This is a genomic window from Sphingomonas gellani, assembly GCF_900110035.1.
Lineage (GTDB): Bacteria > Pseudomonadota > Alphaproteobacteria > Sphingomonadales > Sphingomonadaceae > Sphingomonas > Sphingomonas gellani.
The window spans coordinates 1-57,671 of sequence record NZ_FOCF01000010.1 but is presented as its reverse complement, the minus strand read 5'-3'; the positions used below and the strand labels follow the sequence as shown (position 1 = coordinate 57,671).

At 65.5% G+C, this 57,671-nt stretch carries 44 protein-coding genes (1 of these 44 running past the window's edge); 24 read left to right on the top strand and 20 right to left on the bottom strand.

What is annotated here, in order from left to right; all coding sequences use genetic code 11:
* The 3 genes from BMX37_RS16230 to BMX37_RS16220 all read right to left on the bottom strand — a co-directional run.
* Positions 1 to 362, bottom strand: partial view of a TonB-dependent siderophore receptor gene (locus BMX37_RS16230; RefSeq protein WP_093666829.1) — the 5' end (the start) only. It extends 1,912 nt beyond the left edge of the window; 362 of the gene's 2,274 nt are visible here — the first part of the coding sequence; the start codon lies at positions 360 to 362; the stop codon falls past the left edge of the window.
* Positions 363 to 686: 324 nt separating this feature from the next.
* Positions 687 to 1,697 carry a GlxA family transcriptional regulator gene (locus BMX37_RS16225; RefSeq protein ID WP_093666828.1) on the bottom strand — a complete coding sequence of 337 codons (1,011 nt, stop codon included), beginning with the start codon at positions 1,695 to 1,697 and terminating at the stop codon, positions 687 to 689.
* Positions 1,694 to 2,374, bottom strand: coding sequence for an isochorismatase family protein (locus BMX37_RS16220; protein ID WP_212611473.1), 681 nt, complete (start codon positions 2,372 to 2,374; stop codon positions 1,694 to 1,696). Before BMX37_RS16220 ends, BMX37_RS16225 begins: the two co-directional genes overlap by 4 nt.
* A gap of 314 nt (positions 2,375 to 2,688) precedes the next feature.
* Here BMX37_RS16220 and BMX37_RS16215 point away from each other — a divergent pair, with 314 nt between their 5' ends.
* Positions 2,689 to 5,487 carry a TonB-dependent receptor gene (locus BMX37_RS16215; protein WP_093666826.1) on the top strand — a complete coding sequence of 933 codons (2,799 nt, stop codon included), beginning with the start codon at positions 2,689 to 2,691 and terminating at the stop codon, positions 5,485 to 5,487.
* Positions 5,488 to 5,533: 46 nt separating this feature from the next.
* Here the strand turns inward: BMX37_RS16215 and BMX37_RS16210 are convergent, their stop codons facing one another.
* From BMX37_RS16210 to BMX37_RS16200, 3 genes are read right to left on the bottom strand one after another with little or no spacing between them, the layout of a single operon-like run.
* A complete protein-coding gene (locus tag BMX37_RS16210) occupies positions 5,534 to 7,357 on the bottom strand; it encodes an Svx/AvrXca family virulence/avirulence protein (RefSeq protein WP_212611472.1) in 1,824 nt (607 codons plus the stop codon).
* On the bottom strand, positions 7,354 to 10,098 hold the full coding sequence (locus BMX37_RS16205; RefSeq protein WP_244501644.1) for a DUF5695 domain-containing protein: 2,745 nt from the start codon (positions 10,096 to 10,098) through the stop codon (positions 7,354 to 7,356). The genes BMX37_RS16210 and BMX37_RS16205 overlap by 4 nt, the downstream gene beginning before the upstream one ends.
* A gap of 14 nt (positions 10,099 to 10,112) precedes the next feature.
* Positions 10,113 to 12,383, bottom strand: coding sequence for a S9 family peptidase (locus tag BMX37_RS16200; protein WP_170842036.1), 2,271 nt, complete (start codon positions 12,381 to 12,383; stop codon positions 10,113 to 10,115).
* 211 nt (positions 12,384 to 12,594) lie between these two features.
* Between BMX37_RS16200 and BMX37_RS16195 the strand changes: the two genes are divergently transcribed.
* From BMX37_RS16195 to BMX37_RS16180, 4 genes are read left to right on the top strand one after another with little or no spacing between them, the layout of a single operon-like run.
* A complete protein-coding gene (locus BMX37_RS16195; RefSeq protein ID WP_093666823.1) occupies positions 12,595 to 14,967 on the top strand; it encodes a glycoside hydrolase family 127 protein in 2,373 nt (790 codons plus the stop codon).
* Between the two features lie 20 nt (positions 14,968 to 14,987).
* Entirely contained in the window at positions 14,988 to 15,989 is a 1,002-nt protein-coding gene (locus BMX37_RS16190; protein WP_093666822.1) for an Ldh family oxidoreductase, read from the top strand.
* Positions 15,990 to 16,021: 32 nt separating this feature from the next.
* The gene (locus tag BMX37_RS16185; protein ID WP_093666873.1) at positions 16,022 to 17,740 is read left to right on the top strand and encodes a DUF885 domain-containing protein; all 1,719 of its coding nucleotides are present in this window, start codon (positions 16,022 to 16,024) and stop codon (positions 17,738 to 17,740) included.
* Positions 17,741 to 17,742: 2 nt separating this feature from the next.
* Positions 17,743 to 19,305 (top strand): family 43 glycosylhydrolase, encoded by a 1,563-nt coding sequence (locus tag BMX37_RS16180; protein ID WP_244501643.1) that lies wholly within the window; start codon positions 17,743 to 17,745, stop codon positions 19,303 to 19,305.
* 12 nt (positions 19,306 to 19,317) lie between these two features.
* Here BMX37_RS16180 and BMX37_RS16175 read toward each other — a convergent pair whose 3' ends face one another.
* Positions 19,318 to 20,565 (bottom strand): NAD(P)/FAD-dependent oxidoreductase, encoded by a 1,248-nt coding sequence (locus tag BMX37_RS16175; RefSeq protein WP_093666820.1) that lies wholly within the window; start codon positions 20,563 to 20,565, stop codon positions 19,318 to 19,320.
* A gap of 105 nt (positions 20,566 to 20,670) precedes the next feature.
* Here BMX37_RS16175 and BMX37_RS16170 point away from each other — a divergent pair, with 105 nt between their 5' ends.
* From BMX37_RS16170 to BMX37_RS16140, 7 genes are all read left to right on the top strand, one after another.
* Positions 20,671 to 23,622, top strand: coding sequence for a TonB-dependent receptor (locus BMX37_RS16170; protein WP_244501642.1), 2,952 nt, complete (start codon positions 20,671 to 20,673; stop codon positions 23,620 to 23,622).
* Between the two features lie 72 nt (positions 23,623 to 23,694).
* Positions 23,695 to 24,609: a dihydrodipicolinate synthase family protein gene (locus tag BMX37_RS16165; RefSeq protein WP_093666818.1), complete on the top strand. Its 915-nt coding sequence runs from the start codon at positions 23,695 to 23,697 to the stop codon at positions 24,607 to 24,609.
* Between the two features lie 13 nt (positions 24,610 to 24,622).
* A complete protein-coding gene (locus tag BMX37_RS16160; protein WP_093666817.1) occupies positions 24,623 to 25,621 on the top strand; it encodes a 4-hydroxyproline epimerase in 999 nt (332 codons plus the stop codon).
* 59 nt (positions 25,622 to 25,680) lie between these two features.
* Positions 25,681 to 26,328 (top strand): GntR family transcriptional regulator, encoded by a 648-nt coding sequence (locus tag BMX37_RS16155; protein WP_093666816.1) that lies wholly within the window; start codon positions 25,681 to 25,683, stop codon positions 26,326 to 26,328.
* 27 nt (positions 26,329 to 26,355) lie between these two features.
* A complete protein-coding gene (locus BMX37_RS16150; RefSeq protein WP_093666815.1) occupies positions 26,356 to 27,771 on the top strand; it encodes an amino acid permease in 1,416 nt (471 codons plus the stop codon).
* A gap of 23 nt (positions 27,772 to 27,794) precedes the next feature.
* On the top strand, positions 27,795 to 29,306 hold the full coding sequence (locus BMX37_RS16145) for a glycoside hydrolase family 27 protein (protein ID WP_093666814.1): 1,512 nt from the start codon (positions 27,795 to 27,797) through the stop codon (positions 29,304 to 29,306).
* Positions 29,307 to 29,676: 370 nt separating this feature from the next.
* Complete coding sequence (locus BMX37_RS16140) at positions 29,677 to 30,699, top strand: IS110 family RNA-guided transposase (RefSeq protein WP_093666813.1); 1,023 nt, start codon at positions 29,677 to 29,679, stop codon at positions 30,697 to 30,699.
* Between the two features lie 350 nt (positions 30,700 to 31,049).
* On the opposite strand, the gene BMX37_RS16135 is transcribed toward BMX37_RS16140, so the two are convergent.
* The 5 genes from BMX37_RS16135 to BMX37_RS16115 are packed head-to-tail and all read right to left on the bottom strand — an operon-like array spanning position 31,050 to position 34,462.
* Complete coding sequence (locus tag BMX37_RS16135; RefSeq protein ID WP_093666812.1) at positions 31,050 to 32,033, bottom strand: S41 family peptidase; 984 nt, start codon at positions 32,031 to 32,033, stop codon at positions 31,050 to 31,052.
* Positions 32,027 to 32,773 (bottom strand): 3-keto-5-aminohexanoate cleavage protein, encoded by a 747-nt coding sequence (locus tag BMX37_RS16130; protein WP_093666811.1) that lies wholly within the window; start codon positions 32,771 to 32,773, stop codon positions 32,027 to 32,029. Before BMX37_RS16130 ends, BMX37_RS16135 begins: the two co-directional genes overlap by 7 nt.
* The gene (locus tag BMX37_RS16125; protein WP_093666810.1) at positions 32,770 to 33,720 is read right to left on the bottom strand and encodes an NAD-dependent epimerase/dehydratase family protein; all 951 of its coding nucleotides are present in this window, start codon (positions 33,718 to 33,720) and stop codon (positions 32,770 to 32,772) included. The genes BMX37_RS16130 and BMX37_RS16125 overlap by 4 nt, the downstream gene beginning before the upstream one ends.
* Positions 33,721 to 33,764: 44 nt before the next feature.
* On the bottom strand, positions 33,765 to 34,136 hold the full coding sequence (locus BMX37_RS16120; protein WP_093666809.1) for an antibiotic biosynthesis monooxygenase family protein: 372 nt from the start codon (positions 34,134 to 34,136) through the stop codon (positions 33,765 to 33,767).
* Positions 34,133 to 34,462, bottom strand: coding sequence for an NIPSNAP family protein (locus BMX37_RS16115; RefSeq protein WP_093666808.1), 330 nt, complete (start codon positions 34,460 to 34,462; stop codon positions 34,133 to 34,135). The genes BMX37_RS16120 and BMX37_RS16115 overlap by 4 nt, the downstream gene beginning before the upstream one ends.
* A 120-nt stretch (positions 34,463 to 34,582) precedes the next feature.
* On the opposite strand from BMX37_RS16115, the gene BMX37_RS16110 reads away from it, so the two are divergent.
* Positions 34,583 to 35,296 (top strand): ArsR/SmtB family transcription factor, encoded by a 714-nt coding sequence (locus BMX37_RS16110; protein WP_093666807.1) that lies wholly within the window; start codon positions 34,583 to 34,585, stop codon positions 35,294 to 35,296.
* A 33-nt stretch (positions 35,297 to 35,329) separates the two neighbouring features.
* A complete protein-coding gene (locus BMX37_RS16105) occupies positions 35,330 to 35,986 on the top strand; it encodes a glutathione S-transferase family protein (protein WP_093666806.1) in 657 nt (218 codons plus the stop codon).
* Between the two features lie 21 nt (positions 35,987 to 36,007).
* Here the strand turns inward: BMX37_RS16105 and BMX37_RS16100 are convergent, their stop codons facing one another.
* From BMX37_RS16100 to BMX37_RS16090, 3 genes are all read right to left on the bottom strand, one after another.
* Entirely contained in the window at positions 36,008 to 37,237 is a 1,230-nt protein-coding gene (locus BMX37_RS16100) for an RNA polymerase sigma factor (RefSeq protein WP_093666805.1), read from the bottom strand.
* Positions 37,238 to 37,293: 56 nt separating this feature from the next.
* Positions 37,294 to 37,722 carry a YciI family protein gene (locus BMX37_RS16095; protein WP_093666804.1) on the bottom strand — a complete coding sequence of 143 codons (429 nt, stop codon included), beginning with the start codon at positions 37,720 to 37,722 and terminating at the stop codon, positions 37,294 to 37,296.
* A gap of 81 nt (positions 37,723 to 37,803) precedes the next feature.
* Positions 37,804 to 38,916: an acyltransferase family protein gene (locus tag BMX37_RS16090; protein ID WP_342027879.1), complete on the bottom strand. Its 1,113-nt coding sequence runs from the start codon at positions 38,914 to 38,916 to the stop codon at positions 37,804 to 37,806.
* A gap of 49 nt (positions 38,917 to 38,965) precedes the next feature.
* Between BMX37_RS16090 and BMX37_RS16085 the strand changes: the two genes are divergently transcribed.
* Positions 38,966 to 39,895, top strand: a complete 930-nt coding sequence (locus tag BMX37_RS16085) for a LytR/AlgR family response regulator transcription factor (protein ID WP_139198126.1) — start codon at positions 38,966 to 38,968, stop codon at positions 39,893 to 39,895.
* A gap of 187 nt (positions 39,896 to 40,082) precedes the next feature.
* Here the strand turns inward: BMX37_RS16085 and BMX37_RS16080 are convergent, their stop codons facing one another.
* The 5 genes from BMX37_RS16080 to BMX37_RS16060 form a co-directional block, all read right to left on the bottom strand.
* The gene (locus tag BMX37_RS16080) at positions 40,083 to 41,270 is read right to left on the bottom strand and encodes an erythromycin esterase family protein (RefSeq protein ID WP_212611471.1); all 1,188 of its coding nucleotides are present in this window, start codon (positions 41,268 to 41,270) and stop codon (positions 40,083 to 40,085) included.
* A 537-nt stretch (positions 41,271 to 41,807) separates the two neighbouring features.
* On the bottom strand, positions 41,808 to 43,001 hold the full coding sequence (locus BMX37_RS16075; RefSeq protein WP_093666800.1) for an IS91 family transposase: 1,194 nt from the start codon (positions 42,999 to 43,001) through the stop codon (positions 41,808 to 41,810).
* Between the two features lie 6 nt (positions 43,002 to 43,007).
* Positions 43,008 to 43,913, bottom strand: a complete 906-nt coding sequence (locus BMX37_RS16070) for a tyrosine-type recombinase/integrase (protein WP_093666799.1) — start codon at positions 43,911 to 43,913, stop codon at positions 43,008 to 43,010.
* 538 nt (positions 43,914 to 44,451) lie between these two features.
* Positions 44,452 to 45,573, bottom strand: coding sequence for a LacI family DNA-binding transcriptional regulator (locus BMX37_RS16065; RefSeq protein WP_280139268.1), 1,122 nt, complete (start codon positions 45,571 to 45,573; stop codon positions 44,452 to 44,454).
* Positions 45,574 to 45,816: 243 nt separating this feature from the next.
* Positions 45,817 to 47,955, bottom strand: coding sequence for a beta-glucosidase family protein (locus tag BMX37_RS16060; protein WP_093666798.1), 2,139 nt, complete (start codon positions 47,953 to 47,955; stop codon positions 45,817 to 45,819).
* A 196-nt stretch (positions 47,956 to 48,151) separates the two neighbouring features.
* Between BMX37_RS16060 and BMX37_RS16055 the strand changes: the two genes are divergently transcribed.
* The 9 genes from BMX37_RS16055 to BMX37_RS16015 all read left to right on the top strand — a co-directional run.
* Entirely contained in the window at positions 48,152 to 49,147 is a 996-nt protein-coding gene (locus BMX37_RS16055) for a LacI family DNA-binding transcriptional regulator (protein ID WP_170842034.1), read from the top strand.
* A 205-nt stretch (positions 49,148 to 49,352) separates the two neighbouring features.
* Complete coding sequence (locus tag BMX37_RS16050; RefSeq protein ID WP_093666796.1) at positions 49,353 to 51,872, top strand: TonB-dependent receptor; 2,520 nt, start codon at positions 49,353 to 49,355, stop codon at positions 51,870 to 51,872.
* Positions 51,873 to 51,955: 83 nt separating this feature from the next.
* Positions 51,956 to 52,336, top strand: coding sequence for a nucleoside hydrolase-like domain-containing protein (locus tag BMX37_RS16045; RefSeq protein ID WP_212611470.1), 381 nt, complete (start codon positions 51,956 to 51,958; stop codon positions 52,334 to 52,336).
* A 5-nt stretch (positions 52,337 to 52,341) separates the two neighbouring features.
* Positions 52,342 to 53,709, top strand: a complete 1,368-nt coding sequence (locus BMX37_RS16040; RefSeq protein ID WP_244501641.1) for a spinster family MFS transporter — start codon at positions 52,342 to 52,344, stop codon at positions 53,707 to 53,709.
* 30 nt (positions 53,710 to 53,739) lie between these two features.
* The gene (locus tag BMX37_RS16035) at positions 53,740 to 54,537 is read left to right on the top strand and encodes an IclR family transcriptional regulator (RefSeq protein ID WP_093666794.1); all 798 of its coding nucleotides are present in this window, start codon (positions 53,740 to 53,742) and stop codon (positions 54,535 to 54,537) included.
* Positions 54,538 to 54,619: 82 nt separating this feature from the next.
* Positions 54,620 to 55,663 carry a gentisate 1,2-dioxygenase gene (gtdA, locus tag BMX37_RS16030; RefSeq protein ID WP_093666793.1) on the top strand — a complete coding sequence of 348 codons (1,044 nt, stop codon included), beginning with the start codon at positions 54,620 to 54,622 and terminating at the stop codon, positions 55,661 to 55,663.
* Complete coding sequence (locus BMX37_RS16025) at positions 55,660 to 56,361, top strand: fumarylacetoacetate hydrolase family protein (RefSeq protein ID WP_244501640.1); 702 nt, start codon at positions 55,660 to 55,662, stop codon at positions 56,359 to 56,361. Before gtdA ends, BMX37_RS16025 begins: the two co-directional genes overlap by 4 nt.
* On the top strand, positions 56,354 to 56,989 hold the full coding sequence (gene maiA, locus BMX37_RS16020) for a maleylacetoacetate isomerase (protein ID WP_093666869.1): 636 nt from the start codon (positions 56,354 to 56,356) through the stop codon (positions 56,987 to 56,989). The genes BMX37_RS16025 and maiA overlap by 8 nt, the downstream gene beginning before the upstream one ends.
* 261 nt (positions 56,990 to 57,250) lie before the next feature.
* A partial coding sequence (locus tag BMX37_RS16015; RefSeq protein ID WP_139198125.1) for an IS6 family transposase occupies positions 57,251 to 57,671 on the top strand: 421 nt, incomplete at its 3' end.

Here is a 57,671-nt window from a genome sequence, read left to right as displayed (position 1 = left end):
CCTGCGCCGAAGCCGCGTACCGATACCTCATCGACCCTGCTGTCGAGGCCGAACGCCTCCGCCTGTACACCCGCGGTATAGCTCAGTGCGTCCGCGATGGTGGGCGAGGCACGCAAGTCGATCTCGTCACGGCTGATAACCGAGATGGTCTGCGGCGATTCGATGATGGGCGTATCGGTTTTGGTCGATGAACTCGCGGTCGAGCGGCCAGTGGCGGTAACCACAATATCGCCATGTGCCACGCTCGGTTCGGCCGCTTCTTCGGTTTCACGCTGTGCGGCAGCATGCGCCGGAACCTGAGCCATCGTAGCCATCGGCCACGCCGCCGCCGTCACCAGCAGCATGTTCACCATTGTTCTCATCGTACGCCCCTTTGTTGAGGCGCTATAATGATACAGACTCGCAATAGCAACGCTGGCGGTAGCGCTGCACTTTGCAAAATCTGCTGCCCGCGCTCGCCGCTGGCTGGCGCGCAGCACCGAAGTGAGCGGCAGGAACGTGACGAACCGCACTCGACGCTGCGCGCCCTGTGATGCCGCACGCCTGCACCATTCCGATCTCACACGTTTGGCAGAGCCAATCCCCCAGATAAACAGGCGTCTACTTCACGGAAGCAGCCGAACGACGCTGAACGGCTGTTATTGGGTCCGGCCGGCCGATAAGTAGCATAGATCGCGATTCGCACTTCAGCGGGGTGTCTGCTCCCGCCGTAACCGACTTGGAGCAGTCGCGTGCACGCGGTTCCAGGCGCGGCGGAACTGGCGGGCGGACGCAAAGCCGGCTTGCTCCGCAACCCGCTCCATATCGAGCCGCGACGCCGTCACCAGCTCGTGCGCCAGTGCGATCCGTATCTGGTTCACATAGTGGGTGACGCTCATGCCCGTCTGGTCGTTGAACAGGCGGGATAGATTGCGGGGACTTGCCGCCGCGACCGCGGCGAGGGCGGCGACGGACCAATGGTGCGCCGGATCGGCTACGATGGCGTCCTGTGCGCGGTGGATGGCGGGATGGATGTGGTTGCGCCCCTCCAGCCACGGGGAAAGTTGCGGATCTGAGCCGCCCCGTCTGAGGTAGACGACGAGATGGCGGGCCACCGCCAGTGCGGTCGCATGGCTCGTTTCACGCGCGACGATGTGCAGCATGAGATCGACGCCCGCGGTGATGCCCGCGCTCGTCAATCTCTCGCCGCTGTCGACGAAGATGCGGTTCTCGACCACCCGCGCAAGCGGCGCGGCCCGGATCAGCTCGGCAACAGTGCCGTGATGCGTGGTGCATTCCTGTCCGTCGAGCAGGCCTGCCCTGCCGGCCAGCAGCGCGCCCGAGCAGATGGAGGCGAGGCGCATTCCGGGACGGATCGTTTTCGTCAGCCACTGCACGATAGCAACCTCCGCGGCGGCATAATCCTCCCCATCTGCTCCAATGCCGTCGATAGGCACGTCGGCCATCCCGGGCACCAAGACCAGCGCATCGGCCGGCAGAGCTTCCGGCAGCGGCGCGATGCCGCTAAGCCCCAGTCCAATCGAACTGTGTGCCGTCGGTGACGGGCCGACATAGGCGACGGTGAAGCGCACCGCCGCCTGCTCGAGATTCGCCTTGCGGAGAACCTCAATCGGCCCGGCAATATCGAGCAGCAGCACGCGGGGTGGCACCACGATGACGACCGGGACGATGCGAGCGTCCTCCGCCGCCGCGCTCATGCCGCCAGCTTGTCCGGCTGGGCGGCAAGTGCCTGCTCGACCGTGGCGATGCGCGCGAACCGTCCCGCCAGAACCAGCTCGGTCCGCGCACGAAGCTCGGCCGGGCTCCACATGCGGCCGGCGGCGTCGACCATCGCGAAGGTCAACGTAGCCTCGCCGACATAATCGACGGCATAGCCTAAGTCGGAGGCATGGCGCGTTGTGGTCTCGCAGCACTGCTCGGTACGGATGCCCGAGATGATCAGGCGGCGGATGCCGTTTGCGACGAGCCAAACGTCGAAGCCACTGCCGACCAGCGCGCTATGGCGACGCTTCAGGAAGGTCGCGGCAGGTGCGATCCGCAGCGGCCGCAGCGTCGTGACTAGGCCGGAGGCCTCAGCGAAGGGACCTTCGTCCTCGACATGGAAGATCTGGACGACTGGCAGGCCGGAGGTGGCTGCGCCGTCGACAAGTGCCTGCTGCCGCTCGACATAGCGTGCCAGATCGTCCTCACGGAAGTAGGGGCGATGGCGGAACGACTCCTGAGCATCAATGACGATCAAAGCGGTGGCGGACATTTTGCGATCTCCTGCTAAGTGGCTCGGCAGCCGGTTTAGCGTGGTAGTCAAGGGCTGAAACGCCGAGGTCAGACGGGAATAGGACAAAACGCGCCAATGAAATTGGCTGAGTCGACCCATCAAATACAACTGCCGTTCTGTGCGTCAGACCAACAAGTGAATGGCGGCGTGCAGTGAGCGTGCTCCGCCACGCTGTCGGGCCGCGGAGCGCCGAGCTGATCGATGAATGAATGTCGGAAGTTGGATAGGGCTTCGAACGCACTGAGCGTCCGAATCTGGGTCATGCTCGTCAGGCGTATTGTACTCTGTGGAGAGGAGTTCGGATCGAACTGATCGCACGGAACTGGTCGTCGACTCTCGAGATACGCGGTGGATTGACAGCTGCACACAAATCCATGACGTATACGATATAAGGTTTAATCGGGGGAGTTGGGATGAGAAGGATTTCGCTGCGATGCGCGCTGCTTACGACTGCTGCATTGGCTCCCTCGAGCAGCTGGGCGCAGGCCGATGTGACCCCGTCGGCTCAGGAGCAGGGGGGCAACGAGAAGCGTACTGAGATTGTCGAGCCCACAGGCACGCCGGGCGGCACCGACAAGACGGACGTCGTAGTCGTCGGTATTCGTGGATCGGTCGCATCGGCGGCCAACAAGAAGAAAAATGGGAGGCAAATCGTCGACTCCGTGGTGTCGGAGGATGTCGGCAAGCTGCCCGACAACAATGTGCCCGAAGCACTGTCGCGGGTAACCGGCGTGCAGATCACCCGTGAGCGCGGTCAGGGGCAGAGTGTCGCCATCCGCGGATTAGGCGGCGTACAGACCACAATCAACGGTAATGATACCAGCCTCGGCGAAGGGCGGTCGCTCAATCTTGCCGATATTCCAGCCGAACTGCTGAAGGCAGTGGACGTATATAAGACTCGTACGGCAGATCAGGTGGAGGGCAGCATAGCCGGAACCGTGAACGTTGAGCTGCGCCGACCGCTAGATATGCCAAAGGGCTGGACCATTGCCGGCAGCGCCAAAGGCATTTACGATGACATTTCGGAGAAGGTCAGCCCATATGGCAGCCTGCTGGTAGCCAATCGCTTTCAGACCGGAATTGGCGAGATCGGTTTCCTCGTCAACGGTTCGTGGACGCGAAACAACTACAAGGAAAACTACATCGAGAGCGAGTCTCCTGATGTGCCCTACGGTAGTGCCGCGGAACCGAACAGCCCACGTGCCGGCCTGCCGGCCGGTTTCGAGAACACGGTTATCCCGTACCGCGCCTATTACGGCTTAGAGGAGGGGCGGGCCGACCGGCCGTCGTTGAACGTTTCGCTGCAATGGCGCGCCAACGACAATCTCGATTTCGTGCTGGAGGGCGGCTATCTCGGCGCGAGATCGCACAACACGTCGGACCGGCTGTATCTGCAGACGCGTGAGGCGGGGTATCGCTACAGCAACATCACCTTGCAGCCCGATGGGCGAACCGCACGATCGCTGACGATCTTCGCACCGCTGAACGCTGCCGATCCCAATGCCGGGTTGCAAGCGGGGATCGACTCACTTTACGAACGGTATCGCTCCAACCTGTACACCACCAATTTCGAGATGCACTGGCGCAGTGATCGCGCGCAGCTGAATACGACGGTTCAGTATAACTGGAGTAACGAGCGCAGGGTCGTCGCCGAGCATCTGACGCGCCCCTATGGCTTGACATCCGCCACCGTCGACTTTGCATCGGATGCCTATTCCAGGCCGGTGCCGTCGATCACCTTCAACGGGGTCGACCTGAGCAACGTCGCCAACTATGGTGTGCAGCGATATCAGGATCTGGTCTTCCGCTCGCATAATCGTGAGTTCGCCACGCAGACCGACCTGACCCTGACGGCCAGCGAGACCGGCCTGTTACGCACGATCCAGACCGGCGTCCGGTTCAACCGCCGCGATCCCGGCAGGAACTACGGCTATCGCGATGGTTTTCCCCGGATAGGGGGCCAGTTCGCTCCACTGACGCAGTTTCCCGGCGGTGGGGAAGCGGAGCTGGTGGGTCCGGACCTGCCCGGCGCGCTGCAATGGTATCGCATCCCTGGCAACGTGGTGTACGGCAACCGCCCGGCGATTCGCGACTACATCCAGGCCAACGACCCCGGCAGCGCGGCCCGCTTCGCGACCGAGGAGCCGTCGTCCGACCTGGGCCAGATCTATACCGGGCGGGAGAACCGCCTCTCCTTTTATGGCCAGCTGAGCTACGCCTTCGACCTGGGCTTTCCGATCGATGGTTTGATCGGCGCGCGTTACACGAATACCTGGGGCGGATCGAGCAGCTACAATTTCCGGCCTGGCAACGCAGCCAACGGGTTTCAGGACATTGTCGAGGCGGCGCCGGCGCGGGGCAATTACCAGGATATTCTGCCTAACGCGACTGCCACCATTCACTTCACGGACAAGGCACAGCTTCGTCTTTCGTACACGACCAACGTGCAGCGCCCAAGCTTTTACGACCTCCGGCCCTTCTACTTCGCGGAAACTCGCGCGGTGCCGCCGATCATTTTCGCAGGAAATCCCAATCTGAAAGCTCAGCGTGAGCACGCCTTTGATGCAAGTGCCGAGTATTATTTTGGCCGGGGTGGCCAGCTAACCCTTGCCGGCTATTATAAAAAGGCGTCGGGGTTCCTTTACTATAGCCGCGAGGTTGCGGCCGACCTAGCCCAATATGGCTTGCCGGGGCAGAGCGGCTTTGTCGAGCAGCAGCGTAACGCCGGCGACGGGACCTTCATCGGAATGGAGGCGACCGGCCAGACCTTTTTCGACTTTCTGCCGGGCATCCTGCGGAATTTCGGCGTCAGTCTGAACGCGAGCCGCGTCTTCAAGGCGCGGATCGAATACCCTTATCCCGAGGACTTCCCGGGTGCATTCGACTCAGTCGACACGTCGAAGTGGACAGCCAACGCTGCTCTTTTCTACGACACGCCCAAGTTCAGCAGTCGTGTCGCATTCAATTATCGGTCGCCGTACCGCCTCTACGTCTGGACGAACAATCCCGCCTATTCCTGGTACAATGACGACACCTACCGACTTGACGCGGCCATCAACTACACGCCGGTGAAGTTTATGACCCTCTCGGTGGAGGGCACCAACCTGCTCGGCAACGACGTGTACCGCTATTTCGGCCAGCAGAACCTGTTGCCGCTTGGGGTTCGCACCTTGGCTCGTACGGTGCAGGGAAGCGTCCGCTTCCGGTTCTGATGCACCGCCGGAGGGGGAGAGGGCCGGCTGAAACCGGCCTCCCGCCTCACCTGCGCCAGCGATAGGATGGCGCGGCGGTGAGTTCCGGTACTGGCGCGGTGAGCGTCGCGCCATGGGCGGCATCGCCCACGGCCTGGCTGTCAACGAGGCCGTAGTAAACGCCAGCCCTGGCCGACACGCCGCGTTCCTCGACATCGCCGACCAGCTGCGCGCTGCCCGACAGCACGATGCCGTGTTCGAACGCGCCGATCGGCTGGAACGTCGTGGCGACCCGTGCATCGTCTTTGACCGTCGTGTCAGCCTGGATCACGGACAGCCCTTCCACTCGGGCGCGGCCAAGAACCTGACCGTCGATCACCAGTGCATGGCCCTCGATCCGGGCGTGGTCGCCGACCACCCCGCCGAGAACGCGGGCACAAGGGCCGACATAGGCCGTTGCCGCGACCTTGGCTGTCTGCCCGATCCACCCGCCGCCGTTCAGGTGGCGATGGCCATCCCCAAGCGCGCCGGGGCCGGCGGGAAGGGCTCCGTCGAATTGCGCCATCCACGGATATCGATACAGGCTGTAATAGGGCTGATCCCAGCGGATGGACTGGAACCGGGTAGGGGTGGCGACCACCGCCAGGAACAATCCACGGTCGTCCGGCCGGATCGCCAGCGTCTCGTGGCCTTGGGCGCCCCGCCTCAGCCCGGAATAGCGGCTGCGGCCGTCAGCACCGACCGCGACCAAACCCCAGCGCCAGCCGGATGCGGGCGGCGGCACAGTGGCAGGCTCGTCCGCCATTCCCGGCAGTCGCATGGTCGACGGCGCGGACTGCACGATCCCGCGGAAGGTGACGGTAACCGCACGGGCGCCGGGATCGGGTGTGAGTTTGACGAGGTTGTAGCCCCAGCGCTGCGGCGCCCAGGCGGCCGGCACGGCGTATCGCCGGCGCTCGCGGTCGATCGGGTCCAGCACGGTGACGCGCAGGGGCTGCGCGACCGCACCCGGCACGTACTCGCCATAGGAACGGCGATAGATCGCGCCCTGATCGCTGCCTTCCGGATTGGTGTAGTCCCACCCTGCGTTGTGCAGCGCCCACTCGCCGAACGCATCGTTCAGCTGCTCGATCGACCAGCCCCGATTCGCCATCAGCACCGCCATCGGATCGGCCGTCGCCGCGGCCGGCGAGCCACGCGCGGGAGCACGCCGCCACAGGTCGTTCACTACCGGGTAGCCGTAGCGATCCTTCAGATATTCGAGGAACTGCCAGTTGCAGTACCGTACCCGCGTAGACCCGAAATAGAGATGCGGATTGTCGACGGACAGCACGGAGCAATGGGTGTTGTCCCGAAACTCCGGCAATTGGGTAGTCATCCAATTGGCGTGGCTTTCCCACAGCCAGCCGGCATAGGGCGTATCGCGGAACGACCCGGTCGCTCCCTGCAAGGCGTGGGTCAACTCGTGCGCCAGGCTGAACCGATCGCGAAGCCCGCCGGGGCCGATCCACATGCCGATATGCCGGTCATCGTCCACGCCGCCCGTCAGACCGAAGCTCGGGTCGATGACGATGTTGACCTTCAGCTTGGCAGTGGCGGCGCAGTCGGGCTCCGGAAAGCCCAGGCGCCCGATGAACTGGCTCCAGACATATTCGAGGTACGTTCCGGCCGACTCTGCCTCGGCATTCGACACCACGTCGCCCGCCCAGCGGAATGCGAAATGCGTGGTCTGAAGACGAACCGGGCGCACCGGTTCATCCCTGACGGGCGCCGGGTCAGCGGCCGCGGCCCAGCGGCCCGCCATGCACCCTGCCGCCGCCGCCGCGGGCGGGGCGGCGGACGTCGTCGTCGCCAGGGCCGATCCGACTAGCAGCGCGAACGCCGCCTTCATGGTCGCGGCCGGAACGTCACGACGCGTGGTGTCGTCGAGAGCGGCAAGGTGTAGCCGCCACGCTCCTCCGTGCCGCCTTCAAGAACCATGCGCGGACCCCCGGCGGTCGTGGTCTCGAAGAACAACCTTGCTGCCGGGGTGGTGGGCGTCGCCGGATCGAGCGTCAGCGTCACGCGACCGGTCGCCGGCTGATAGGTGGCACCGGCGATCTTGCCCGCCTCAAGCGTTACCCACAGGCCCGCGGGCGCGATGAACAACCGGGCGCGTGCGCCGTCCTTCGGCTCGATCCGAACGTCGCCCCCCGCCTGCCTGATGTTGCCGCCGAACCCGACCCAGCCGAACGTCGGATCCTTTACCAGATACGTCCCGGCGGCATAGGCGTGGCCGAAAAAGCCCATGCCATAGTCGCCGCTATACGGGTCCCACTTCATCATGTCGGGCCAGGCATGGAACGCGGCGGACGAGAAGCCATCGGGAGCGATGTTGGTGATCCCGCCCATCGTTCCGCCATAGCCGACCCGCAACAGGTAGAGATCGGCCGGGTTCTGGCGATAGGCGTCCAGCAGCGGCACCGCGTTCAGCGTCGATCCGTAATGGTGGATCTGCCGCTCGATCCGCAGATATTTGCCGCCGTACAGGAAATCCCAATAACGGCGGGCATTGCCGTTATACCCCCAGCTCGGGATCGTCGGATCATAACCCAGGATCACTTCGCGGGTGACGTCCGCCTGCGGCTGGTAACCGAAATAGCGCATCCAGGCATAGACTTCGGGCTGGCCGGTCGAATCCCACGGCATTTCCGACCCGAACGGATAGTCCAGCGTGCGCCAGTGATCGGCGCGCCCCTTCATCAGCCGTTCCATCTCGGTCGCCTGGACGGTCATACCCTCGCGCTTCAGGTCCTTGAGGATGTCGACGAACACGTCGCCCTCCATCAGCCCGAACTGCGCGTAATAGGGAGCATCGCGCATCATCGCGACCGTGGTCTGGTACGCATGGTCCAGATACCAGCGCCAGTCATGCCTCGCCACCAGACCGGGATGGTTGCGCGCAGCGCGGTACAACACCCAATGGCCGATCGCGACATGAGGATAGTTGTAGGCCCGGCCGAGATCGGCGGCGTCATTCGGCTTCCACGAGGTCCAGGAGCGCCACTTGTCCGGATCGGTGTAGAGAGTGGGGAACTTCGCCGGGTCGTAATAGAACAGGCTCTTCCTAACCGCGCCCGCCTGCGGGCCGCTGGCGACCTGCAGGTTGCCCACCACGGTCTGGTCGACCAGCCGCTCGATCTTCGCCACCTCCGCCGGGTCGGGATTGTCGAGCTGTTTCATGGTGGCGGCGACCCAGCTGCCGCCGCCGCCCTCGTCGCTCATCCCCGCGATCCAGACGCGCGGTTCGACATCGACGATGCGCTTGGCCTCGTTGTCATAGGTCAGGATTGCGGGCGAGCGGCCGAACGGGTCGCCCTTGCCCTCGTACCATTGCCGCGTGGTGGAGAAGCGGCCGAGATCGGCCATCGTCTGTTCCAGCGGCTTGGTGATGAAATAGCTGACCGTCTGCTTCTCGCGATCGGCATAGGTCAGCGTCAGCCGCGCCTGGCCCCAGCCACGGCTGCGGATCGCGAGCTTCTGCCAGCCCTTGACGCTGCCGGCCCGCGTCGCCTCGATCGCGCCGGCGGGATAGCTTTCGATCGAGCGGATCGGCCGGGGCGCTCGCACGAAGAGCGAGGCTTCCTGGTCGGTCGGCACCACATAGCCGGGCAGGCCGACCGCGACCGGGCGACGCTGTTCGGCCAGCGTCTGCTCGATCGCGCGGATCGTCGGCGCTTCCGTCAGGCGCACGCCGACCTCGATCGTCTCGCCCGGTTTCAGCGTGCGGCCAGTGGGCGTGTTCCATTGTTCGCCGGCCTTCTTCCACTCGCGGTCGGCATAGCCGAGCGAGTGCACGGTCCAATCGTAAAACCCCTCCGAAGATTGGCCCCGCTCGCTACGATCGGTGAAGATCGATCCGTCCTTGTCCTCGCGCGGGTTCTTCAGGGGAACATAGGCCTCCAGCGGCGTGCCCTTTCCGGGGAGCACCAGCAGCGCTGGTCCCTTGCCGTTGAGGCGCGTGACCTGGAGGTAGCCGGCGTCGCGGCCGATATAGGGATCGACGAAGCTCGCCTGGGCGTGCGCCTCCTCCAGGCTGCGATCGGTGATGACGTTGTCGAACACCATCGGCATGCCGAGCACGCCGATCTCCAGCGGCTGGCCGGACCGGTTGGCGATGCGGAAGCGAAGCGCGAGCAGGCCGCCCTCGTTGACCCAGCGTCGCTCCACCGTGACGGGCGTACCCTCGCCCAAGCTTGCGGTGATGTCGGCGGCGGCGAGGGTATTGCCGCGCGCGGGCAGCGGCCGGATGGGCCGGCGTACATGCGCCGACGCGAAGTCGCGCCACGCCCCGCCGGGCGCACGCACGCGCAGGTTCAGGTCGCCGAGATGGTTGTATCCGTCGCCCGCCCGCTCCGGTTCGCGGCCGGTGGGGACGAAGCTGAAAGTCGGCTCGGCCGCGGGCGACAGGCGTGCCAGCGTCTGGGTGTCGCTGCGCAGCGAGATCAGGAACTGGCCGACCCGGTGATCGGTGGTCGCGATCGGCGGATAGACCGGCTTGGCCTTTTCCTCAGCAGACAGTGCCGGCTGCCAGACGAAGGAGGAGGCGCCTGCGAGCAGCAGGGCGACAGGGGCGAGCAAGCGGGAGCGCATGGCGGAGATCATCCTCAAGGGGCGACGGGCGAGGCCACGGGGGCCGGAGCGGGCAAGGGCAATGCAGGCGGCTTTTCGCCCAGCAGGTTCACGGTAAAATAGTCACGCAGCTTGCGGAAGAAGAAGGGCTGCGCGACCCGGTGCGTCGTGTTGGGCAGGATCACCAGATCGACGTCGCGCCCCGCGGTGATGAGCGCATTGGCGAGCCGCATGCTCTCCGTCACGGGCACGTTGTCGTCGATGTCGCCATGGATCAGCAGCAGCTTGCCCGTCAGATTGCGCGCCACCGACATGTTCGAGTTGCGCTCCCACACGGCGGCGTCGGGATTGCCCATCGACACCTCCGGCCACCATGCCTTGTCGAGGCGCAGGTCGTGATTGCCGGAAGAGGCGACCGCGACCTTGAAGAAGGCCGGGCGCCGCAGCACGAAGCGTGCCGCATCATACCCGCCGGCCGAGCCGCCATAGACCCCCACCCGGTCGAGATCGACATAGGGGTAACGTGCCGCGATCTGGCGGATCATCGCGATATGGTCGTCCAGCCCGACCTCGCCCAGGTTCTGGTAAGCGGGCAGGCGGAACTGTTGCCCGCGGCGTGAGGTGCCGCGCCCGTCGATCGAAACGACGATCGCCCCGATCTGCGCGACGCTGCCCCCGCCGGCCGTGACCGTCCGGTTCCAGCCGGTCGGTACATTGGTGGTGGTCGGGCCGGTATAAACGTTGTCGATGATCGGGTAGCGCCGCGCCGGGTCGAAGTTCGCGGGGCGCCAGATCATTCCGTAGAGCGGGGTCTTCCCGTCCGCCGCCAGCCCGCGGAACGGCTCCGGCGGAGTGAAGCCCGTGGCGCGCAGGGCGCTGTCGTCGGCGCGGGCCAGTTCGGCGACGATGCGGCCGTCGCTGGCCGAGCGGATGACGGTGCGGGTCGGCACGGTCGGGCTCGACATGGCGTCGACGAACCATTTGCCGTCGGGCGACACTGTCGTGTCATGGTCGAGCGGCTCGGGGGTCAGCAGCACGGGCTGGCTGCCGTCCAGCGCGATGCGGTACAACGCCTGGAAATACGGGTTGCGATCCCGCTCTCGCCCGACCCCCGACAGCAGGACGGTGCGCCCGCCCTCGTCGACATGAGCGATGTCGGTCACCTCCCAGGCGCCGCGGGTCAGTGGGATGCCGCCATCGGGATCGTCGGGGCGGACGAGGTAGAGCTGCGCCCAGCCGGACCGCTCCGACACGTCCAGCTCCCCGCCCAGCACTGGTGCGGGACGCAGGAAGCTGGAGGTGACGGTGACCAGCGGCTCCACCCTCTCGCGTGCTGTCACCACCGCCTGACCGGTGATCGGATCGGCCTCGTAGACCGCCAGTTCCTTGTAGCCGCGCGCAGTCCATTGCGCCCGCACCCGACCCTTCGACCAGCTAAGGTCGATATCGGCCGGGTACAGCAGCGATTCGGACGGGATCCGGAGCTGCACCAGCGCTGCGCGCCGCGTCTTCAGCGCCCGCTCCACATCGACCGTGTAGCGGGTGCCCTGCGGCAGCTTGTCGGACCCCGCGAGGGGGTAGAGGTAGGAGAAGCTGCGCGGGTAGAAGCTGCCGGGCGGGTTCTCCTGCGTCATCGACAGCCGCGGCACGCCGCGCGTGTCGAGCCGCCATGTCGCGACGTAGCGGCTGTCGGGTGACCATCGCACCGAAACGGGCATGGCGGGTTCTTCGGTGCCGGCCTTCAGGATGTCGGCAAGCTGCGGGATGCCGCGGCCATAGGGCTGCTCGCGCGTGCCGTCGCTCGTCAGCGCGACCTCGCGCCTGGTCCGGCGGTCGCGGGCGAACAGGTTGAAATCGCGCGCGACGATCTCGAACCGGCCATCGGGCGACACCGCGCTTTCGCCGTCGGGCGCGCCACGTGCCGCCTTGGTCACCGTGCCCTCCCGAGTCAGTGTCCAGCGCGTGTCCTCCAGCGTGAAACTGAGCGCCCCGGTGGCGGCGACATATTCGGGATCATCCATCACCAGCCGGGCGGGATCGAGTTCCCGCCCGGCCGCGTGGGCGAGCAGGCCGGCGATCTGCATTTCGTCGGCGATTCTGCGGGCCTGGCCCGAGGCGAGGTCGAGTACCATCACCTCGCGCCAACCGGCGTGTCCGAGGTAATAGATGACGCTCGATCCGTCCGCGGTGAAGGTCGCCGCAACGTCCCCGTTGACGATCAGCGAAGCGAGCCGCGGCCCCTGGTACAGATCGGCCTTCGCATATCGTGCGGCGATGGGCTCCGGTGGACTCGCTTCGGGAGCCATTCCGGCCGTTGTGAGCCAGACGCCCGGCAAGACCAAGCCCGTCACCATTCGCCGCCAAAGCTGCATTGCCGCTCCCTGGTTTTCTGCGCGTTCCTGCGACGGCATAACCAGCTAACCGCATTGCTACAACAAAGTTATACGGTATATAATCGTGTGAGGTAGTATCGGCAGTGTTCACCAGCCGATGAAATCACGTCACGAGAGGCGAACCATGCAGAGTAACCGTCGCGAACTGATGGCCGGGGCAGCGGTGGCCGCTCTGCTGGGACCCGCGGCCGTGGCGCGGGCCCCGTCCGCCTCCTTGCTGCCGCCCGGCGCAAAGCCGTTGCCGCTGACGGCGGTTCGCCTGCGCCCATCCGACTTCGCGAGGGCGGTGGAGGTCAACCGCGGCTACCTGCACCGGCTGAACCCGGACCGCCTGCTCCACAATTTTCGCAAATATGCCGGGCTGGGACCCAAGGCGCCGATCTATGGCGGCTGGGAAAGCGACACGATCGCCGGCCACAGCCTCGGCCACTACATGACTGCGCTGGTGCTGACTTGGCAGCAGACCGGCGACCCGGAAATGCGACGTCGTGCCGACTATATCGTTGATGAATTGGCGCAAGCGCAGGCAAAGCGCGGCACCGGCTATGTCGGTGCGCTCGGCCGCAAGCGGAAGGACGGCACGATCGTCGACGGTGAGGAGATCTTCCCCGAGATCATGAAGGGGGAGATCAGGTCGGGCGGGTTCGACCTCAACGGCGCCTGGTCGCCGCTTTACACCGTGCACAAGCTCTTCGCGGGGCTGCTCGACGTGCATGGCGCCTGGGGCAATCCCAAGGCGCTGGTCGTGTTGACTGGGCTGGGCGGCTATTTCGAACGGGTGTTCGCGGCGCTGACGCCCGCGCAGGTGCAGGAGGTGCTGGGCTGCGAATATGGCGGCCTGAACGAAAGCTATGCCGAACTCTACGCCCGCACCCGCGACCCGCATTGGCTGAAGATGGCGAACACGCTCTACGACAATCGCGTGCTCGACGCGCTGACCCGGCGCGAGGATAGGCTGGCGAACTTCCACGCCAACACGCAGGTGCCCAAGCTGATCGGCCTCGCCCGTATCCACGAGCTGACGGGCGATCCGGCAAAGGCCGTGGCGGCCAGCTATTTCTGGGAAGCGGTGACGAAGCACCACAGCTACGTGATCGGCGGCAACGCGGACCGCGAATATTTCGCCGAGCCCGACAGCATCGCCGACCACATCACCGAGCAGACGTGCGAGCATTGCAACACGTACAACATGCTGAAACTGACGCGGCACCTGTGGTCGTGGCAGCCAGACGGCGCACTGTTCGACTATTACGAGCGCGCGCACCTCAACCATGTGATGGCGGCGCAGGACCCGTCCACGGGCGGCTTCACCTACATGACCCCGCTGATGACGGGAGCGGAGCGGGGTTACTCGACCACCGACGACGACGCCTTCTGGTGCTGCGTGGGATCGGGGATGGAAAGCCATGCCAAGCACGGCGAGTCGATCTTCTGGGAGGGGTCGAACGGCGCCTTCATCGTCAATCTGTACATCCCCGCCGACGCGACATGGGCGGCGCGTAAGGCGGCTGTGACGTTGGATACGCGCTATCCGTTCGAGGGACGGGCGACACTGACCTTTGCGAAGCTGCACGGCGGTCGGTTCCCGGTGGCGCTGCGTGTGCCCGGCTGGGCGGCGGGCAAGGCGATCGTGACCGTGAACGGCCAGCCGGTGACCCCGGTCGTCGAGCGTGGCTATGCGATCGTGGAGCGACGGTGGAAGGCGGGCGATCAGGTCGCGATGGCCCTGCCGCTGGACCTCAGGACCGAACCGACGCCGGGCGATCCTGCCACGGTTGCGGTGCTGCGCGGGCCGATGGTGCTGGCAGCCGACCTGGGTTCGAATGACGCCAAGTGGGAGGGCGCCGATCCCGCCCTTGTCGGCGCGGACCTGCTCGCCGGCTTCACGCCAACCGATGCCGGAAAGGGGCTCTACGCGACCCGCGGTATCGTTCGGCCGGCGGACCTCGCCTTTGTTCCCTTTTATCGCCAATATCAGCGGCGCAGCGCGGTCTATTTCAAGACCTTCTCCGACAGCGCCTGGGTGCGCGAAGAGGCGGCCTTTACGGCCGAGCAGGCCCGGTTGAAGGACATAGCCGCACGGTCCGTCGACGTAATGCACCTTGGCGAGATGCAGCCCGAGCGCGACCACAACCTGACGTCCGACAGCTCGTACCCTGTCACGTATCGCGGGCGGCAGGGGCGCGACGTGCGCTCGGGCGGGTTCATGGAATTTTCGCTGAAGGTCCGGCCCGGGCCGCTGATTCTCGAGGCGAGCTATTGGGGGAGCGAGCGTGCGCGCGACTTCGACATCCTGGTCGACAATGTGAAGGTCGCGACCCAGCACCTCGACAATGACAAGCCGGGCAAGTTCTTCGACGTCGACTATCCGCTGCCCGAGGGAGTGACCAAGGGCAAACAGCAGGTGCGCGTCCGCTTCGTACCGCATGACCGCAACACGGCGGGGCCAGTGTTCGGCGTCCGGCTCTACACGGCCATGGCCGGGACAAAGGCGTGAGCGACCGTGCTGGCGTTTTCATGACGCTGGACGAGTTGCGCACCCTTGCCACGGACACGCTGCGCGCGGCGGGGCTTGCCTACGATCATGCCGAGGCGGTCGCGGAGACGATGGTAGCGGGCGAGCGGGACGGCTGTGCCAGCCACGGCATCTACCGCCTGCTGGTCGCGGTGAACAGCATCCGGGCGGGCGTGGTGGTCACCGACGCGGTGCCCGTCGTGACCAGCCCGCGCACGGGCCTGGTCCGGGTGGACGGCGGCGGCGGCTTTGCGCAACTCGCCTTCGCGCGTGGGTTGCCGGTGCTCCTCGACACGGCGCGGAGCCACGGCATTGCGGCGCTGGCGCTCAACAACGTCGTCCACTTCGCCGCGCTATGGCCCGAGGTGGAGGCGCTGACGGAACAGGGGCTGGTCGCGATCGCGGTCACCCCCAGCCATGCCTGGGTCGCGCCGGCCGGGGGCACCAGGCCGGTGTTCGGCACCAACCCGATCGCCTTCGGCTGGCCGCGGCCCGGCCGCGAGCCCTTCGTGTTCGACTTCGCGACCAGCGCCGTCGCGCGCGGAGAGATCGAGCTTCACCGGCGCGCGGGAAAGCCCGTGCCGGACGACTGGGGCTATGACGCGGACGGTCAGGCCACCACCGATGCCGAGAAGGTGCTGGCGGGCGCGATGCGCACCTTTGGCGGGCACAAGGGCTCCGCACTGGCGGCGATGGTGGAGTTGCTCGCGGGGCCGCTGATCGGCGACCTGACCAGCGCCGGATCGATCGCCGCTGACCGGAACCGGGGCGGCTCGCCGATCGGGGGCGAGCTGGTCATCGCGATCGATCCCGCAGGGTTCCTGGGCGATGCGGTTTCGGAGCATCTCGCCCGCGCTGAGGCGATGTTCGCCGCCATCGAGGAACAGGGCGCACGGCTGCCCTCGTCGCGGCGCTACGAGGCCCGGCGGCGCAGCTTGGCATACGGCGTGGAAATCCCGGCGGCACTCCACGCGGACATCATGGCATTGGGAGAACGGGCGTGAAGCGACACTGGCTGGCCGTGCTGCTGATCGGGATGGCGTCCGTTCCGACTGTCGCCGCTCCGAAGACGGCTGCCGCCGATGCGCGGCTGAAGGCGCTGTACACCGACGAGTACGACTGGCGCCGCGCGCAACAGGCGCCGGACGAGGATGACGGCAAGAAGGGCGCGCGCCGGCTGCCCGATGTCGGCCCGGCCGTCCAGGCTGAGAAGCTGAAGCGCTGGACGGATACCGAGGCCAGGCTTGCGGCGATCCGAGTCGCTGACCTGTCGACCGCCGAGCGCGTCAACTATGCCGTCTACAAGCAGCAGATCGACGCCTTGCTCGCGGAACAGCGCTTTCGCGATTTCGAGAAGCCGCTGAATGCCGATTCCAGCTTCTGGGGCGACATTGCCGGCTCTGCCCGCGACCGATTTGCGCGGGAAGAGGATTACCGCAGCTACATCGCGATGCTGCACGACATCCCCCGCTATTTCGACCAGCAGATCGTCAACATGCGCGCAGGGCTGAAGCGCGGCTTCACCCCGCCCCGGATCACGCTGCAAGGACGTGAAGCCGGCCTGGTACAGGTGGCGGAGGCGAAATCGGTCGAGGCATCGCCCTTCTACGCGCCGTTCCGCGCTTTCCCCGCGGGCGTATCGCCTGCAACCCAGGCCACGTTGAAGGCGGAAGGCGCGGCCGCGATCCGGGAAGCGGTGGTGCCGGCGCATGCCAGGCTGCTCCGCTTTTTCCGCGACGAGTATGTGCCGGGTGCGCGTACCGCCCTGGCGGCCTACGACCTTCCCGACGGCCGAGCCTACTACCAGTCCAAGATCGCCGAATACACGACGCTCGATCAGACGCCCGAGCAGGTCCACGCGATCGGGCTCGCGGAGATGGCGAAGATCCGCGCCCGCATGCAGGCTGTGATGACACAGGTCGGGTTCAAGGGCGACCTGCCCGCTTTCCTGCGCTTCCTGCGTACCGATCCGCAATTCTACGCCAGGACACCCCAGGCGTTGCTGGACCGGGCGGCGTGGATCGCGAAGACCTTCGACGGCAAGGCATCGCGATGGTTCGGCCGCCTGCCGCGCAGCCGCTTCGCGATCGAGCCGGTGCCTGCGGACATCGCTCCCTTCTACACCGGCGGGCGCGGCGGGCCGGGGATCTACCTGGTCAACACCTACAACCTGCCCGCCCGGCCGCTCTATTCCCTGCCCGCCCTGACACTGCACGAGAGCGCGCCGGGCCACGCCTTCCAGATGCCCCTCTCGGCGGAGAACAGGGACCTGCCGCCGTTTCGCCGCGACACCTACCTGTCGGTCTATGGCGAGGGGTGGGCGTTGTATTGCGAGGCGCTGGGCGAGGAGATGGGCATGTACCAGACGCCCTATGAGGTGTTCGGGATGCTGAGCTATCAGGCGTGGCGCGCCTCGCGGCTGGTGGTCGACACGGGCATTCACGCCATGGGCTGGTCGCGCGAGCGGGCGCAGCGCTACCTCCACGACAACACCGCCCTGGCGGACCATGAGATCGAGACGGAGGTCGACCGCTACATCGCCTGGCCGGGTCAGGCGGTCAGTTATTACACGGGCGAGCTGGCGATCCAGGCGGCGCGGCACCGGGCGGAGCAGGCGCTGGGGCCGAAGTTCGACATCCGGGCCTTTCACGACGTCGTGCTGTCGCTCGGATCGGTGCCGGTGCCGGTCATCGACGCACGCGTCGACCAGTTCATCAAGGACGGGGGCAAGGGCCCCTATCCGGACGAGGAGTGAAGGTGAAGATCGTCCGTATTGCGCCGCTCGTGGCACTGCTGTTGCCGGCAGCGGCCGGTCTTTGCCAATCGGAACCCCGGGCGATAGTCGTGCGCGCGCGCGGCAACCCGATCCTGTCGGACGGCCGCTACTACTCGACCGACCCCGCGCCGCTCGTGGTCGGCGATACGCTCTACATCCTCGCCGGTCGCGACGAAGCGGCGGACGGCGTCAACGACTTCATCATGAACGAGTGGCAGCTGCTCGCGACCTTGGACCCCGCATCAGGGAAGTGGCGCCATTATCCAGGCTTTGCCCGACCGGAAGCGGTGTTCCGCTGGGCGGAGCCGGGCCGCGCCTATGCCGGTCAGATCGTGAAGGGCGGGGACGGACGCTTCTATCTCTATGCGCCCGTGCTCCAGCGGGACAGCGATGCCCGCGACCGGTTCGCGATCGGGGTGGCGGTGGCGGAGAGCCCGGTCGGGCCGTGGAAGGACGCGCATCCGGCGGGGCCGATCATTTCGCAGAAAGTGCCGATCGCCAACGACATCCAGAACATCGATCCCACCGTGCTGATCGACGATGACGGACGGGTCTATGTCTATTGGGGCACTTTCGGGCAGTTGCGCGGCATGGAGCTGGCGCGCGACATGGTCACGCCGGTCGGCGAGGAGCGGACGATCACCGGGCTCACCGGCTTTTTCGAGGCGCCGTGGATCACCAAACGGAACGGCACCTATTACATGCTCTATGCCGGCAACCGGGCCGGACCTGACAGCGACTGCACGCCGGCCGTGTACCATGCCTGCCAGGCCTATGCCTCGGCCAGTTCGCCCCTGGGTCCCTGGACCTATCGGGGCGTGGTGCTGAAGCCCGTGTCCTCCACCACGTCCCATGCCGGCGCGGTCGAATTCAAGGGGCAGTGGTACCTGGCCTATCACACTGCCGACGCGAGGGGCGGCGGCCATTTCCGCCGGTCGGTCGCGATCGACCGCCTGGACTGGGACGACAGCGTCACCCCCGCCGCGATCCGCCCCGTCACGCCGACGCGCGCGCCCCGGCCTTCACCACCGCCCACCCGCAATGTCGCGCTGGGTGCACAGGCAGCGGCATCGAACCAGCCGATGCCGGTGCAGTATTGGATCAGGGCGGTGAACGACGGCATCATACGCACGGCGCCGCTGCCGCCCGATATGTGGGGAACGTGGCGAGGTGAGGGCAACCCGCCGCATCCCTGGATCGAGTATCGCTGGCCCTCGCCGGTGACGGTGGATGAGACCCGCATCGTCTTCTTCGCCGACCAGCCGCCCGGGTCGGGTATCGGCGTCGCCCCGCCTGCCGGATGGCACCTGGAATATTGGCAAGATGGGTGGAAGCGCGTGTCGGGCACCGACGCGCCCGGTTCGGATCTGACCCAGGCCAAGCGGTTCGCGCCGCTCCGCGCCCGTTGCATCCGGGTCGTCTTCGACGCCTCATCAAACGGCAGCAGCGTCGCGGGCGTGGGCGTTCAGGAATGGGAGGTGTTGTCTCCACGCGCAACACCGCCGCGCACTCCGCCGAGCTCGCCTGTCCCGCCCTGCGGCTGAGGGTAGGGCGGCTCAGCGCATCCGCCCGAACCGTTCCACGTCGAAGAGTGACAGGTTCATGGCGGGCGCCGTGTCCGCCGCCAACGCCGCGACCTGCTCGGCCGTGATCGCCGCCAGCGTCAGGCCGAGATGCTGATGTCCGAACGCGTAGAGCAAGTTCGGCACGCGCCGCGACCGGCCGATCGCCGGCAGGTAGTCGGGCAGGGTCGGCCGCGCGCCCATCCAGCGGGTAAAGGGGGTTGACAGGGGCAGGCCGAGTTCGCGGACATGCTGCTCCAGGCGCTCCCATTTGCGCGGATCGGGCGGGGAATCGGGCTTGTCCAGCTCGACGAAGCTCGCCGCCTGCACGGTGTCGGCATAGCGGGTCACGATCAACGAACGGTCCTCGAAGACGAGCGGCGGCATGTCCGCGGGCCAACCATCGGCGGCGGCACGGATGTGATAGCCCCGCTCCGCGATCAGCGGCGCGCGATGGCCGGCCTGCTCCATCAACGGGCGACTGCGCACACCCGCTGCGACAAGGACCAGGTCGGCCGGATGCCCGTCGACACCCGCGGACCCGTTCAGCACGGTGAGTGCCGCGCGCTCGCGGACCAGCCGCCCGCCCGCGGCGATCAGGGTTGCCTCCAGGGCAGTCGAGAGCGCTCCCAGGTCGGCGATCTGTCCACTGCCGTGAAAGCGGATGGCGTCGGCGATCCTGGCGCGGGTGACTGCGGCGATCAGCGCACGATCGCCCGCATCGGCGTCGGACATGCTCGCCACGCCGATGTCCGCCGTGCGCCACGCCGCCTTTCCGGCGCGTGCGGATGCCGCGCTTTCCCAGCCCACCAGATGACCGTCAATTCTGACCAGGTCCGGCCGCCCGATGACATCCGCCAATCGCTGCCACGCCGGCACGGCGTCGCCCAGCAACGTCCCAAGCGCCGCCTTGCCTGCCGCAAACCGCGCCGGCCGGCTTGCAGACAGGAAGCCGGGGACGAACGGCAGCCATGCGCGCGCACCCGTCAGCGGCAGGTGCAGCGCCCCTCCCGCCGAAAAGCGCCGCCGCCATGCACTTAGCAGCGAGGCGGCCGATGCCAGCGGCGCGACCTGCTCGACGGCAAGGTGGCCGGCATTTCCCCAGGACGCAGCCTGACGATCCCGATCTGCGTCGAGCACGACGACGGGATGGCCCGCCCGCACCAGAGCCACGGCACTCGCCAGGCCGACCACGCCGCCGCCGACAACGACAACGCTTGGCAACTCGGAAGCTTGCGTCATGGCTTCCGATATAGCCGCGCTCTCCCAGTTAGGATACCGTATAATATATTTGACTCCGGATCGGACCTATGATGATCTCCTGCTCAACAAGGGAGGGCATCGACCATGAAGCGATCCAACGCTGCTATCCTCGGGGCAGGAATGTTCATCACCACCCTGCTGTCCAGCACAGCGCTCGCGCAGGTGTCGACCCTGCCCGAACGGGTGGAGGAAGCCGAGCCGGCGGATGCCCGGCCGGCCGATGCTGACGACGTCGTCGTCACCGGCACCCGCATCCGGCGCCCCGGGCTGGAGAGCAACAGCCCGCTGACGGCGGTCGGCAGCGAGGAAATCCGCTACCAGGGCGCGGTGACGGCGGAGGCGGTGCTGAACCGGCTGCCTCAGTTCACGGCCGACGCGAACGAGAACGTGTCCAACGGCTCCGATGGCACGGCCAATGTCAACCTGCGCAATCTCGGCAGCAATCGCGTGCTGGTGCTCATCAACGGCCAGCGCATGTTGCCGCAGCAGGCGGTCGACCTGAACTTCGTCCCGAGCGCGCTGATCGAGCGGGTCGACGTGGTCAGCGGCGGCGCTTCCGCCGTCTACGGGTCGGACGCGCTGTCGGGTGTGGTGAACTTCATCCTGCGCGACAATCTCGATGGGTTCCGCCTCGACGCGCAGGCCGGCTTCGCCCAGCACACCAACGACAACTCGGCGGTCCGCGGTCTGCTGACCACGCGCGGTTACCAGCTGGCCCCGCGGCGGGTGGCCGATGGCGGCAAGCAGGACGTGAACGTCGCCTTCGGCAAGAACTTCGCCGACGGTCGCGGCAACATCACCCTGTACGGTGGCTACCGGCACTTCGATCCGGTCGTTCAGTCGTCGCGCGACGTGTCGTCCTGCGCCCTCAATGCGCTGGACGCGGAGGGCACCGCACTGACGTGCGGCGGGTCGAGCAACACGCCTTTCGGGACGTTCGTCCCGCTTGCCGGACCGAACCAGAGCGTGACGCTGACCAATGCGAAGGACGGCAGCCGGACCTGGGTGCCCTACGACAGCAGCTTCGCCTATAACTTCTCCCCCACCAACTACTTCCAGCGCGCTGACGAACGCTACACCGGCGGCGCGTTCGCCAGGTTCAAGATCGCTGAGGCGGCCGAGCTGTACGGCAGCTTCATGTACATGAAGGATCATAGCTTTTCGCAGGCGGCGCCGTCGGCGCTGTTCCTCGGCACCACCTTCAACGTGCCCTGCAACTCGCCCCTCGCCAGTGTCGCGCAGCTCAGCGCGCTTTGCGGGCAGGAGGCGGGAACGGCGGCGTTGCAGCCGACCCTGATCGGCTACCGCCTGACGGTCGCGCCACGCCGCGACAATCTGCGGCATGAAGACTATCGCTACACCGCCGGGCTGCGCGGCAATCTCGGCAGCGGTTTCAGCTACGACGTCAGCTTCCTGCAAAGCCGTGTCAAATATGACGAAACCTATCTCAACAATGTCGACAGCGTGAAGGCGCAGCGTGCCCTGGATGTGGTCAGCGTCGGCGGCGTCCCGACCTGCCGGTCCGTGGTCAACCGCAGCGACCCGAGCTGCATCCCGGCAAACGTCTTCCAGGCGAACGCGGTGACGCTCGACCAGGCCAACTACATGTTCAGCCCCAGCAACACGGGCTCGCGCAACCGCCAGACTGTTATCGCGGGCACGGTGAATGGCGATCTGGGCGAACTGGGCATCACCAGCCCCTGGGCAAAGAACGGGCCGTCAGTCGTGCTCGGCGCGGAGCATCGGCGCGAGTCCCTCTTCTTCTTCGCTGACGAGGTCGCGCAACAGGGCGGCGCGACCAACAGCGACGGCCGGATCGAGGTCAACGAAGGCTTTGGCGAGATCGAGATCCCGATCGTGCAGGGCCAGCCCTTCTTCCAGGACCTGTCGGTGAACGGCGCGGTGCGCTACTCCGCCTACAAGAACCGGCAGGGGTCGCCCGGATTTTCGTCCAGCTTCAACGTGTGGACGTACAAGGGCGAGCTGAGCTGGTCGCCGGTGCAGGACCTGCGCCTGCGCGCGAGCTATAACCACGCCATCCGTGCACCCAATATCGGCGAGCTGTTCGCGTCGCAGGCGATCGGCAACGTCGCCGCTCAGGACCCCTGCTCGGGGCCGAACCCCGCCGCCAGCGCGTCGCTGTGCCAGCTGACCGGCGTGTCGGCGGCGCAGTATGGAAAGATCATCGCCTGTCCTGCCGATGTCTGCTCGGCCCTCGGCGGTGGCAATCGGGCGCTGAAGCCGGAGACGGGTGACACCTACACGGTCGGACTGGTGCTGACGCCACGCCGACTGAAGTCCTTTTCGCTGTCGGTGGATTATTTCCACATCAAGGTTTCGGACTATATCGGCTCGGTCGATCCGTCGCTGACGATCAGCCAGTGCTTCTCCACCAGCGATCCGTTCTTCTGCAACCTGCTGAAGCGTGACCCGCGATCGGGAGCGTTGTTCGGCACGGATGGCTATATCGTCTCCACGACGCTGAATACCGGCTATCTCAAGACCTCCGGCATCGATGTCACGGCCGATTACACGCTGGGCCTGGGCGGCGTGGGCCGGGTCAATCTCAACCTCGTCGGGACCTGGCTGGCCGAGCGCGTGTCGGAGCCATTGCCGGGACTCGGCAACTACGACTGCAAGGGCCTGTACGGCTACACCTGCGGCCAGCCGCTGCCAGAATGGCGGCACGTCATGCGCACGACCTGGATGATTCCCGGCGGCGCGACCCTGTCCGCCTCTTGGCGTCACCTCGGCTCGACACGGCTGTCCAGCCTGACCGACGACCCGTTCTTCAACACCAACCCTCCCAGCGTCATCAACCGGCGGATCAAGACCTACAACTATCTCGACCTCGCTGGGACGGTGCAGGTCGGCGAGGGCTTCACCCTGCGTGCCGGCGTCAACAACCTGTTCGACAAGGACCCGCCCGCAATCGCGGCGGGCATCCTGTCGGCATTCGGCAACGGCAACACCTATCCAGGCGTCTACGACCCGCTCGGGCGTACGATCTTCGCCGGCGCCACGATCAACTTCTGACCGGATGATTATCGACTATTGCAGTGCACAAACCTGCATCGTATACAATATTCTTGAACAATGAGGGACGCGATGACGGTGAGTTGGAAGGGAGTTTTTCCGGCGGTCACGACCCAGCTTAGGGAAGACCTGTCGATCGACATCGCGGACACGCAGCGGGTGGTCGACGACCTGATCCGCGACGGGGTCAACGGTGTCATCGCCCTGGGCACGGTTGGCGAGAACAACTCGCTGGAGCATGAGGAGAAGGTCACCGTCCTTTCCGCGATCGTGGAGGTCGTGGCCGGCCGCGTGCCGGTCATCACCGGCGTGTCGGAATATGATACCCGCCGTGCCGCTCGCTACGCTCAGGCGGCGGAGAAGGCGGGCGCGAACGGACTGATGCTGCTGCCGCCGATGGTGTACGTGCCCAAGGCGCATGAGCTGGTCGCCCATTTCAAGGGCGTTGCCGAGCGGACGGCGCTGCCGATCATGCTCTACAACAACCCCCCGGCTTATCGGACGGAGATCGACCAGGACGTGCTCGCCGCGCTGGTCGACGTGCCCAACATCGTCGCGGTCAAGGAGTCCGCGCCCGATACCCGCCGCTTCACCGACTTCCGCAACGCGTTCGGCGATCGATATGTGCTGTTCGCCGGGCTGGACGACGTGGCGCTGGAGGGGCTGTACCTCGGCGCGCAGGGCTGGGTGTCGGGGCTGACCAACGCCTTTCCCAAGGAGTCCGTCGAGCTTGTCGCCGCGTTCGAGCGCGGCGATCACGCCAAGGCAATGGAGATCTATCGCTGGTTCATGCCGCTTCTCCATCTCGATGCGGAGCATGACCTCGTTCAGTCGATCAAGCTCGCCGAACAGGTCATGGGACGCGGGTCGGAGCGTGTCCTGCCGCCGAGGTTGCCGCTGGAGGGCGAGCGCCGTGCCGAGGTGATTGCGATGGTGGAAAAGGCGGCGAGAACTCGTCCGACGCTCGGCGTTTCCAGGACGGCCTGATAACAGGTTCGCCATGCGTCGCACCTTCTTCTGCATCGACGGCCATACCGCCGGCAATCCAGTCCGGCTGGTGGCAGGGGCCGCGCCGCTGCTGAAGGGCGCGTCCATGTCCGAGCGGCGCCAGGATTTCCTGGCCCGGTTCGACTGGATTCGAACGGGTCTCTGCTTCGAGCCGCGCGGGCACGATATGATGTCGGGCGGTTTCCTGTATCCGCCGACGCGGAAGGACACCGATATCGGCATCCTGTTCATCGAGACCAGCGGTTGCCTGCCGATGTGCGGCCATGGCACGATCGGCATCGTGACCTTTGGGCTGGAGCATGGCCTGATCCAGCCCGCCGAGCCCGGACTGCTGAGGGTCGAGGTCCCTGCCGGCGTGATCGAGATCCGCTACGAGCAGAAGGGCGACAAGGTGACCGCTGTGCGGATCACCAACGTTCCTTCCTATGTGGCCGCGGCAGGGATTGTTGTCGACATTGAGGGGATCGGTACCCTGTCGGTCGACGTCGCCTATGGCGGCAATTACTACGCCATCATCGAACCGCAGGGAGATTACCGCGGTCTGGACGATCTCGGCGCCGCCCGCCTGGTGGAGCTCAGCGGCCGCGTCCGTACCGCCGTGCGCGAGGTGTTCGAGCCGGTACACCCGCTCGACCCGACGATCCGCGGCGTCAGCCACGTATTGTGGGCCGACGCACCCAAAGGTGACGGCGCGGACGGGCGCAACGCGGTCTTCTATGGCGACAAGGCGATCGATCGTTCCCCTTGCGGGACAGGTACGTCCGCCCGGCTGGCGCACTTGGCGGCGCAGGGGCGGCTGTCGCCCGGCGACCGTTTTGTCCACGAAAGCTATATCGGCAGCCGCTTCACCGGGCGTGTCGAGGCGACGACCTCGCTCGGCGATCTGCCGGCGATCATTCCCTCGATCGAGGGATCGGCGATCGCGACCGGTTTCAACACGATATGGATTGATGACGCCGACCGCTTCTGGGAAGGTTTCCAGGTCAGGTGAGGTCGGCTTCTCCGCTTCTCCCATCCGGGCCCGATCCTGACAGGTTGGAGAAAAGACCGGTGAGCATCGTTGTCCGCACGCTGTCCGAACGTGTCTTCGAAGTCGTCCGCGAGCAGATCGTCAGCGGCCAGTTGCCCGAGCGCGCGCCCATCCGCCAAGACGCGCTCGCCAACGAGTTGGGCGTGAGCAAGATCCCCCTTCGCGAAGCGCTGGCGCGGCTGGAGCAGGAAGGGCTGCTGACCAGCCAGGCCAATCGGGGCTATGTGGTACGACCCATGTCGGCCGATCAGGCGGACGAGATCTACGCCTTGCGGCTGGCGATCGAGCCCCAGGCTGCGGCGCACGCCGCCAGGGTTGCCGACGAAAAGGCGCGCGCCATCGCTCGCGATGCATTCGAGAAGCTGGACAGTGCGGCGGGGACGAACCTGCCGGAGGTGGCGGTGCGCAACCGCGACTTCCATGTTGCCTTGGTTCGTCCGGGGGGGAGGCTGTTGACGACGCAACTGGTGGAGCGCCTGTCGGTGCTCGCCGAGCGCTACGTCGTGGCGCACTTGCAACCGGCCGGGCGCGGGACGCGGGCGCATCAGGAGCATCTCCAGCTGCTCGACGCCTTTCTGGATCGGGATGGGCCGGCACTCCAGGCGCTGCTTCACCGGCATATCGTCGCGACGCTGGACGATCTGAGGGAACAGTTCGGCGTCGGCTGAGCGACCGAAAAATGAAAGGAAGATAAGATGTTCGGCCGGCGCAAGTCACTCGAAGCCGTCACCCGCCACGATGCGGACCGCGCGCTGGCCAAGACCCTGTCCTGGCCTCATCTGATCGCGCTCGGTGTCGGCGCGATCGTCGGAACCGGCATCTATACGCTGACCGGAGTCGGGGCAGAGCGGGCCGGGCCGGCGGTGATCCTGGCCTTTGCCATTGCGGGCGCGGTGTGTGCGTGTGCGGCGCTGGCATATGCGGAGCTGGCGACGATGATCCCGGCGGCGGGCAGCGCTTACACCTTCAGCTACGCTGCGCTGGGCGAGGGTATCGCCTGGGTTGTGGGGTGGAGCCTCATCCTCGAATACTCGCTGGCATGCTCGACGGTGGCGGTCGGCTGGTCCGGCTATCTGGTCGGCTGGATCCAGTCCGCCGGCGTTCACCTGCCCGCAGCGCTGCTCAGCGGGCCGCATGGCGGCGGGGTCGTCAACCTGCCCGCAGTGCTGGTCGCGCTTGCCGTGATGGGCATCCTGGTCGCAGGAACGCGGGAGAGCGCGACGCTGAACATCGTGCTGGTCGTCGTCAAACTGGTGGCGCTCGCGATCTTCGTCACCTTCGCCCTGCCGGCGTTCGACTTCGCCCACCTCCAGCCGTTCATGCCCTATGGCTTCGGGTCCAGCGAGATGGGCGGCGAGAAGCGGGGGGTCATGGCTGCTGCCGCGATCGTGTTCTTCGCCTTCTATGGCTTCGATGCGGTGGCGACCTCTGCTGAGGAGGCGAAGCAGCCCGGGCGGGACCTGACCATCGGCATCGTCGGATCGATGCTGGTGTGCACGGTGATCTACATGGCCGTCGCGGTCGCGGCGGTCGGCGCGTTGCCCTTCACCGCGCTCGCGAACTCGCCCGAGCCGCTGGCGCTGGTGCTGCGTTCGGTCGGGCAGCCCATGGCGGGGCACCTGATCGCACTCGCCGCGGTAGTCGCGCTGCCGTCGGTGATCCTGGTCATGATGTATGGGCAAAGCCGCATCTTCTTCGTCATGGCGCGCGACGGGCTGTTGCCGCGCCGGCTCGCGACGGTAAGCCCGCGGACGGGCGCTCCGACGCTCATCACCGTGCTGACCGGCGTGTCGATCGCGGTCGTCGCCGGATTGTTCCGGCTGGACGAAATCGCGGAGCTCGCCAATGCAGGGACGCTGCTGGCGTTCATTTCGGTCGGGGCATGCCTGATGGTGCTGCGGCGGCAGGCGCCTACGGCCGAACGGCTGTTCCGCTGCCCCGCGCCGTTCCTGGTCGGAACGCTCGCGATCCTCGGCTGCCTGTACCTGATGTTCAGCCTGCCGTCGGCGACGATCGCCCGCTTCCTGATCTGGAACGCGATCGGATTGGCGATCTATTTCGCGTACGGCCGCCGCAAGAGCGAGCTGGAGCGCCGTCCCGCCACAGCGTGACCATCTGACTGGAGGCTGATCTTATGCGAATGCTGCTCGCCGGCCTTTGCCTGCTCGCGTCGATGCTGTCGGTGCCCGCCTCTGCGGCGACCCGTGCCGCCGGTGTGTGGCTGTTCACCGCCAAGCCCAGCTTTCCCGGCGTGACGATGATGCAGGTCGCCACCGACGGCGGGACCGTGCGCGGCACCGTCACGACGAAATGGTACGGGCCGATGCGGATGCAGAATGCCGTTCTGCGCGGCAACACGCTCAGCTTCGACCTGCGCAACCTCAATGACAAAGAGCGCCCGACCCGGCGCTGGACTGCGCGGTTCGCGGCCGATCGGGTGACCCTGACAGGCGGCATCTGGTACAGCCATGTCGTTCAGGCGGGACGTCGCGGCTCGTTGGAGGAGGGTGAGAGGCGCGCTTTCGTCTTCGCGCCCGAGCTGCCGCCGCTCGGCACGCTGCCGCCCGACAATCTTGCCCGGACGCCGCCGATGGGCTGGTCGAGTTGGAACAAGTTCGCCGAGCGGATCGACGACCGGACGATCCGCGCTATCGCCGACGCAATGGTCGCGACGGGGCTGCGCGATGCGGGCTACACGTACGTCAACATCGACGACGGCTGGCAGGGGACGCGCGACGCGGCCGGCGTGCTGCATCCCAATGCCAAATTCCCCGACATGAAGGCGCTGGCCGACTACGTCCATGCCAAGGGGCTGAAGCTCGGCATCTATTCCTCGCCCGGCCCGCGCACCTGCGCGGGGTATGAGGGTAGCTATGGCCATGTGCAGCAGGATGCCCGGACCTTCGCCGAATGGGGCGTGGACTATCTGAAATACGACCTTTGCTCGGGCGAGTGGTTCTACGACACTGCCGACACGGTGAAGCGCACCTATTACGAAATGGGCGCCGCACTCCGGGCGACGGGGCGGCAGATCATCTACTCGCTGTGCCAGTACGGCCGCTTCGACGTCGCGAGCTGGGGGCGCTCGGTCGGCGGCCACCTGTGGCGCACGACCGGCGACATCACGGACGACTACAAGACCATGGCCGATATCGGCTTCGTTCGTAATCCCAAGTTCCCGCATGCCGGTCCGGGCGGGTGGAACGACCCCGACATGCTGGAGATCGGCAATGGCGGGATGTCCGATGACGAGTACCGGACCCACATCACCTTATGGGCGATGCAGGCAGCGCCGCTCATCATGGGACACGACGTGCGCCTTACCTCGCCGGGCGCCAAAGCGCTGCTGCAGAACCGGGCGGTGATCGCGATCGACCAGGATCATCGCGGGTTGCAGGGCCGCGTGATCCGCGAGGATGGCGACCTGGCAATCTGGCGCAAGGATCTGGTCGGCGGGGAGGTGGCACTCGCCATGTTCAATCGTGGCACCCAGCCGATCACCGCGGTGGTGCATCCGGAAGATGCGGGACTTTCATCCATTGCCACCGCGTATGATCTTTGGGGCGAGGCGGCTGTCACACGCACAACCGACCCGATCACGGTCGTACCGCATGGTGTGGTCCTACTGCGAGTTAGAGATCAATAGAATGTCGTTCGACGGTGCGGCTAATCAAGTGTGCCAGCTGGTAAGCGAGACGGCCAGCCAGTGTATGTCTGCCCGAGCGGGGAGAGCAGGATCAGGGGCTTCTCGGCCTGCGCGTCGGCAGAGCCGTAACCGGATATCTCGATAGTATGGCGTGAGGCCAACAATCTGGCCGCTGTCTGACTTCTCGATCATTTCCGGAAAAGGCGCGCTAGGGTTGGGCCGTGTCTCGGGCTTGCTCTGCTTCCAGCATGAACAGATGGCAGAAGTTGGGGACGTGAAAATAGACCATGAATGACCGCAACTGATGCGGTGGACGGCTCTCCATCCCTTCCGCAGGATGTCCTGCGGAGAGCCGGAAGGGAGAGCCACGATGGGGAACGTCACGACGATAGGTCTCGATCTCGCGAAGAACGTGTTCCAGGTGCACGGTGTCGACGCCGATGGTGTGGCGGTGGTGCGCCAGCGCCTGACCCGTGGGCGCATGCTGAAGTTCTTCGCCAAGCTGCCGCGGTGCCTGATCGGGATCGAGGCATGCGCGACCTCGCACTACTGGGCCCGCGCGCTGGTGGCGCTCGGACACGACGTGAAGTTGATGCCGGCGCAGTACGTGAAGCCTTACGTCAAGCGGGGCAAGAACGATGCGGCGGATGCTGAGGCGATCTGCGAGGCGGTGACCCGGCCGACGATGCGCTTCGTCGGGATCAAGTCGCCCGAGCAGCAGAGTGCGATGATGCTCCATCGTGTCCGCCTGATCCTCAACCGTCAGCGCACGCAGCTGTCGAACGCGATGCGGGCGCACCTGGCCGAGTTCGGGATCGCGGCGCCAATCGGCAGGAACGGCATCGAGCAGCTCCTAGACGTGATCGCCGATCCTACTGACGGGCGCGTGCCGGCCGACGCGCGGTTCTGCCTGGAGATGCTAGCGGCTCAGCTGCGCATCGTGAAGGAGCAGATCCTCGAGAACGACCGCCGCATCCTGGCAAGCGCGCGTGAGACCGAGCTTGGCCGCCGGCTGATGGAAATACCCGGAGTCGGTCCGCTGCTCGCCAGCGCCATTGTCGCGACCGTGCCTGATCCGACTATCTTCCGCTCAGGGCGTAATCTGGCCGCGTGGATCGGGCTGGTGCCGCGGCAGAACTCCAGCGGCGGCAAGGAGCGGCTCGGCGGCATCACCAAGGCCGGGCACCAGTACCTGCGCCAGATGCTGATCGTCGGCGCGATGGCGGTGGTGCGCCATGCCGAACGCAACGGCGCCAAGCGGCCGTGGCTCGTGCAACTGCTCGCGCGGCGCAAGACCAAGGTTGCTGCGGTTGCGCTCGCCAACAAGAACGCCCGTATGATCTGGGCGATGATGGCCAGCGGCGAACGCTACCGCGAGCCGCAGGTCGCATAAGAACACAGCGCGGGCGACCGCGCCTGACGAGGTTGGAAAGGGCGATCAGGAGCTAATGCAACAAGCCGGTTGAACCGCCGGATCGGGAAAACCCACAATGACCCAAGCACTTCTAGTGCGTGCAACTGATCGGGACCCGAGACGCGCGAATGGCATTACGGCCAGCGGCGCTATGTGCCGCACCAACAGGTCGGACACATGGCCGCACCAACCAGCAATGCTAGGCAACTGTTCAAGCTTGCCAACGGAGGGCCGTCCACACATGGGTCGTCGAGGCTGAGGTGCAGCCGATGCAGGCTTCAACCCGCAGGCGAGCCAGATCTTTGCTTCGGAAGTCTGTAGCAACGGGCCTAACGGCCCTCCCTGGATCTTATATACGGGATCAAGGCCGCGTTGCGCGCTTCCAGTATCGCTCGTTTCAGCGCGGCGTCGACAGGTGCTGGAATGTCCGGGGTTACACCGACGCCTTCCCAATCACGCCCAGTGACGGGATTGATCGACCGCCCTTCGGGAAGCGAGAGGATGAAACCATGGCCTACGGGACGGTAAGCGAAGGGGTGAGCACCTCCGCCCGTCTGCTCGCCGATAATGACGGCTCGCTTCATTGCCTGAAGATCATAGGCAAAGGCTTCTGCTGCTGAAAAAGTTCGGTGCGACACCAGAATGTACACGGGTTTTTTGCCGCCGAAACGTCGGCCCGGCACCTCAGATGGGGTGAAATGACGCTCCATAAGGTTGCTGGGACGATCGTAGCTGGCGCTCATCTCACGACGCTCATCGAGAAGATAGGCGGCGAGCAGGCGCGTCATGTCGTCCATGCCGCCGCCATTGTTCCTAAGATCGATGATCAAAGCGGGCGACTGTGCCAATAGACTCATCGCCGCGGAGGCTAGGTCGGCTGCCATCGAGGTAGGAGCGAAGACACGAAGATCGAGATAGCCGATCCCGTTTTCGAGCCTCGCTACCTGCTCGAAGCCATGATTGACGCGCGCACCGTACCAACGATCCAACTCGGCGGGGTCTACCACGTCTCCTTCGGCGGCGGCGTTGGCAGTCGGGTCGTATTCCAACGCGAAATGCGCATCGTTCGAAAGGTTTCGGAGATGGGCTGTGAGGCTTCTCGCGAATGCGTCAGGGGTCGCACCTGCAAGCAGGGTGGCAGCCTGTCGCCGCAGAGTGTCGGCGATGCGTTGACCTGCCTTCGGATTGACATAGCGCGCTTCTATGAGGGTGGCAGCTTTCTCAACGACTTCGCGCTTTACCGCCGTAGTCTGAGCAGCTGCTGGTGTACCCATGGCAGTCATCGCAATAGCGACTAGGCAGCGGTTCAGCATGTTATCGCCCCCGCCATTGCGATTTTCGGCTGTCGCATATTGCGAACAGCCTCGCCGACCAGCATTGCATTGCTCGTCGCCACTTTGCCGTCTGGGAGCAACTTACCATCTTCGAAACCTACCCGGGTAGACCATCCTCGTTGATCTGCCAGATCGATCAAGGGCCAGACGGTCGCGTCGAAGCCGTGTAATAGTATCGGCAGGCTGCAACCGGCTCTCACAAGAACCGAGGCAACATCATCGACGATGTGGCGAGCACGTTCCATCTCCTGCTCTTCCACCTCGATCAGGACGCGGAGACACTGGCTGAAGCCAGGAACCGCGACAAACCGCTCCGCGTCATCTGTGCTGGACAGACCGGCTTCGATGCCAACCCCGATCCGGTGCAGCGCTGCCATTACGTCCGCGGCACCCTGCTCTGAGAGGTTCACCGAGGCATAGTCGGGTAGGTCCCGCCAAGCCTCGATACGTCGTAGCGTCCTCGGGGCGTCGCCCTCGATCCACTCTCCTGTCGAGACACCGACCGGTATCCCTGGGCAGGCTTGGCGAACGAAGAGCATCGTCTCGTCGACAGCCTCAAGGCTCTCGCTGCCGTCGGCATTACGTGGATGGATGTGGAGCTCGGCAGCTCCTGCGGCGATGCAGGCGGCCCCCTGACGGGCCATGGCAGCCGCTGTCAGCGGCAGATCGGGATGGAAGTCGGCGGGACGCGCGCCGTTGAGGCAGGCCTGAACGATCATGTCCGCTCCTTCGGTGAGAGATAGCCAGCATCGTGCGCGACCGGCAGCGTGCCTCCTTGCCGCAGCGCGCTCAGCACATCGGCGAAGCTGGTCGCGCAGCGGAACCCGAGCTGCTTCTCCGCGAGGCGGGGGTCATAGACGCGACCGATGCTCGTCGGCAGGCTCCATTCGCGCCCCGCGTAAAGCTCGCGGGCATCGGGGAAATAGCGGTCGATGACTGCGGCCGCGTTACGCTTCAGCGGCCCGGCATCCTGCGGTGCGAACGGGGTCGGGGCCGATATGATGAAGGTCCCGAACCCGATCTCCGGCGCGCGTGCCAGGGCGGCGATGTGCGCGTCCGCGGCGTCCTCGACCGTCAGCCGGCGATGAAGCAGTTCGTTCGCCTTGATGTTCTCGCCTGACAGATGGCGGTGCGTATCGTCGTCCTCGGGGAAGAAGCGGCTGGTGCGCAGCACGACGCAGGGTAGGCCGTGTTCCTGCGCGTAGAGGCGGCACAAGCTTTCCGCGGCGAGCTTCGTCACGCCGTAGATGTTGCGCGGCGTCAGCGGACCGCTGGTCTCGTCCAGCCACACGGCAGCATCGCCCACCTCGTCGCCAATGGTTTGGTCGATCATCAGCGAGGTCGTGGAGGTGAACACGAACCGGTCGTGCTTCGCCGCCGATGCCGCGGTCAGCAGGTTCAGCGTGCCGGTGACGTTCACGTCGATAAAGGCCTGCTGAGGATAGCGTGCGATGTCCGGCTTGTGGAGCGCAGCGGCGTGGATCACGGCCTCCACGCCCTGCGCGAAGGCGGCTTCGACGATGGCCCGGTCAGCAACCGAACCGACGATCTGGGTGTCCGGCCCCGAAGCGACGTCGACGCCGATGACGGCGTGACCCGCAGCGCGCAACCGCGGCGCCAAGTGACGGCCCAGCCACCCTGACGATCCAGTAAGAAGCACATGCATCCCGCTAGTCCTGCTCCGTCCGCCCTTGCCCGGAGGCATACCGATCATCGACCGGTCGCGCCAAGCATCGCCGGCGTGTGGGCCGCCTTGCTGTCGTCCGGCGCCTGCGCGCGATCGTTCATGCCATAGTCGCGGGTCACGTCCGCGATACGCAGCCGATAGTCGCGGAACACGCCATGTCGCCCTGCTACCTGCGTAGAGCGATGCGCGGGCGTGTTGCGCCACGCGGCGACGGCCGCTTCGTCGCGCCAGAACGACAATGACAGGAGCTTGCCAGGCTCGGCCAGGCTCTCAAAGCGCTCGATCGACAGGAAGCCGTCGATGCGGTCGAGATCGGGCCGGAGCGCGGCGGCGAGGTCGAGATAACGGTCCTGCTCACCAGCGGCAGGCCAGGCCTCGAACAGTACCGCGATCACGGCCGCACCAGCGGTGCGTGTGGTGCCGACGCGAGACGCAGGAACATCCGGTCCTCCGACACGATGAAGCGCTCGCGCTGGCTGAAGGCATAGTTCTCACGGCCGAGCGGATCGTCTCGGAGCCGTGCGCGATAGGCCTCATAGGCTGCAAGGTTATCGACTGTGTAGACACCGTAGGCGGTGGTCAGCGAGCCCTCGTGCGGCGCAAAATAGCCGACGAGGTCGGCGCCACAGCGCGGGATCGCCTGCCCCCAATTACGGGCGTATTCGTCAAAGGCAGCCAGCTTGTAAGGGTCGAGCTGGTAGCGGATGAAACAGGCGATCATGGCAATCCTCCAAGGAACCGCTTCACCTTACCGACGCCGGCGCTTCGATGTTTCGGCCATTTCCGAAGCATCGCCGCGGATAAAGCGGCTAGCGAAGGCAGTGTCTGGGAGGGGCGTGCCGTGACGACAGCCAATTCGCTCGCCGGCATCGGGGCCCTGATCGGTGATCCGGGCCGCGCAACCATGCTGGTCACGCTCATGGATGGACGTGCGCTTACGGCAGGCGAACTGGCACGTGCTGCCGGAATCGCTGCACCCACTGCGAGCGGCCATCTCGCCCGCATGCTTGAAGGCGGTCTGCTCGCTTTAGAGCGGCAGGGGCGGCATCGCTATTACCGCCTCGCGAACAGCTCGATCGCAGGATTGATCGAGCAACTGATGGCGGTGTCGGGTGAGCTAACGGCGGCTGTCGCCCAGCGCAGACCCGTCGTGACAGGCCCTCGCGATTACGCCCTGCGCCGTGCGCGTCTCTGCTACGATCATCTCGCGGGCGAAATCGCCGTGGACATCGCGGAGAACATGGCCGCCCGTGGATTGATCGAGTTCGCCGACGATGGAGGCGCGGTGACCGGAGCGGGCATGGAGCTTTTCGCCGCGCTTCACGTGGATGTCGCTTCACGGACGCCCGATCAGCGGCGAAGCGCAACCTTCTGCCGCCCGTGCCTGGACTGGAGCGAGCGACGCCCGCACATCGCCGGCTTCGTCGGCAAGGCGCTCTACACGGCTTTCCTGCGCGCCGACTGGCTGCGTGCGCCGATTAGCGGACGGGCGGTGCAGGTTACTCCTGTCGGCCTGAGGGAGTTTCGACGGCACTTTGGCGTGCACCTGAGCTGAGCGGCGACCGCCATCACGGAGCGAACCAAAACGATGACCATCACCATCACCGCCTTCGAGCAGTCTCCTGATCGCGGCCGTGGCCTCGCACGCGACATGCCGGTGCGTTGGGCGTTGGAGGAAGTAGGCCAACCCTACGAGGTGAAGCTGCTTTCGTTCGCCGCCATGAAGGAGCCTGCGCATCTGGCGCTCCACCCCTTCGGGCAAATCCCGACGATGGAGGACGGCGCGCTCGGGCTTTTCGAGTCGGGCGCGATCGTCCTCCACATCGCCGGGCGCTATCCTGGGCTGCTGCCCGTCGATCAGGATGCTCGTGCCCGGGCGATCAGCTGGATGTTTGCCGCGGTGAGCACTATAGAGCCGGTGATCGTCGAACGGGAGATGGCGTTCCTGCTCGAGCGCGACAAGCCATGGCACGCCGACCGGCTACCGCTGCTTGACGCGCGTGTACGCGGGCGACTGACCCAGTTGGCCAATCGCTTGGCGGACGCCGAATGGCTGGACGGGGCCTTCAGCGCCGGGGACCTGCTGATGGTGACGGTGCTTCGTCGGCTGGATCGCGCGGAGATGCTCGACGCCTTCCCCAACCTCGATGCTTATGTTGAGCGTGCAGAGAAACGCCCAGCGTTCCAGCGAGCGTTCAACGCACAACACGCGGTGTATCTGCAAAACAGTAAGGGCGCCGGCTAGGCTGCGCCTCATCGAACACCGTCACCTCTGCTGTAATCGGTCGATGAACGCTCTGACCTGCGCCGCCTCGGCAATGCTGGTGGCGAGCCGGAGGCTGGACCCGTAAGCCGCCAGCGCCTCGGCAGGACGGGCCAGCATCTCAAGCAGGTGCCCGCGCACGGCATGGAAGTAGAAATAGTCGTCCAGCGCGCCGGCGAGAGGCTCAACGAGCGCCAGTGCGGCGCTGGCACCGTAGACCTGTGAGACCGCCACGGCGTGGTTCAAGGCGACAACCGGTGTCGGCTCTGCCTCGGTCAGAGCGCGGTAGAGCTGTTCGATCTGTACCCAGTCGGTGTCTTCGAAGCGCATGGCGCGCGCGTGAAGCGCCGCGATCCCGGCCTGCAGCTGGAAACGACCCGGGCGACGCATCCGAAAGGCGCGATCCGTGAGCGCCGTACCTTCGGCGATCATCCGTCGATCCCATAGCGTTCGGTTCTGGTCCTTGAGCAGGATGCTGCCGCCATCCTCGTCGAAGCGAGCCGATGAGCGCGCCTCCTGGAGCAGCATGAGGCCGACCAGGCCGAGCAACTCTGGCTCGTCCGGATAGAGGTCGAGCAGCAGCCGGCCGAGCCGGACCGCCTCGGCCCCGAGCGCCTGCGTCCGGGTGCTCTCCTGGGCGGACGCAGCATAGCCCTGGTTGAACATCAGGTAGATCATCGTCGACACCGTCGAGAGTCGTTCGGTCCGGACGAGCGGAGATGGTGTCTCGAACGCGGTATCCGCCTGCCTGACAACGCGCTTTGCCCGCGTGAGGCGCTGGGCCATCGCCTTCTCGCCCAGGAGGAACGCCGCGGCGACCTCCGCGACGGTGAGCCCCGAAACGATCCGAAGCGCCAACGCGATCTGCTGATGCGCCTTCAGGTCGCGATGGCAGCAGATGAAGAGCAACCGCAGGAGGTCGTCGCCATAGGTGGCCGTGTCGATGTCCTCCTCATCTACTTCAATGGGTGAACTGATCGTCTCTGGCAGCGCGCGTTCGCGGGTATTGCGGCGGACCTGATCGATGCCTGCATTGCGCCCGACCACGGTCAGCCACCCGGCGGCATTGCGCGGCGGGCCGTTCGTCGCCCACGCCTGCAAGGCCTTAAGGCACGCCTCCTGGAACGCTTCCTCTGCCCGCTCGAGGCTGCCCAGCTCGCGCAAGAGCACCGCCAGGACCTGTGGCCGGGCGGATCTGAACGTCAGGCCTGCCCAGTCGGCGTCAAGCTGCATGGTGCTTCCTCGCGGGCCGGCGGGATCAAGTCCCGCCGACCGCTGATCTACGGGCGTTACGCGGTGCGCTGCTCGATGGCTGCGCGCATGCGCTGTTCCTGCGCATCGATCTGCGGCGTGGAGATGTCAGCAAAGTCCTCCATCGTATAGAAGGGACGGATCTCGAGGTCGGAGTCCGACACCTGCGGATTGGGACAGCGCTTGGCCCAGTCCACCGCCGCTTGCATCGAGGCGACTTCCCAGATCCAATAGCCGGCGACCAGCTCCTTGGTCTCGGTGAACGGCCCGTCGATAACGGTCCGCTGTTCGCCTGAGAAATGGATGCGAACACCCTGGGAGGTCGGCTTCAGGCCGTCGCCGGCCACCAGAACCCCTGCCTTCACCAGTTCCTCGTTGTAGTTCATCATCGCCTTGAGCAGCTCCGGGCTTGGCATCCGCCCCGCCTCGCTGTTCGCGTCCGCCTTCACCAGCACCATGACCTTCATCGCGTTGCTCCTTTTCAAAGTTGCGCTTCAAGACGTTTGATCGTGACGCGCTACGACATTCGGATGCGAATTTTTCCTCGATCAGCGTGGCCGATGCTTGAGCCCGATGAGCGGCCTGAGCCAGCCTACGTGCCGCCCAGCGTCGTATAATGCCCAGCATCCCGCCACCGTGGCGAGCAGGAGAATGGCGAACTCGGTGCCTGGGCCGAGGACGAACGGCAGCAGCCAGCCGCCGACCAGCACGATGATCGTCTGATGGATGAGGTAGAAGGGGAAGGTCGCCTCCGCCAGCGTTGCCCGCCAGCGTCCGTCGCGGTTCCAGAAGCGCTCTGCGATGCCGATCAGCGCGGCGATCGCCGTCCAGGTTTCGAGGTGGCGGGCAAAGCGGTAGGTCCAGACTACCACCGGCGTCTCGGGGAAGGTGAAGTCGGGCCATAAGACCAGCAGCGTCGCGATCGTCGCAAAGCACAGCACGGAGGCCGTGCTGGCCACTCGCCAGTGGCGGGCGAAGCTCGCCAGCACGAGCGGCGAACGGGCGACGCCGAAGCCGAACAGAAAGGCCGGAAGATAGCGCAGGTGGGCGACACCGTCGTGGAAGAGGTCGTGCGTGTCTTCGATCTGGGGAAACAGCACCGCCCCGAGCAGCAGGAAGTAGATCGCGGGCAGCACCACCGTACGCCAGCCGGCGAACGCCCGGTCGAACCAGCCTTGCAGGCTATGCCTGCCCAAAGCCGCGCAGGTGCAGGCCAGGACCACGCTGTAGATCCACAGGTAGACGACGAACCACAGATGGTTCCAGGTCGGCATGATAATGCCGTCGATCGTGCCGAAGCGGAAATAATCGCCGAGCCAGAAAGGGAGATAGCCGTGCCGGTAGCCATGCTGCGTGGTTAGCTCGACCCACGTCTGAGGCGGCACGATCACCGCCATGCCGACAAGGAGGGGCGGCAGCAGCCGGCTGCTGCGGCTAAGCAGAAATGAGCCTGCGCTGCCCGCTTTCGCGAGCAGTGTGCGACTGGCGTATCCGGATACGACGAACAGCAGCGTCAGCCGCCATGGGTTGGTGGCGAACATCGGGATCTCGACCCAGGCAAGCGGATGCGCTGTCTTCACGTGGAAGGGCCACGGCACGAAGACCATGCCGATATGATAGAGGATAAGCAGCCCGAAGGCCCCGATCCTCAGCCAATCCATGCCGTAATGTCGTTCCATCGCTCGCTCCTTCCAAGATGGCGGGAGGCGGTTGGCGCGCGGACCGTCGCGGGACTACCGTGAAGGGATGGCAGGCGGGGACGATGGGATGGACTTAGGCCCGACTGGGGCGAGCGGCGGCTGGCGCGGGATGAACGGCGCACAGCGGCGGACCGCCATCCTGGCGCTGGGCGGTTTCCTGATGATCGTCGGCATGGTGATGATCGCCAATGCCGAGTCCACGATCAGCGACCTGCGCTCAACCGGTGCCCGCGTTCCCGATCACCTGATATGGTCGTGGGAATGGACCAGCATGATCGGCTGGCTCAGCCTTTACCCCGCGCTCTGGTGGACGACAGGTCGGATCAGGCCGCCGCGCTTCGGATGGACCGCGATCGTCCTCTTGTTCCTAGCGGGCAGCGTGGCGGCTTCCGCCTGGCACATCGGCGTTATGGTTGCTCTCCGACACGCGTACTACGCCGCCGTGGGAGAAGGTCCCTACCGCTTCTTCGGCCTGGTCGGAGACCGGATCGCGTACGAGTACCGCAAGGATCTGGTCACTTTCTCGCAATTCGTCGTGATCGCCTGTGTTGTACGGTGGATGATCGCTCGCAACGCCGACTTGCCTGCGGCGAGCGCCCCGGTCGTGCCATCGGACTCGCGTCGCCTTGTTGTCTCGGATGGCGGCGTACGACGTTCGATCCCCCACGAGCAGATCGAGAGCGTCGCCGCTGCCGGCAACTATGTGGAGGTGAACTGGGCTGGACGGACGCTGCTCCACCGCGCCACCCTCACAGCCGTTGAAGCGGAGCTAGGCGACACATTCGCAAGGGTGCACCGCGGGACGCTTGTTCGGCTGGGCGCCATCAGCCACGTTGAGGTCGACCGTTCGGGCGACTTCTCAGTGACCCTCCACAGCGGCACCGTGGTTCGGGGCAGCCGCAGATACCGCAGTACGATCGATCGATGGCAGAGTGATTAAACCGTTCGACGCCGCATCAACTGCCCGTCCCCAAACGATACGAAACGGGCATTCATCAGGCGTCTGGGTAGACTACCTAGTCGATGAACGAGCGGCGGTTGTCGGGAAGCGGTAAACCGATTGGGAATGGCCGTCTGTGGGTCCTAGCGGCCGTGAAGCTGCCCGACAAATAGCCACTTGGGAGACGTCAATTTCCTCGAGGATCAAACAGGAATTCGTCAGCGGCACTGCGATCGATCAGTTGCTCGTCATTTCCATTGATACCGACGCGAACGATGGCTGGCGAATGCTCCAGCTGCGTCGTCGTGGGCACGACACACGGCCCCGCGCAATGGATCTTCATCGTGGTGATAAGATCCGGCACGGAAGCGTCCTTCGCAGGTGCGCGCTCGACCTGAGCGAGGACGAAGTAGAGTTTGCCGAGGTGCTGATGGAGGAACTCGCCCATGCTCCGCGGGGGGCGCTGCTGCGTTGCCCATTGACCGCCACGTCGAGGCACCTTGAGCACGTGACTCGTATGCGCGAATAGCAGCAGGCTCTTGCCGCCGGAACGTCGGAGTATGTCCAGCGCATTCGCCGCCATGGCCTTGTCCCGGCGTGAGATGGAAATCCATGCATCCGTCGGAATCGATCCAGGCGTAATCACCCTTGGCATCGAGTCGAAGACTGCTGCGCTCTGCTCGACAATGCGGGCGCACGTTTGCGCTTCCCGCGAGGCGGTCGGCGGCAGCACAGCCTGAAGCCGACGGGCGAGCGCGTGGAACCCGGCTTTCTGTTCGCCCGTGACGGCGATGGTGGCGAGACCGGGCTTGACGGCTTCCTCGAATGCGGTCCTCAAAGCTTCACGGCGGGCGGGATTGGTAACCGCTTCGAGCGCGCACCGTACCGGGGCCATAGTGGGTGCGCTATCCAGCGGGCCACCCAGGCTCAGGTCGATCCCGATGATCCCGATCCTGTCGCCTTTCGGTCGCACCAGATTAACCGCCCTAAGATCGCGCAGCAGAGCCGCATTCTCCGAAAAAGCGCCGAAACCGGAGGTAAATCCGTGCTTCGCGACATCCTCCGCTTCCCCGACCCCGCCCCGAACGAACCGGTCAAGCAGGCGTGCCTCCGCATAGCCGGTCTCGAGCGCGACCCAACGGATAAGCCTCTGATTGGCAAGCCGACGGATGAGGCGATTGCGCGCGCGCAGCACATCCTCGTTGCCATGCGAGGCTTCGCCCAAAGCAAGAATTTGCGGCTGCGTTGAACGGACGACAAAGGTGTCCAGCGTAATCGTCGCCGGCTCTCGCTGTATGTCGGCGGCCAGGGAGGGTGCCTTGGGTGCAGCGTCCGACAGCGCTGCGGCGATCATCGGGCCAATGCGGCCGATCATCCAGCTTTTCATGAGCCTCCTCCGGGTCGCTGAATAGCCGCGCGGGGCGGCCATAATCATCTGAACATCAAAGAGGCCGGTCGGCAACCTACCAGCGGCCGTCTCAAGCTGCCGGACCGCTTGCATCCCATACCGGCCGTTCCCGGCCTCTAAAGCGGAGTTCGGGCGCCGCCTTCGGCCAAGGTAATTGGACGGCAGATATCGGGTAGCGCTGAAGGTGGCCTGAATGGCCACAACTGTGAAGGAAATCGGGCGCCGGCAGGTGTACGATATCCTCCAAAGCAGGAAGCCGCGTGCCACGGGCGGTGAGCTATGGGTTTTTCGGGTTTGGCCCGATTGTAAGGCGCGAAACAGGGGCGCCGCATGGGGCATTGTCGGACGGGAACATGGCCGCCAGCGGCGATGTCCGGGGCAGGTGTTGGCCGGTATCGGGGCCTGAGACGGGCACTGGCGCGGTTGGTGGCGTCGTCAGCATGAGCGGTATCGTCGCCGGAAGCGCAGGACCTGCGTGGCGAGGTGGCGGCGAGCCATGCCGGGTCATGGCGCGGCGGTCCCGGTCGTGGCGACAGCGCATGGCGGCGCACGGGGCCGGCACCAGCGTGCGAACGTCTCGATGACCACCATGCGCCCGCCGCAGCACGGGCATGGTGGGCAGATGTCGTCGGGTTCAGCCGGTGTGTTGGTGACGACGGGCGGTGCGACCCCGAGCAGTTGGCGGGCGCGTTCGAGGTGCGCTTTGCGGGTGGCGCCGGCGAGCAGGCCGTAGTGTCGGATGCGGTGAAAGCCCTTCGGCAGGACGTGGAGCAGGAAGCGGCGGATGAACTCGTCGGCGGTGAGCATCAGGACCTGCTGCCGGTCGGCGGTGCCGCGGCGGTAGTCCTTCCACCAGAACGTCACCCCGGCCTCGTCGAAGCGAAGGAGGCGGCTGTTCGAGATGGCGACGCGGTGGGTGTAGCGGGACAGATAAGCCAGCACCGTCTCGGGTCCGGCGAACGGCGGCTTGGCGTAGACGACCCAGCGCTTCTTCCGCACCGGTGACAGGTAACGCAGGAACGCGCGCCGGTCGGCGAGGTGCGCCATGCTGCCATAGAAGGCGAGCCGCCCAGCCTCGTGCAGCGCCATGAGGCCGGTGAGGAACAGGCGTCGGAACAGCTTGCCCAGCACGCGCACCGGCAGCAGGAACGCTCGCCGCGACGCGATCCAGCGGCTCCCGTTTGGCGACAGCCCGCCGCCCGGCACGATCATGTGGATGTGCGGGTGGTGGGTCATCGCCGACCCCCATGTGTGCAGCACGGCGGTGATGCCGATGCGGGCGCCCAGATGCTTCGGGTCGGCGGCGATGGTCGTCATCGTCTCGGACGCCACCTGAAACAGAAGGCCATAAACTGCGGCCTTGTTCTGGAAAGCGATGTCGGCGACCTCGACCGGCAGCGTGAAGACGACGTGGAAATAGCCCACCGGCAGCAGGTCCGCCTCGCGCTCGGCGAGCCAGGCACGCGCCGCCGCGCCCTGGCACCGCAGACAGTGCCGGTTGCGGCAGGAGTTATAGGCGACCCGCCAGTGGCCACAGTCGGTGCATGCCTCTACGTGACCGCCCATGACGGCGGTTCGGCAGGTCTCGATGGCCGACATGACCTTGAGTTGGTCGAGGCTCAGGTGCCCGGCATGGCTGGCCCGGTACGCAGGGCCCGCGGCGCGGAAGATGTCGGCGACCTCGATGGACGTGCGCACGCGGCGTCAGCCGGCGGGCGTCTTCCCCTCCATCAGCGCCATCAGCTGGTCGAGCGGACCCGTGACCGCCCGGATCGTGCGGGTGGCGACCTTGGTGTAGAGTGCGGTGGTCTCGAGTTTGCTGTGCCCGAGCAGCACCTGGATGACGCGGATGTCGACGTCCTGCTCGAGCAGGTGGGTTGCAAAGCTGTGCCGTAGCGTGTGGGGCCTGACGCGCTTGCGGATGCCAGCCGCCTCGGCAGCTTCATGGACGGCGCGGTGCAACTGCCGGGTCGAGACCGGATCGGTGTAGCTACGTCCCGGGAACAGCCAGCCGTGCGGCAACAGGACACAGCGCCGCTTGCCTTCCCGCCACCACAGCCGCAGCAGCTCGAGCAGCTGCGGCGAGAGCATGGCGTTGCGGTCCTTGCGTCTCTTGCCCTCCTCGATGCGGATCAGCATCCGCTTGCTGTCGATGTCGTCGGCCTTGAGGTGCGCCACCTCCGACACGCGCAGGCCCGCGCCGTATGCGACACCGAGCGTCGCCCGGTACTTGATGCCCGGCGGCGCCTCGAGCAGCCGCGCCACCTCGTCGACGCTCAGCACGTCGGGCAGCTTCCTGGGAGGCGGCGCCAGCACTAGGCGGCGCGACAGGTCCGGCCGCTCGAGCGTCACCGTGAACAGGAAGCGCAGCGCCGACACTGCGGAGCCGATGACGGCCTCACCCGCGCCCTGTTCGCGCTGGTGGACCTGGAAGCGCCGCACGTCCTCGGCGGTCGCAGTGTCCGGCGAACGGCCCAGAAAGGCCGCGAACGCGCGGACGTGGCGGACATAGTCGTGCTGTGTCCGAGCCCGCATCGAGCGCATCGCCATGTCGTCGAGCATCCGCTGGCGCAGCGGGGTGACGGGCCGGTCGGTGGGAAGAGATGCCATCGGGGAGTTCCTCTTGCTGAAGGAACTCCATCGTCCGTCGCCGCTCCGGCCGGGCCAAACCGCAGCGCAGGTGTGCTACCTCACCGCTGGACACCCCTGCCGCGCAGCGGCTTCGTGCTTTGGGTCGTGAGCGCCTCGCAGAAACTGCTAATTGCGGGAACGCCATCCATCCCCACGGCCCGATTTTTCCACTGGACCTCGCGCGCCTGCCGCGTCGATGGGTATCAGATCGGCGAGGCTATGCGTGTGCCCGGCAGGATCCCTAACGGGCGCCGACTGGCCGCTGATAACCGGCAACGTCGCCGAGCTGGCTGTTCACGCTGCCGCCGCGGCCGGGTACGTCAGCGGTTCGCGTTGACCGACGGCACCTCAGCATTTGCTGATGGTCGGTACCGTCGGTGAGCGCGAGAACCTTCGCCGTCCACTTGGCGCGCTCTTGGCTGGTCGTTTGGCAAGTGCGGCGAGATCGCTGCCCAAACCCTTCCGACAACCAGAACGGCTCCATTCCCGCACTCTCTTCATCCCAATCGCCGGTGGATCAGGGAAGCTGACCTACCTCGACCAGATGATTGGGTTTGAGTCCGAGTGCGACTGCCTTGGCGGATCTCATGCCCCCTGCGAAATTGAGCTCTAATGCCATGGGTATTGCACGAGGCCTTTGACGGGGTGCAGCGTCGGATTGGCGGCGTACCAGGATGTAATCGAGGACCCGGTCGGTCGCGACACTCTCGTCCCCGGACTGGCGGCGCACGATCCCGACCAGCAGTTCCACCGCCGCGCGCGCCATGTCGGCGATGGGTTGATGGATCGTGGTCAGCTCCGGCCAGATCGCCGTCGACAGCGCGGTGTCGTCGAAGCCGCAGACGGTCAGGTCGCCCGGCACGTCCAGCCCGCGACGATGCGCCACCGCGACCGTCGCCGCCGCCATGTCGTCGTTGGAGGAAAAGATCGCGGTCGGCGGCTCGTCCAGTTCCAGCAGCAGTTCCGCGGCGTCCAGCCCCGATCGATAGGTGAACAGGCCATCCACGATCAGCGCCGGATCGACCGGGATACCCGCCTCCTCCAGCGCCTCACGATAGCCTTGCGCCCGCTGCGCGCTGGCCGACAAGGTGGGATCGCCCGCTATGAAGCCGATGCGGCGATGGCCTAGGGACATGATGTGGCGGGTCATCACGGCCGCCGCCTCCCGGTCGTTGACGCGGATGGACAGCACGTCGCTGGGCGGCAGGCTGGTCGCCACCGACACGGCGGGAACGCGCGCCTCCGCGAACAGCGCGAGCAGCGCGGGGGCCTCGCACAAGGGCGGTGGCAGGATGACGCCGTCGATGCGCCCGTCGATCAGGTGGCGCGCGACCTCCGCCTCATGATCGCCGACCTCGCATTTTTCGACCACGATCTGCACATTGTCCCGGCCGGCCTGGTCCAGGCTGCCGATCAGGAGCTCGCTCAGGAACCCGGCGCTGGGATTGCTGTGCAGCAGTCCGATGCGGACCTGCCCCGCACCCGCCAGGCTGCGCGCCGCCAGGTTGGGCGCATAGTTCAACGCGGCGATCGCAGCGTTGACCGCCTCGCGCTTTGCCTCGCGCACGTGCTTTCCATTGTTAACGACGCGCGACACAGTCATCACGGACACGCCAGCAAGCTTGGCAACATCGCTGATGGTCGGCGCCGAACGGCGCGGTGGGCGCGACGGCGCAGACTTGACCGAGACCGTTTCGATCAAAGGAACTCTCGTGACGTTGTAAGCGCAGTCATGGATGGGGTGGGCGACGGCGCAAGGGACCTGTCAAACCAACGTGGCGGGCGGGGCAGGGTGCTGATAGCGTGCGATGATGAGCCGTCCATCACGGGCACTGCCGCCAAGTCCATGCTTGCCGCTGTGAGCTGCATCATGTCATCGACGTCATACTTCCAAACTCGTATAGACAAGTTCGTTACTACTGCCACCCACGCCGAACCGATAGGTGCCACGCTCAAGACGCCATCGATGCGCGATGTCATCGCGCCAGCGCAGTGAATCAAGCGGCACCGAGAATTGAACTTGCGCCGACTGACTAGGCCGCAGGTGAACCCTGTCGAACGCCCGCAGCAACTTGATCGGTCGTTCGGCATCGACGCCCGGCGCGCAGACATAACACTGGACCACGGCGTCTGCGGGCCATTTGCCGTCGTTACGGACGCTTACCTCGACCTCGATGGCATCAGTGCCGCGACGGGCGGTCAGGCCATGATACGAGAAGCGGGTGTAAGACAGGCCGTCGCCAAAAGCGTAGCGCGGCGTCAGCCGCTCCCGGTCAAACTTGGAATAACCGTGCCAATAGCCGTAATCTATAGTGTCGGCGTCGCGATCGAAAAACGGGTAATCGTCCGTGTCGCGAGCAACCGTAAAGGGGAGCTTGCCGGACGGGCTGACCTCTCCGAACAGCAACCGGGCAAGGGCCGTGCCGCCTTCCATGCCGGCATAAAAGCTCATGAGAATGGCACCCACGCCTTCGCGCCAGCGTTCCACCATCACGGCCGAGCCGGCCACGATAACCACGATGACGGGTTTGCCGCTGGCCTTGGCGGCATGGATCAGGTCAATCTGCACCGGCGGCAGGTCGAGCGAGACGCGATCACCGCCGATGGGAACGTCGGAAATACTGGGACGAGGCGCTGGGTCGCCCGGTTTCCGATCGGCGCCCAGCGCGATGTCACCGATGATGTACTCGCCCTCCTCCTTGGCGGTGTAACCCACGACCACGAGTACCGCGTCCGCCGACCGCGCCGTGGCGGCTGCGGCCTCGATATCGTCCTCGTCGCCATGCACGACCGCATCGATGCCGAGAAAATCGCGCAAACCCGCAAGCGGCGTCACCACATAAGGTGGCCGCACCCGGCTGGACCCGTTGTCGCCGGTGTTCTCGATGGCGGCCAGCCTGCCGAGTACCGCCAGCCGTCGGATGTTCGTGCGCGACAGAGGCAGGGTGCCATCATTCTCCAGCAGCACGGCGCACTTCTCCGCCGCCTCCAGCGCCAGCGCCCGGTGCTCCTCGTTCGCGATCAGGTCGGAAGGATAGCCGGGAAGAGGGTCCGGCCGCGCTGCGAAGCGGAACTGCGTGGCAAGAATGCGGCGGCAGGCACGATCAACCACGGATTCTTCGATCGCGCCGGACCGGACCGCCTCCACGAGCTTCTCACCGAAGATCTGCGGTTCGGGATTCTCGATGTCGAGCCCCGCAGCAGCGCCATCGACTTTATAGACGCCGCGCACCCAGTCAGAATGCACAAAGCCGTCAAAGCCCCATTCTTCGCGCAGAATCTGGGTCAGCAGGAACGGGTTCTGGCCGCAATATTCGCCATTCACCTTGTTATAGGCGGTCATGACGCTGGCGATCCCCGCATCGAGGCAGTGCTTGAAGTGCGGCAGATAGACTTCGTGCAGCGAGCGCTCGTCTGCGCGCACGTCAACCTTGAACCGGGCATTTTCCATTGAGTTGAGCGCGAAATGCTTCACCGTGGCGATGACGTTGTGGGCCTGGATGCCCGTACCCATGGCGGCGCCCATCACACCCAAGTGCCATGGATCCTCGCCGTAGGTTTCCTGCGCACGCCCCCAAGCGGGGTGACGCAGCAGGTTGATGCATACCGCGCCGGAAAAGGAGCAGCCCTGCGCCCGTGCTTCCTTGCCCATCGCCTGTCCGATTCGATGTTCGAGATCGGCATCGAATGTCGCGCCACGTGCCATGGTGCAGGGGAAGCAGGTGGAGCCGACCCGCGTCACGCCACGCGGACCGTCGGTGAACAGCAGCGGCGGGATGCCGAGCCGGTCGATGCCGCCCCCCGCGCGGTATGGCCGTGCGCCCCAGACCCGATCATCCTCCCCCAACGCCGCGAAGAAGCCGTGGCCTGACATCATGCCGACCTTCTCCTCAAGCGTTGCGTGGGCGAGGACCCTGTCGACCGCGTCGCCGTTCTTATCGGGGTCACTGCCGCGTGTCGGCATGAAGTCTACCGCGTCCGCATCTGCTGCGATGCTCGCCGGTTCGTTCTTGCCTGCCATCTACCTCTCCGATCCTCTCGCCGCCTCGCCCGCGTCACGGCTTACAACATGCAAGCATATAGCGCTAAACCTAATTAGCTTGCGTGTTAAGAGCAAACCTCTCCCGTCTGGATCGTGACGAGTCCGTCTGGCAGAAGAGGCGGGGCGGTGGAGCAAAGCGGTAATGGCAAGAACAAGACGCCGGTCGGGTGGGGGTGTGACGATCCAGGCCGTCGCCGACCACGTGGGCGTGTCCGCCATGACCGTTTCCAACGTCATCAACGGCGTTCGCAAGGTAGGAGACGAGACCCGCGACGCCGTGCTACGGGCGGTGGAGGAATTGGAGTACAAGCCGAACGCGGCGGCCCGGGCTCTGGCATCGGCGGGCGTGACCTGTATCGGGCTGGTGTACCAGAATGCGCAGAACGCCTTTCTGAGCGCGATGTTGGTGGGAACGCTCAACGCCGCGTCCCGCCTCGGGGCGCAGGTAGTGATCCGCAAATGCGACCGGCCCGACATGGAAGAAGCGAGGGCTGCAATCCAAGGCTTGGTCCGTAGCGGCGCCAACGCGATCCTTTTGTCGCCCGCTTATGCCGAACTGCTCAGCGGTTCGGCGCTCGTCGCGGCGCTGCGCATCCCGATCGCCGTGATCGCGCAGGGCATGCGCTCGCCCGACATGATTACCGTCGGGATCGACGAAACTGCGGCGGCGAGGGCGGTGATGCAAATGCTGATTGAGAAGGGGCATCAGCGCATAGGCTTCGTGACCGGACCGCTCGATCAGTTTTCGGGGGTGGGACGGCTTGCCGGCTATCGACAGGCGCTGGACCAACACGGCCTTCAGATCGAGGAGGAACTGATTCGTCCCGGCGATTTCACGTTCGAGGCGGGATTGCGCGGGGGCGAGGCGTTGTTGGCGCTTCCCCGCCCGCCGACCGCCATTTTCGCCAGTAATGACGATATGGCCGCGGGCGTCAGCTCGATAGCGCATCGCCGCGGACTGGCGGTGCCGCATGACGTGGCGATCGTGGGGTTCGACGACGCGCCGATCGCCGTTAAGATCTGGCCGCCGCTCACAACGGTGCGGCATCGCGTCGACCTGATGGCGGAATGGGCAACCGAGGTGCTGGTGATGCGCCACCGAACGGGCGAGAACACGGGCGATCAAGCGCGGCGCGTAGGTTTCGAGTTGATCGTGAGGGAATCAGCCTGAGCTTCAGGCGCGAGTTCGGCCTGGAATGAGTGTGCCATTGGGCAATGAATTACGCGATTGACAACGCACACCAAAGGAGCAACAACCCTTGCCGGTTTAGCGCTAAGCCAAAATGGCAGTGACTAGATCGGGAGAGGTGTGATCGGACGGTCAAACTCCTCCCAAAGATTTCTGCCAATGGCGGTAATGACATGTGGAGGATGGCATGAGGGTTCGGTTCAGTCGTACTTTCAGGAACTCGGCGGGAGCGACGGCGCTTGCCGCCGCGCTGATCGCAGGGGCGGGCACGGCTGAGGCACAGGCAGGTCCGGGGCAGGTGGCACAGCCTGGGCCAGGCGGCGCCGCGTCGGCGACTGGGGCGGGCACCGTTCCCAACGAAGCGGCCAACACCCCGGCCGAAAGCGCCATTGCCAGCAACGACAATGCTACCCGCCAGGCTGACGCAACCATTCCCGGCGACATCGTGGTGACGGCGCAGAAGCGGACCGAGCGTCTGGTTCAGGTGCCACTCGCGGTGACCGCTATTACAGGTGATGCACTGGCCACGCAGCAGATCAACGAGACGAACAGCCTGACGCGCGCGATCCCCTCGCTATCGTACCAGGCCGGCAACAACCCCGGCAACAACAGCTTCCGTATCCGGGGTGTCGGCACACAGTTGTTCAGCCTAGGCGTCGAGGCGGCGGTGGCGGTAGTCACCGACGGGGTGGTGGCGCCGCGCCAAGCGCAGGGCTTCGCCGACCTGGCGGATCTTGAACGGGTGGAGGTCTTGCGCGGTCCGCAAGGAACCCTGTTCGGCAAAAACGCAACCGCCGGTGTCATCAACATCGTGACGGCTCGGCCGGCACGCGAATTCGGCGGCCGGGTGGACGGCACGATCGCGGAGGACGGCGAATACCGCGTCAAGGGCACGGTTACCGGTCCCCTGACTGACACGCTGCGCGCCCGGCTGAGCAGTTTCTACAATCACGTCGGCGGCTTCATAGAGAATGCCGCCACAGGCAATGACACAAACGGCCAGAAGAGTTGGGGCGTTCGCGGCAAGCTGGAATGGGACGCCACGCCCAACCTCAACCTGCTGCTGACCGGGGATCATAACGAGACCCGCGCCGATTGCTGCTCGCGCGTTCCGGTGCGCATCGTCACGCCCGCCGTACAGGCGCTGCTCGGGTCGATCACCGCGTCGCCTGGGAACCGCATGGTGTCGAACGACGACGCCAGCTTCTTCGACACCAACACGACCGTTGCTTCGTTGCAGGCGAATTGGGACCTAGGGCCCGCGACGGTGACATCGATCAGCGCGTTTCAGCGCTTCACCGAATCCGACCAGTTCGAGCCGGATCAGATCGCTTCCGATCCCGTCCGCTATGTAGGTGCGTTTCCTTATTCGCAGTGGAACCAGAACGCGTCGCAATTCCAGTACAACAATTATTCACAGGAACTGCGGCTAGGTTCGAACGGCACGCGCGACCTGACCTATGTCGTGGGCGTGTTCTACAACCGACTGGACCTTGCCAGGCAATATAATCGCCGGCGCCAGCGCTGTGCCGCCGGAACGCTGGGCCAGCCCTGCACCGTCACCAGCGCGGACTCGTCCGGCTTCAACGGGACCTTCCGCAGCGACAATCTCGCCGGGTTCGGCCAGGTCGACTGGCGGGTTGCGGGCGGGCTGCACGCAATCGGTGGGCTGCGTTACCAGTATGAGAAGCAGACGGTCACCGGCACCGTTTTCGGGCCGCTGGTCACGGGCGACGCGCTGTTCCCGGGTACGGTTATCAACTCGGGCACGCGGTCGCGCGACGATCGGGCGCTGACCGGTCGCGCCGGCCTGCGCTACGAGGTAAACCGGAACCTGCAATTCTACGGAACCTACACACGCGGCTACAAGGCGTTCGCGCTCGATCTAGACGTGAGCACCAATTTTGCCACTCAGACGGGTATCGCGCCGGAACATGTCAACGCCTATGAACTGGGTGCCAAATGGCTCGCTCCCGGCGGCATGTTCGATATCAATGCGGCGCTGTTCCGGTCGGACTTCACCAATCTTCAGGTGCAGGCGCTAGTCACCGACGTTGCGGCGGGCACGTTCCAGACGGTGCTGGCCAATGCGGGCAAGTCGCGGTCGCAGGGGTTCGAGATTGAAGCGACCATGCGCCCGTCGAGCAACTTCACGGTTGCGGCGAACTTCACGCTGCTGGATGCGACGATCGACGTACCCGGCCAGAGCTGTCCCATACAGGTGCAGTCGAGCGCGACAGTGTACACGTCCAACTTCCCGACCAACAGCTGCTACATCCGCCGCCAGACGGTAAACGGCGTCACGACGAGTTCCAATCCGATCATCGATGTAGTCGGCGGCAATTTGCCCGCGACGCCGCGTTACCGAGTCGGCCTGACCCCGCGGTACGAGCATGACATTGGCGGCTGGTCTGCATTCGTGCAGGTCGGTATAAACTATCAAAGCGAGGTCAATTTCGCGCTGAACCAGGACCCGCTGCTGGTGCAGAAGGGCTATGCGCTGGTCGACGGCAGCATCGGGTTCCACGATGCCGACAATCGCTACAACCTCACCTTCTTCGTCAGGAACCTGTTCGACGAGCATTACTTCACCCAGCTGAACCACGGCACCATCCTGGCCACCACGGCTAATCCGAACGACCTGTGGGCGAATGTCAGCAAGGATGCCGACCGTTATGTGGGTGCGACCTTCGGCGTGCGGTTCTGACGGGCATGACGTGTGACCGGTGCCACTACGGACGGTCCCCAACGTCGGGGCGTGGTGGCACCGGGTTGCTTGGGCGTGGAGTTGTGGCGCTTGCGACGCTGCTGCTGGTCATGACCGCGGCCTCGGCTCAGGCGACCGACCGTCCGTCGCATGCACGTGCGATCATCCTGACCGACATCGGCAACGAGCCGGAAGATTCGGAGTCGCTTGTTCGCCTGCTGCCGTATGCCAGCGATATCGATATAGAGGGCTTGGTCGCGACCACCTCCGTCTGGCAGCGGGACCGCGTTCAGCCCGCGCTGATCCAAGAACGGCTGGACGCATATGCCAAGGCGCGCGCGAATCTGCTGCGCCATGACAGCGGCTATCCTTCGGCGGACGCTTTGTGCGCATTGGGTGGCACGCCCGCCATGACCCGTTATCGCCGGGTAATCGTGGATACACGACCCTCCGGCCGGAGATGACCGACGTGACGAGAAACCTCGACGCCCCCCCGCCGGACGACCTTCCCTGGCCCAGCGCGGCGCGTGCTTGGTACGTGGCCGTGGTGCTGATGTTCGCCAACACGCTGGCCTTCGTCGATCGGCAAGCGCTGGCACTGCTGGTGCAACCCATCAAGCAGGACCTGCACATATCGGACACCGCGATCAGCTTGTTGTACGGGTTGAGCTTCACATTGTTCTACGTCGCGGTCGGTTTGCCGGTCGCTCGCATCGCCGACCGGTCCAGTCGTCGCAACATCATCGCCGGGGCTATCCTGATATGGAGCGTCGCCACCAGCCTGTGCGGCCTTGCCCGGACCTTCACGACCCTGTTCGCCGCGCGGGTTGGAGTCGGGGCGGGGGAGGGCGGGCTGACGCCGGCGGCCTATTCGCTGCTGTCGGACTATTTCCCCAAACATCGTCTGCCCGCGGCGATGGGCGTGTACCAGATCGGCATTTATCTGGGCGGCGCGTCGGCTCTGGTGATCGGGGGCATCATCTCCTCCGTGGTGCCGCCGTCCGCGACCGTGGCGCTGCCGCTAGTCGGTGCGCTGAGGGGATGGCAGTTGATCTTCCTGCTGCTCGGTCTACCCGGGATCCTGCTCGCCGCGATCGCCATGACAATCCGCGAACCGGCCCGTCGCGGCGCCCAGGGTCAGCCGGCGGCGGTGCCCTTCGGCGAGTTTGCCGCGCATTTGCGGGGTCGCTGGCGCGCTTATGCCGGGATCGCGATCGGCTTTGCCTTGATGATATTCGTCGGAAACGGCACCAGCGTGTGGATTCCCGCCTTTCTGCAACGCAGCTTTGGCTGGAGCATCGCAGATGTCGGCCGTTACTACGGTCCGGTGGTGCTCGTGTGTGGCACTGCCGGTGCACTGGGTGGCGGATGGTTTGCGTCTTGGATGCGCGCGCGTGGCCGCGCTGATGCCAATCTGCGGGCCGCCTTCGTCGGTTTCGTTGCGCTGATGCCGATCACCGTGGCGTTCCCGCTGATGTCCAGTGCGTCGCTGGTGCTGGCGCTGATCGGCGCGATGAACTTCTTTGCGGGCTTCAACTTCGGCGGCGGCCTTGCTGCGCTTCAGGAGCTTACGCCCAACCGGATGCGCGCGCTGGTTTCGGCGATGTACATGCTGACGATCAATCTCATTGGCGCGGCGTTGGGGCCGACCGCCATCGCCCTGTGCACCGATTACGTGTTCGGCGATCCGTCCCGTCTGGCACAGGCGATCGCGTTGGTGTCCGCCATCGCCTCGCCACTGGCCGTCGCGGCGCTGTGGCTGGGCGTGCGGGATTATCGGATGCATGATCCATCCTTCTCCCCTGCGGTCAGCGGGGCGGCATCGGGGCGACCGTGACGCTGTTCCAACCCGCGCTATAAGCCGGTCATGAGCATGCAGGACCATCTAGAAGAACCCGCGTCGCGGCGTCGCGGTATCCAGTCGGTCGAGATCGGCTTTCGCGTGATAGAGGCGCTCGCCTCGCTGGGCGAGGCGGTGCCGCTCAGCGCGGTGGCCCAGGAGAGCGGCCTGTCGCCGCCGCAGGCGCATCGCTATCTTGCCAGCCTAGTAGCCAGCGGCATGGCCCAACAGGACAACAAGACGGGCAGGTACGACCTGGGACCGGCATCGTTGCGGCTCGGTCTGAGCGCGCTGGCGCGGATCGATGCCTTCAACATCGCCGACGTGGCGATCGCGGCCTATGTGGCTCGCACCGGACGCACGGTCCAGATCGCGGCGCTCGGCCCGCTCGGCCCAACCGTGGTGCGCTGGCACATGGGACGGCCGGCGGTAATGACCTCGTTCAATGTCGGCGCGGTGCTGCCCCTCCTGCACTCGGCGACGGGGCATATATTCCTGAGCTTCCTTCCAGAGCAGGAAATCGATGGCCTTTTGCAGCGCGAAGGGGGCGGTGAGACGGTCGACGTCGCGCAGGTGCAGACGATCCGCAAACGGGTTCGTGCGGCGGGTCGTGCAGACGTGGAGGGCACGTTGATCCCCGGCCTGCGCGCCACCGCCTGTCCGATTTTCGACCTTCAGGGGCGCCCCATCCTCAGCGCAACGGCGCTTGCGGCAGGCACGTCCGCCAGGGCGGGGGACAAGGCGCGCGACAAGGATGCGATGGCAGATCTGGTCGAAACGTGCCGTGATGTCAGCGCGCGTCTGGGGTGGCGGCATCGGGTTTAAACCATTTGACATCATGCAAAGGATTACGACATGTCAAAGTGGAGAAAGCTGCTGCCCCGCGGCCCAAGGAGGATTCGGATCGATGCTGGCCAACGATCAACGCTCGCAGCTGGAGGCACTGTACGCCGAAATGGCGCCTGCCCACCTGGCGCCCTTATGGGAATCTCTCGCCCAACTCGTCCGCCCCCAGCCGAAATCACCGGCGCAGGTTCATCGCTGGTCCTATGACGAGGCGCGCGATTACCTGATGCGGGCCGGCGACCTCATCAGCGCTGAACAGGCCGAACGCCGCGTGCTGATCTTGGAGAACCCCGGCCTCGCAGGACAGTCGGCCGTGGTGCCCAGCCTGTATGCCGGACTGCAACTGATTCTGCCCGGCGAGATCGCGCCGGCGCACCGCCATGCGCAATGCGCGCTCCGCTTCGTGATGGAAGGGGACGGCGCATTCACGGCGGTTGACGGCGAAAAGGCGGTGATGCGGCCGTTCGACCTAGTGCTGACGCCGGGTTGGCAGTGGCACGATCATGGCAATCCCACCGACAGGCCGATGATCTGGTTGGACGGGCTGGATATTCCCACCGTGCGCCACTTCGACGCCAGCTTCGCCGAACATCACAGCGAGAAGCAATATAACGAAACGGTCGCGCCGGGCGACACGCTGGCCCGCTACGGCCACAACATGCGCCCGGTGCGCGGCTCGGCCGCCGACCGGCGCCCTGCTCACCAACCCTTGTTTCATTACCCGCATGCGCAGTGGCGGCCGGCGCTGGAGTCGATGGCGCGTACGGCGGAGATCGATCCCCATCTCGGCCATGCACTGGAGTTCCTGAACCCGGCCGATGGCGGTCCGGTCATGCCGACCATTTCCGCGCATATCCGCTTGTTGCCCGCCGGCTTCGCCACCCGACCGCGCCGGTCTACCGACGGTACGGTTTTCGTGGTGGTCGAGGGACAGGGCACTGCGACGATTGAGGGGCAGCAGGTCGGGTTGAGCCCGAGAGACATTGTCGTGGTCCCCTCCTGGCACGAACTGGTGCTGGAGGCGGACAGCGAGCTTGTCCTGTTCGGCTACTCCGACAAGGCGGCGCAGGAAAAACTCCACCTGTACAAGGAACTGAACGCGTGACCACGAACCTGTTCGAGCCGGCGCCGCCCTTGATTGCGGCAACCAGCGATGGTCGCGGCTTTCCCGTGCGTCGCGTCTTCTGCATCGGCCGCAATTATGCGGCGCACGCGCGCGAGATGGGCAAGGATCCCGAGCGGGAAGCCCCGTTCTTCTTTACGAAATGGGCCGAAACCGTGGTGCCCGGTGGCACGACGATCGCTTATCCACCGGAAACCGCCAACTTCCACTATGAGGCGGAACTGGTCGTCGCGGTCGGCAAGGCGGGGCGCAACATCGCGGCCGGCGATGCGCTGGATCTCGTCTATGGCTATGCCACTGGACTCGACATGACCCGGCGTGACCTGCAGTTCGAGGCTCGCGACAAGGGGCGGCCGTGGGACACCGGCAAGAATGTCGAGCAATCCTCACCGCTGGGCCTGATCCATCCCGCGACCGAAGTGGGGCATCCCGGCAGCGGATCGATCCGCCTGACCGTCGATGGAGAGGTGAAGCAGGATGCAGATCTTGCCGACCTGATCTGGTCGGTTCCGGAGGTGATCGCCTATGTGTCACGCTTCTACCGGCTGGAGCCGGGAGATCTCATCTATACCGGCACCCCTGCCGGCGTCGGGGCGGTGCAGGAAGGTGACACGATCGTGGTAAGCATCGCTGGCCTCAGCAATTGCGTCATCACCGTTGGAGCGCCCGCGCGTGACTGAGCCGGTGCTGCACGGCTATTTCCGCTCCACCGCCAGCTACCGAGTGCGCATCGCGTTGAATCTGAAGGGCGTGGGCTACGCCGACGCCTTTCACCATCTGCGCAAGGGCGAGCAGCGGGCGCCCGGGTTCCTTGCGCTCAACCCGCAGGGTCTGTTGCCGACGCTGGAGATGGATGGCGCCGTGCTGACGCAAAGCCTCGCGATCTGCGAATATCTCGACGAAACTCATCCCGAACCGCCGTTGCTCCCCAACGATCCGCTACGCCGCGCAATGGTGCGTGCTTTCGCACAAGTGATCGCGTGCGATATCCATCCCGTGCAGAACCTCAAAGTGCTGGCGCGCCTGCGCGGACTGGGACTCGACGAGGAACGGGTAAGCCAGTGGGCCGCACAGGTCATCGACGAGGGGTTGGAAGCGTGTGACCGCCTTGTCCGCGATGAAGCGGGTCCCTTCTGTTTCGGTGCCGCGGTTACGCTGGCAGATGTGTGTCTGGTGCCTCAGCTCGTCAACGCACGCCGGTTCGGTGTCGAGCTGCGCTGGCCGCGCCTGGGCGAAATCGAGCGCGCCTGCCTCGATCTGCCAGCATTTTGCCGAGCTGCACCGGAGCAGCAGCTCGATCAGGACTGAATCCAGTCAAGGACAAGAATTGGGGCATGCAGTTGGTACATCGTCGAGCGTGCATCCCACACTGTCAAAATCTGAATGACTCATCCAGATGAACGGATTACCGGTTCCGGACAGCCAAGGCGGGCGCGTGGACGCCGAGAACTGGGTCTCGGCTGATGCCGGTTCTGAGCTGAGATCATGCAAGCGAGGCGCGGAGGAACGCCTGCGTAAGCCCTGTCAAACCAACGTGGCATGCGGGGCAGGTGCTGATAGCGTGCGGTGATGAGCCGTAAATCACGGGCGCTGCCGCCAAGTCCGTTTCCTCGCTTCAACTCCTCGCCCGAGGTGATCCGGCTGGTGGTCATGATGTATGTGCGCTTTCCGCTCAGCTTGAGGAACGTTGAGGACCTGCTGTTCGAGCGCGGCATCGACATCTGCCACGAGACGGTGCGCCACTGGTGGAACAGGTTCGGTCTGCGGTGCGCGGACGACATACGCCGTCAACGGGTGAGCCGGATACGGGGCTTTCGCCAATGGCGCTGGCACCTGGACGAGATGTACGTGAAACTGAACGGTGAAATGGTCTACCTGTGGCGAGCGGTGGATCACGAGGGCGAGATCCTTGAGAGCTTCGTCACCAGAACCCGCGACAAGGCAGCAGCGCTCGGCTTCATGAAGAAGGCGCTGAAGCGCCACGGCTCAC

What these genes read in the sequence shown, in the direction of transcription:
- BMX37_RS16225 (WP_093666828.1), bottom strand. Translation starts at nt 1,697, where the DNA reads ATGAGCGCGGCGGCGGAGGACGCTCGCATCGTCCCGGTCGTCATCGTG.
- BMX37_RS16220 (WP_212611473.1), bottom strand. Translation starts at nt 2,374, where the DNA reads ATGGGTCGACTCAGCCAATTTCATTGGCGCGTTTTGTCCTATTCCCGT.
- BMX37_RS16215 (WP_093666826.1), top strand. Translation starts at nt 2,689, where the DNA reads ATGAGAAGGATTTCGCTGCGATGCGCGCTGCTTACGACTGCTGCATTG.
- BMX37_RS16210 (WP_212611472.1), bottom strand. Translation starts at nt 7,357, where the DNA reads ATGAAGGCGGCGTTCGCGCTGCTAGTCGGATCGGCCCTGGCGACGACG.
- BMX37_RS16205 (WP_244501644.1), bottom strand. Translation starts at nt 10,098, where the DNA reads ATGCGCTCCCGCTTGCTCGCCCCTGTCGCCCTGCTGCTCGCAGGCGCC.
- BMX37_RS16200 (WP_170842036.1), bottom strand. Translation starts at nt 12,383, where the DNA reads ATGGCTCCCGAAGCGAGTCCACCGGAGCCCATCGCCGCACGATATGCG.
- BMX37_RS16195 (WP_093666823.1), top strand. Translation starts at nt 12,595, where the DNA reads ATGCAGAGTAACCGTCGCGAACTGATGGCCGGGGCAGCGGTGGCCGCT.
- BMX37_RS16190 (WP_093666822.1), top strand. Translation starts at nt 14,988, where the DNA reads ATGACGCTGGACGAGTTGCGCACCCTTGCCACGGACACGCTGCGCGCG.
- BMX37_RS16185 (WP_093666873.1), top strand. Translation starts at nt 16,022, where the DNA reads ATGGCGTCCGTTCCGACTGTCGCCGCTCCGAAGACGGCTGCCGCCGAT.
- BMX37_RS16175 (WP_093666820.1), bottom strand. Translation starts at nt 20,565, where the DNA reads ATGACGCAAGCTTCCGAGTTGCCAAGCGTTGTCGTTGTCGGCGGCGGC.
- BMX37_RS16170 (WP_244501642.1), top strand. Translation starts at nt 20,671, where the DNA reads ATGAAGCGATCCAACGCTGCTATCCTCGGGGCAGGAATGTTCATCACC.
- BMX37_RS16165 (WP_093666818.1), top strand. Translation starts at nt 23,695, where the DNA reads ATGACGGTGAGTTGGAAGGGAGTTTTTCCGGCGGTCACGACCCAGCTT.
- BMX37_RS16160 (WP_093666817.1), top strand. Translation starts at nt 24,623, where the DNA reads ATGCGTCGCACCTTCTTCTGCATCGACGGCCATACCGCCGGCAATCCA.
- BMX37_RS16150 (WP_093666815.1), top strand. Translation starts at nt 26,356, where the DNA reads ATGTTCGGCCGGCGCAAGTCACTCGAAGCCGTCACCCGCCACGATGCG.
- BMX37_RS16145 (WP_093666814.1), top strand. Translation starts at nt 27,795, where the DNA reads ATGCGAATGCTGCTCGCCGGCCTTTGCCTGCTCGCGTCGATGCTGTCG.
- BMX37_RS16140 (WP_093666813.1), top strand. Translation starts at nt 29,677, where the DNA reads ATGGGGAACGTCACGACGATAGGTCTCGATCTCGCGAAGAACGTGTTC.
- BMX37_RS16135 (WP_093666812.1), bottom strand. Translation starts at nt 32,033, where the DNA reads ATGCTGAACCGCTGCCTAGTCGCTATTGCGATGACTGCCATGGGTACA.
- BMX37_RS16130 (WP_093666811.1), bottom strand. Translation starts at nt 32,773, where the DNA reads ATGATCGTTCAGGCCTGCCTCAACGGCGCGCGTCCCGCCGACTTCCAT.
- BMX37_RS16125 (WP_093666810.1), bottom strand. Translation starts at nt 33,720, where the DNA reads ATGCATGTGCTTCTTACTGGATCGTCAGGGTGGCTGGGCCGTCACTTG.
- BMX37_RS16115 (WP_093666808.1), bottom strand. Translation starts at nt 34,462, where the DNA reads ATGATCGCCTGTTTCATCCGCTACCAGCTCGACCCTTACAAGCTGGCT.
- BMX37_RS16105 (WP_093666806.1), top strand. Translation starts at nt 35,330, where the DNA reads ATGACCATCACCATCACCGCCTTCGAGCAGTCTCCTGATCGCGGCCGT.
- BMX37_RS16100 (WP_093666805.1), bottom strand. Translation starts at nt 37,237, where the DNA reads ATGCAGCTTGACGCCGACTGGGCAGGCCTGACGTTCAGATCCGCCCGG.
- BMX37_RS16095 (WP_093666804.1), bottom strand. Translation starts at nt 37,722, where the DNA reads ATGAAGGTCATGGTGCTGGTGAAGGCGGACGCGAACAGCGAGGCGGGG.
- BMX37_RS16090 (WP_342027879.1), bottom strand. Translation starts at nt 38,916, where the DNA reads ATGGATTGGCTGAGGATCGGGGCCTTCGGGCTGCTTATCCTCTATCAT.
- BMX37_RS16080 (WP_212611471.1), bottom strand. Translation starts at nt 41,270, where the DNA reads ATGATCGGCCGCATTGGCCCGATGATCGCCGCAGCGCTGTCGGACGCT.
- BMX37_RS16070 (WP_093666799.1), bottom strand. Translation starts at nt 43,913, where the DNA reads ATGGCATCTCTTCCCACCGACCGGCCCGTCACCCCGCTGCGCCAGCGG.
- BMX37_RS16060 (WP_093666798.1), bottom strand. Translation starts at nt 47,955, where the DNA reads ATGGCAGGCAAGAACGAACCGGCGAGCATCGCAGCAGATGCGGACGCG.
- BMX37_RS16050 (WP_093666796.1), top strand. Translation starts at nt 49,353, where the DNA reads ATGAGGGTTCGGTTCAGTCGTACTTTCAGGAACTCGGCGGGAGCGACG.
- BMX37_RS16035 (WP_093666794.1), top strand. Translation starts at nt 53,740, where the DNA reads ATGAGCATGCAGGACCATCTAGAAGAACCCGCGTCGCGGCGTCGCGGT.
- gtdA (WP_093666793.1), top strand. Translation starts at nt 54,620, where the DNA reads ATGCTGGCCAACGATCAACGCTCGCAGCTGGAGGCACTGTACGCCGAA.